Origin of the sequence: Oceanobacillus neutriphilus, assembly GCF_014645515.1 — a bacterium.
Classification (GTDB): Bacteria; Bacillota; Bacilli; order Bacillales; family Amphibacillaceae; genus Oceanobacillus; species Oceanobacillus neutriphilus.
This window is the reverse complement of the sequence record NZ_BMLW01000011.1, coordinates 1-57,671: the sequence shown is the minus strand read 5'-3', so window position 1 is coordinate 57,671 and position 57,671 is coordinate 1. Positions and strand designations below refer to the sequence as shown.

Genomic DNA, 57,671 nt, shown 5'->3' with positions numbered 1-57,671 from the left:
TGCAGCGATAATTTCATTATTATATGCTTCCAAAGGCGGTTTATACTTCTTAGATAACATTGATTATTTTATTAATCAATTCGGTGTGGCCATGATTGGTCTTGTCGAAGTAGTCTTAATTGCCTGGATTCTTCGTAAAACTAATGTGCTTAAAAATCACGCCAATGAAATATCAGATATTCGGCTTGGTTCATGGTGGACGATTAGTATAGCTGTTATTACACCAATTGTAATGGGTTATATGATGTTTGGTCTGTTTAAATTGAATTTAATGAGAGGGTTTGACACAGACTCCGGTAACTATGAAAACTACTCCAATGCCTTTATAAATAATACGGGCTGGGCAGTAGTAGCAGGTGTATTAGTGTTTGGAGTTATTCTGGCATCAATAAAATGGAAATCTAATGATTCCTTATCTGATTACGACGATAAATAGGAGGGAACATGCTTATGAGTGCTTCAGCAATTATTGTAATGATTATCGGCATTGTTATTATATGGGGAGGATTAGCAGCCAGTATTTGGAATGCAGTTCAAAAAGGTAAAAGATAAGCTTCATAAAAATTATTATTGTATTTAAAAGATGGTGTGTATTCCGTTAAGAATGGGATACACACCATTTTGCTAATATGAATTTACTTGTTGTTTTTCTCCATCCGTTCCCATTTTGAAATAAAAGGATAGGGATCAAATGAAAATTCACTGTATCCGTTATCTTTGTACATACCGTAATGAAGATGCGGAGGAAATTTACCGGATGTCCCGGGAGGCCCATAGCCTGTTGATCCAACACTGCCCAGTATATCGCCAGGCTGCACAACCTGACCTACTTTTATATCTTTGTCAAAGCCGCTCATATGCGCATAGTAATGATAAATATTGTAAATATCGCGAATTCCGATACGCCATCCTCCATATAAGTTCCAACCCATCATTTCGACAACTCCATACGTTGTCGATCGAACAGGAACCCCATAAGAAGCGAAGATATCTGTACCCTCATGAATTCGTAAGCCTCCAAATCCGCGGCGGGCTCCCCAAGTACTGCGATAGCTGTAATTATAATTTGTATCCAGTGGAAAGGCCCGGTCTGTTAAATGAATATCACCAAATTTTTGAAACACTTTTGCGGTATTCATGATAGTCTGGACAGTTAAGTCACGTTTATAATGCTCCCAAATTGCAATTTTAACATCGTCCTCATGTAAGCCGTAAGATAAAATGTGGTTTGCCATTGTGTAAAGGATGTCTTCCGGGTCATTAGCATCTGCCTGGTTATCATCATTTCCGTCTTTACCAATTCCGCGAAAATGCTTTATAATGTCCTGTTCAGTTGATTTCGCTGCATTTCCCAAACCAAACCATTCTGTCTCATCGAATTGGATTGAAATAACTTTTTCTTCTTCCGTGGAAGGTAGTGTATTCCGCTCGTAATTATCCATTGCTGCAAAATAGTACCAAGGAACTTGTGTAATTGCTTCTATTTTTTTAAATAAAGCCATTCTCTCTGTATATATTTGATTTTCTGGGTCTGCTTGTACCAAAGTGGCTGTTTGAAAAATAAATAAGAAACAAAGCACCGTCAGAGTGACATTGCGAATTCTAGCCAGATGAATCACCTCCTTGTGGAATATAGATATGCCATTTCACTTTAGTCATCCTTTTTCATGGAATCAACGATTGTCTGGACCAATGGATCAATATCTAAGTCGTCATCCTCCATAACGGAATAATGTAGTGTTTCAATGTTTTGAACTAAACTTTTATCGTCAGAAGCATGAATTGTATAGAAGCCGGGAAGAATCGATAGTGCAGTCTTTTCTGCATTTTCAATAGCTTCCTGTTTAGAAATATTATCAGATGCTTCAAATGCGATTAATGCTTCTTCATCTGTCACCAGTGTTGCCACTTCTTTGAAATCAGGGTTCTGTAATAAAATACGGGTAATCATATCAGCCATTTCATTTCTGTCAACGTGGATTGCTTTTGGTTCCGACTGATTATTCTGTTCAAATTCATCCTGTGTATAGCGGACAAAACCAAGCTGATCACGTGATGGCGAGTTGGTGTCAGTTTTCATCTCCGTATTTCTGTTCTTTGGATCTAAAGGATCTGGATCTGCATTATTTTGGTCAGGTGCGCCACAGCCGGCAAGTATTGTAAAAATAGTCATTACGATGATTCCTATTCCTTTGTTCATATTCATTGCTCCCTGTTAAGTTTTTTTGAGTGAAGAAATGCATGAAAAACAGATATCTTTTCTTTTTACTATCGTTTTTAGATATTCTATATAGATTAGTTTTGGAAAAGAAGCGTAATTCATGCAGGTAATTTTTTCTGGTTTTTCTAACTGTTTCTGTGATAAACTAAAAGGTAATTGATAAGGAGTGTGGGTGTCATCTCATGATTGAATTAAATGGGAAAACATATGAATTAATTGAAGAAAATAAAAATGGCTTCGAAGCAGAGGCTATCAAGGAACGTTATTCAGAGGTTTTATCGAAATATGATTTTATCGTAGGGGATTGGGCATATGAACAGCTGCGTTTAAAGGGTTTTTATCATGATAATCATGCCAAGGCTCCCGTTGATGCTAAAATCAGCTGTTTTCAGGATTATATGTATGAATATTGTAATTTTGGCTGTGCCTATTTTGTTTTGAAAAAAGTGCAGAAATAAAAGAAGTTCAATATATCTTCTTATAATGGAATAAGAAGGCATTTTGAACTTCTTTTTTTATACCGTAATAAACGTTAATCTTCTTCTTTCTCTAATGGATGTGCCCCGGGCGCTCTTCTCTGCAGCTTTTTGTGCTGTTCTTTATCTGCATAGGTAAATGCACTGGTCCGCTGCTGCCCTTCTTCCCAATCTGTTGATTTTCCGGAAACTAAATCATTTTCACGAATATCTGATCCATAAGAACCTTCTGGAAACTCCTCTGGAATTAGTGCATCATGCTGTTTTTGAACTGTTGAAAGCTCTTGATAATCTTTTTTCGGCATCTTCATTTCCCTCCTTATAATTTCATTTTGTACAGATGGAGGGAAATAACGCCTTCTAATAATTACCGTTCTTCCACCGGAGCCATTTTATATCCACGAAAACGCTTGGTAAGTAATTTTCCAAGTCGGAAAATGGCGTCTTCATTTCCAGTCCCGCTGATTATCTGTACTCCTATCGGCATATTTTTCTCATCTTCACCAACGGGTACAGTAAGAGAGGGAAGTCCCCATACATTTGCGTATGCTGTATACGGCATATATTGCAGATAGGTTTTACGGATAGAAAAGATTTCTTTAAAAACCTGACCATGCGCCAGCGCAGATTGATAATAAACAGGCAGAATCAGCAGACGTTTATCGAAATATGTCTTTAACAATTCATCACCCTGCTGGAGAATATCAGTGATTTCCATGATTCTTTTTCGGGAAGGTTTGAACATTTTAGCTCCCATGATTGCCCAGGATAAATAAGGATGAACATTTGTACGCTGGTTCAGTTTTTCTCTTAAAAACGAGCGTAATAAGCCGGAACGGTCATTATTAAAAGCTTCATCCTCAACTAATTTACTTCCATTGATGGACATTACTTCCTGCCAGATTAATGCACTATCTCTAAAATAAGGAGGCATAATCTGCTGGACATTGTAAATTTTTTCAAGGAAATTCGCCAGCTTCCCTAATAATTGTCCTGTCCTGGTGGAAAGAGGGTAGCCGGGATTCAGCGGTAATATCTCTATTTTAAAATCACGCAAAGCTTGCGGCTTTACCGGCGATTGAGATAAAATTTCGTAGATAAGCTGCATATCCTGAACGGACTTTCCCATTGGCCCTACAGTAAGCATACGTTTTTGCAGGTCATGCTGGACCGCAGGGAAATGCCCTTCGACTGATACGGCAGCGTTGCCCGGCTTGAAGCCGATAACACCATTGAAATGTGCCGGAAACCGAATGGATCCGCCAATATCAGAACCAATCCCGGCTGCTGCACCGCCAGCAGCCAGCAGCGCTCCTTCTCCACCGCTTGATCCACCGGCAGTTTTAGTTACATCCCAAGGGTTATTCGTTCTGCCATATAGTTTATTATCTGTCTCTTGACAAAAACAAAGTGCCGGAGTGTTGGTTTTCCCAAGAATAATGGCACCCTCCTGCTTTAATTGATGTACGACTTCGGCATCTTCCTGATAAATAAGATCCTGGCGATGTTCTAAGCCGCCTGTTGTCTTCATCCCTTCCACATGGAGGCATTCCTTGATGCTGATTGGTACGCCATGTAATCTGCCTGCAGATTTGTTATTTTGAAGCTGTTTATCTGCTTCATGTGCTTCCTGCAGCGCTTCAGAAAAACGGTCTTCCACAACAGCGTTGATAGAAGGATTAATTTCTTTAATTCGTTCTATAAAAACTGTTACAGCTTCTACTGAGGTAATTTGATTCTTCTTTATTGCCGTTGCAATACTGCCTGCATCCATTTTTAAAATTTGTAGCTTTTCCAATGTGCATACGTCCCCTTAATTCTTATTAGATTTACTATACCATGTTTTTGAAAAAGAAGGATAAAATTCGTCTGCCTTCTTTATTTTCAATGAAAGTCCGGTGAAATTACTCAGGTAATTATGATATGATAATAGTATAGACGTTTTTGGAGGTATCAATAATGTATTTTGTAGATCAAGAAAAAATTAGGCGCACACTGATATTTATGACTGACATTTTAGATACATTGAAAAATCATTCCTATAAAAGTAAAATAGATTATTTGGCATTAGAGCGTATGGCACATGTTTTTATTGAAGGAACGCTGGACGTCGGGAACATGATGATAGACGGATTTATTATGAGAGATCCCGGCAGTTATGAGGATATTATTGATATTTTAGTGGATGAAAAAGTTATTCCTGTGGAGGAGGAGGAGGCTTATAAAGCGCTCATTCTCTGGCGGAAACCTTTAGTACATGATTACCAGACAATCGATCATAAAAGCTTAGAAAAGTTTTTCAAAGATAATTTAAATATATTTACGCATTTTTCGGAGCGGATTGATAAATATCTGCAGAACGAATTAGGCGTTGCAAATGCTTTTTCTAATAAGTAATAAGCACGTTTAATAAGGGGGCTTAAGCGGATGGGAAAACGTATCTCGACAAAGGATAGGATTATCCAGGTGCTGAAGGAGCAGGGAACGTTAACAATGGATGCCATTATGGAGCACTTTGCTATTTCAGAGACAGCTGTCAGAAAACAGCTCCATATGCTTGTGCAAGAGGGATTTATTGAGGTACAGCAGCATAAAAAAGAGATTGGGCGGCCCTACCACACATACACCCTGACAGAACAGAGTCAGGTACGTTTTCCCAATCGCTATAAAGAACTCTCCTTAGATCTGCTTCATGATTTAGAAGAATTACAGGGAAACCAGCTTATCAGTGAGCTTCTCAAAAAACAGTCATCCAAAGAAAAAGAACAATTAAAGAAGTATTTAGATAAGTATTCGACTACGGAAGAGAAAATAACTGCTTTGAAGGATCTGCAGAACAAAAGCGGTTATATGCTTCAAGTGGAGAGTAAGGAACAGGATGGATTTCAATTAAATAATTTTCATTGCCCTTATTTAGAAGTGGCAAAAGATTATCCAGTCATGTGCCAGTATGAAAAAGAAATGTACGAAGCCTTATTTCCAGATCGGGAAATAAAGACAAAATCATTGCTTGTCGATGGAGAGAAATGCTGCCAATGGAGAATTGCTGCAACATCAGAGTGATTAATCGGATGGCATAGCATTTAGAAAATTCAATGATGGAATAGAGATAGAGAGGTCATAACGTGAAAAACTATAAAGGATATCTTATTGATTTAGATGGAACGATGTACAGAGGGAATGAAGTCATCCCGGAAGCTATTCCTTTTGTGAACCAATTAGCACAAAGAAATATTCCATATGTGTTTGTAACGAATAATTCTACTAAAAGTACGCAGGAAGTAGCTGAAAAATTAAATCAATTAGGGATTCAGGCAGATTATAATCAGATTGTTACAAGCAGCATGGCTACTGCAAAATATCTGCAGGACCAGTCTGTAAAATCATGCTATTGTATTGGGCAAAGCGGTCTGAAGGAGCCGATAAGGGAACATGGTATCCAATTGACAGACAGTACAGATGTGGATGCTGTTGTTGTAGGCTTAGACAGAGATATTAATTATGATAAGCTTGCCACAGCATGTATTGCTATCAGAAAGGGTGCACGATTTATTTCTACCAATCGGGATCACGCCATTCCGACTGAAGCGGGGATGGGACCTGGTAATGGCGCTTTTACAGCTTTGGTGCAAACTAGTACACAGCAAAATCCGGTTTTTATTGGAAAACCGGATACAATTATTATGAAAGAGGCATTAGATGTGCTCGGTTTTCCAAAAGAGGATGTTTTAATGGTGGGGGATAATTACCAAACAGATATCCAATCAGGATTTAATGCAGGTGTGGACACTTTGTTTGTTCATACGGGAGTTACCTCTAAGGAAGAATTGGCTGCTTTTGAGGAACAACCGACCTATATAATTGAGAATTTATTAGAATGGACTTTTGAGTAATAACAAAAGCATTCATATTCTGTTTTTAAACAGAATATGAATGCTTTTCTTTTTGTATTATCACAGGGTGAGTGACAAGCAATTCCCGCTATTTCATATGGAAGAAGAAATATCTGTGCATGGGAAAATGGTCACTTTATCCGTCCAGCTCTTCATGCTCGTTTTCTGCATCACCATGAGCAAGACGGCTGGATGCTGCTGCTGCAATAGCACCGACGATATCATCTAAAAATGTGTGAATCTCACCACTGCTTTTATCATTTAGTTTTTCTAAGATACCAGGCTTTTGTTTATCAATGTAACCAAAATTGGTTAAGCCAATGGAGCCGTATACATTAACGATAGATAAGGCAATTACTTCATCGATGCCATATAACCCTTCATCAATTTTAATTGTTTCCTGAAGCGGTTCGCTTAATAGCTTTTTCTCTGCCAGTACATCTAACTCAATGCCTGTTATAACAGCATTTTGCACTTCTCTTTTGGTTAAAACACGATTCACATTAAAACGGCATTTGTCCATTGTTAAATCTGTATGATATTTTGACTGCAGATAATATACCAATTCTGCAATATCATCTATTTTTACACCACGATCTTTTAACAGTTGTCTTGCTCTAACTTCCAGTTTTGTTTTGCTTGTATATTTCGTCATTTTAAAACACACCTTTTTCGATTTAATATGATTGTATAGTCATTTCCTTCATATATTTAATATATACGATAAGGAGGAGTTTGTTGATGCCTATGTCAGAAATGCTCCGAAGTCAATATGCAATCCAGGTTGAAGGGAAGCAGTTTATTGAAGAGCGTGAAGGTTATCAAAAAGAGCATTATATTTATTTTACCATTCCTGCTGGAAACAAGGAAATGATATTAATGGAACAGGCAACCTTAGCTTATTTCTTAAGAGAAAATGGAATATCCTCTGTAGCTTATCCAATCAGGAATATCAATGGGGAATGGTTTACCAATCACGGAAATGAGCTTTGGATGGTTCTCGTATTAGAAGATTATTCACAGGCTTCAAGAAGTGAGAGCGCAGGAAAAAAGCTTGGAGATATTCATCGTATTGGCAGCAGTTTTCAGTATGAGCCTAAAGCTATTTCCAGCTATGGTACATGGAAAAAGCTTTGGGAAGAAAAACTTACTTTTTTTGAAGAAGAATTGACCAGGCAGGCAAAGGAAGAGGCAGCAAGCAGTTATTTATCGGAAGTAATGGATGTTTTACCCTATATTGTTGGAATCAGTGAGAACGCCATTCAATATTTACGGGAGAGTGAAAAAGAACAGCGAATCTTACAAACTGATCAGGGTACAGTGGCTTTCTCCAGATGGAATACTTTTGGGAAAACAATTATTTGGACAGATGAACTTGTATATGATCATCCAACCCGGGATATCGCTGAGTATATTCGTTTTTCTTTTTTGCATAATCGGCCGGACACAGAGATCAATCAATTTTTAAATGATTATCAAGACTATCAGCCGTTATCTGTGTTTGCATGGAGGCTTATTTTTGCCAGGTTATTCTTTCCAATTCATCTTTATGATTTTTTAGAAGAAGGGTTTCAATATCAGGATTTTCAAAGATTGGAGCAATTGATAAAGCATCAGGAAGTGTATGAGAGGAGACTGGCACGGTTTTACGAAATGACGGGTGTAGATGTTTCCGATTGGCGGATTCCTATGATAAGCTGGTTGTAAGCAGTATCATTATATAAGAGGATGTTCAAAAAGTACCAAAATGATAAGCGGCGAATCTCTACGTCGCCTTGACCTTCTTGCTTCTAATTTTCCTACTTTTTGAACACGTACTAGAATAGGAATTATTATTTAATCGCAGGAGGTAGAATGCCAGTATGTCCAGTATGTCTAAACCAAAGGTCTACATTACCCGTAGGATTGATGAAAAATACTTACAAGCTTATCAGGACGAATTAGAGATCCGCATGTGGGAAAAAGAGGGAGGACCAGTACCGAGAGAGACTCTTTTTAAAGAGATAGCAGATGCAGATGCTTTATTCGCGGTGTTAAGTGATTCTGTTGATGAGGAGCTGTTATCAAAAGCCCCCAATTTAAAGGTGGTTGCGAATATGGCTGTCGGATACGATAATATTGATGTGGAAGCATGTAAAAAGCATCAAGTTGTTGTTACTAATACCCCTGATGTTTTGTCGGAAACAACTGCAGATTTAGGTTTTTCACTAATTATGGCTACTGCCAGACGGATTGTGGAGGCAGATGAATGGGTGAAACAGGATAAATGGCAATCATGGGCCCCGTTCTTCTTTGCAGGCACAGATATTTACGGGAAAACACTTGGAATTGTTGGAATGGGGAGAATTGGAGAAGCTGTTGCAAGACGGGCAGCTGGGTTTGATATGAATATACAGTATCATAACCGTTCCCGAAAGAAAGATGCGGAAGAACGATTAAATGCAAAGTATGTCAGCTTCGATGAGCTGTTAGAGACTTCTGATTTTATTGTGACAGTTGTTCCTCACACCAAAGAAACCGATAAATTATTTAATCAGACTGCCTTTAAAAAAATGAAATCCAGTGCTATTTTTGTAAATATCTCACGTGGAAAAGTAGTGGATGAAGAAGCATTAGCAGAAGCGCTTAAATCGGGGGAAATTCAGGCGGCGGGCCTGGATGTTTTTGACGAAGAACCAATAAGAGCGGATCATCCGCTTGTCGGCTTGAAAAATACAGTATGTGTTCCACATATTGGCTCTGCCAGCGTGGAAACAAGAACAAAAATGGCTCAGCTCTGCCTGGATAATATTCAGGCAGTTGTCAGCGGAAAAGAAGCCATTACACCAGTTTCGTAAAGAAAGGTAATAAAAAAAACGGAGTGTCTCTATCAAGGCAAAAGAGCGCTCCGTTCTATATTAAATTCATTAAAAAACCTGTTCGATTTCTGTTACACCGGGAACCTCTGCCATAAGTGCGCGTTCAATTCCGGCTTTTAATGTAATGGTTGAACTTGGGCAATTGCCGCATGCTCCCATGAGACGCAATAAAACGACGCCGTCATCATCAACGTCAATTAATTCTACATCCCCGCCATCACGTAATAAGAATGGACGAAGCTTGCTTAATACTTCTTGTACTTGTTCTTCCACAATAACCTACTCCTTTCCTACAAATCTATTATAACGCGATTAAACACAAAAATCTATTTGAAAATGATTTTCAATTAGCTGGTTAATTATATTTTATCTTTTTCCGCTTATTTTGTAAAATAATTAATATAGGTATATGTTAAAAGATAGCATGATTCCGAAGGGGAGTGTATAAGATGTCGGCAATAACAATAACAGTTTATGGAAGCGAACAAATCTGTGCCAGCTGTGTTGGCGCCCCAGGCTCCAAAGATACGTACGAATGGCTCCAGGCAGCCATTGGAAGAAAATATGCTTCTGACGGCGTTCAATATAATTATATTGATATAAATAAACCGCAATCAGATTCTATTCATCAGGCATATGTCGAAAAAATAATTGAAGAGGATCTTTTTTACCCTATTATATGGGTAAATGATAAAATGGTAGCTGAAGGTATTCCGACTTTAAAGCCGATCTATCAAGTATTAGATCAGCTTGGATTAGAGACAAAAGAAGGATAAGCAAAAGAGGAGAGAAGCAGATGAAAATACCCTTTACAAAAATGCATGGACTAGGAAACAATTATATCTATATTGATCTTTTTCATACTGATTTACCAGAAGAAAGGCTATCTGAATTAGCTGTTAAAATGTCAAATCAAAATACGGGAATTGGTTCAGACGGGATGATTCTGATTCATCCTGCAGAAAAAGCAGAAGTAGGAATGCGAATTTTTAATAAGGATGGTTCGGAGGGCATGAATTGCGGTAACGGGCTGCGCTGCACTGCAAAATATGCTTATGAGACAGGAATTGTAAATACAAAAGAATTTTCCATACAGACAAAAGCAAATGTTGTCCATGCTATTGTTAAAGTGAATGAAGATAAGGAAGTAGAAGAGGTCACTATTGATATGGGAGAGCCTATTTTACAAAGAGAGCAGATTCCAATGCTTGGAGAAACAGGGACAACAGTTATCAATGAGCCGTTTCAGGTTGCTGATGAAATATTACATGTTACTGCTGTTTCAATGGGAAATCCGCATGTTGTAACGATGGTTGATGCCATTGATGAGGCACCTCTGACAAGACTTGGATCAATGATGGAAAAAGATGAGCGATTCCCTGAAGGTGTCAATGCAGAGTTTATTGAAGTTGTGTCTGATGAAGAATTACATTTCCGTGTCTGGGAACGCGGCTCAGGGATTACGGAAGCATGTGGAACCGGAGCATGTGCAGCTGTTGTGGCTGCGACATTAAATAATAAAGTCACGAAAGGAAAAAAAGTAATTGTGCATTTAGCTGGCGGAGATTTGGTTATTGAATGGAAAGAAGATGAGCATATCTGGATGACTGGCGGCGCAGAAACAATTGCATCAGGAATTTTCTACGCGTAGAATGAATTACTTGATTCTGACAAGTGCAGGTGTATACTAAGCTTATAGGATATACAAGGATAAAGGAGGTTCAGAAGATGATCATTGAACTGACTGATCGTGCAAGTGCACAGATTAAAGAAATGATGAAAGAAGAACCGGATCAATCGCTTCTCCGTTTTGGTGTAAAAGGCGGCGGATGCAGTGGTCTTTCTTATTCATTGGGCTTTGAAGATGAGGTTAATGAAGAATTGGATATTGTTGAAACGATTAATGATATTCCAATTGTTTTTTTCAATCAGGATATACCTATTATTAAAGGTACAAAGATTGATTATAAAGAGAATATGATGGGCGGCGGATTCAGCATTGATAATCCGAATGCCATTATATCCTGCGGGTGTGGTTCTTCCTTCCGTACTGCAGAGCACGCCGGCGCGCCCGGTGATTGTTAAAGGAGAAAGATTGGCAGAAAGATTCTGTCAATCTTTCTTTTAATCCCTTTGTAACATGTAAGACAGGTTTCCTCTATACCAACTGCAACTTAGCACCCCGATAAAAGCAGACAGCTGCCTGCGATTTCCTTCTTTTTTAGCAATCACTAAAAGAAAAACGCTTGAATGAATGTCATTCAAACGTTCTATCAAAATATAATATAGTTTGTGAGATATTTTTTAAAACATTGCTGTAGAGTGCTTTGGCTGGATTCTTGCTTTTGGATCAATGTAATTTTTAGCATTGTTCACAGCTGTCGGCCCTTCACCAAATCCGGTTGCGATCAGTTTTACTTTTCCATCATACGTACAAACATCTCCTGCAGCATATATTCCCGGGATATTTGTCTCCATTTTCGAATTGACAACAATACTATTCTTCTCAATTTCTAATCCCCAGTCCTTGATAGGTCCCAGACTGGATATAAATCCGTAATTACAGATAATATCGTCAACTTCTAACTCGACCAATTCTTCTCCTTTTATCTCCTGTAAGATAAGCTTTTCAATTTTTTCATTTGCAACAATCGCTGCGGGGGCAAATGGTGTGAGCTTTTCAACAGCAGATGCCTCTAATTGTTCCACACTATGTTCATGTGCACGGAATTGATCACGACGGTGAATTAATGTTACTTTAGCAGCAGTTTTCTCCAGCATTAAGGCCCAATCTACAGCTGAATCTCCTCCACCCAAAATAGCAACGTGCTTATCCTTGTATTTATTCATATCCGTCACATAATAATGTAAATTTCTGCCTTCATATGCTTCACTGTCACCTACATTTAATCTCCTTGGCTGAAATGCGCCGTTGCCGGCAGTGATAATAATTGTTTTTGTCAGGTGAACCTCTCCAGTGTCTGAAATGAGACGGAAGCTGTCATCTTCCAACCGATCAACACTTTCGATAGCCTGACCAAGTACAATCTCAGGGTCAAATAATTTTGCCTGTTCTTCCAATTGATCAACAAGCTCCTGTGCACGAACTTTTGGAAAACCTGCAACATCATATATATATTTCTCCGGATATAATGCTGTCAATTGTCCTCCGATATGAGGCAGGCTTTCAATTATTTTAACACTGGCTTGACGCATGCCGCCGTAAAAGGCTGTGAATAAGCCAGTGGGTCCAGCTCCAATGATGGTTACATCAAAAACTTTCTCCATAGAATACCTCTTTTCTTTCTAGACGTTTACCAATCCTATGGTATCATAAACTCGTTTTTGTTTGTATTAAATCGTTTCAAAAGGAAGGATAATTCAAAAGTATCTTATTTTGACAGTTGAATGCTCTTTGCATGTCTTCCCCTTTTTCTTCATAAGTATAGATAAAAAAGAGATTTTAAAGCTTGCTATTTTTTAGCAGAGCATTTAAGATAGGTTAGTGATTATTACAGTTTGATTACAAAATGAAGTTATTTATATGACAAAAATATTTTGTTTTTCAATTTTTTGTAAGAATTATATTAATTAATAGGAGTAGTGAAAAACCATGAATAAACCGCATATTGTAATATTGGGAGCGGGTTATGGAGGTATAATGACGGCAGTTAAGCTTCAGAAGCAGCTTGGACAGAATGAAGCAGAAATTACATTAGTTCATAAATATGACTATCATTTCCAAACAAGCTGTCTGCATGAGAATGCTGCTGGTACTCTACATCAGGATTGCTCTAAAATAAAAATAAAAGATATCATCAATCGTTCAAAAATAAATTTTATAATAGATGAAGTTGTTTCTATCAAACGGGAAACCAAAAAGATTAGGCTTAAAAATAGGAAGCTTAATTATGATTTACTCGTAATCGGACTGGGGGCTGAGCCAAATACGAAAGGAATTCCAGGACTGAATGAGTATACTTATCCTATCACAGATATTAACAGTGCCCGTTTTATCCGTGAACACATTGAATATAATTTTGCCAGCTACGCCAATGGTATCAAAAAGGACGAAAGCAGATTAAATATTGTGATTGGCGGTGGAGGGATCCTTGGTGTTGCATTTGCCGGGGAGCTCATCAATCAGATTCCAATTATGTGCAAAGAATATGATGTTGAGAAAACACAGGTGCATCTCTATATGCTCGAAGAAAGTACTACTTTACTGCAAGGGTTTGATGAGGAATTGGCACATTATGCAATCACTTCTTTACAATCCAGGGGAGTAGAAGTTATTCATCAGGCTAAGCTGAATGAGTGCCAGGATAACAAAGTCATTTATGAAGTAGAAGGAAAAGAATATGTTATTCCCTCCCGCACTTTTATCTGGACTGGAGGAGTAGAAGCTAATCCAATTTTTGAAAAAGCTGGACTAACCTTGAAAAATAAAAAAATAGAAGTATATTCTAATATGCTGTCTACCAAAGATGATTCGATATTCGTTGTCGGCGAGTGTGCCTATACTGTAAATGAAAATGGAGAAGAAATTCTTCCAACTGCCAAAAAAGCCGTAGAGGAGGCAGCTGTTGTTGTAAAAAATATCTCCTTGTGGCTCAGGAATAAAGAACTTACTTCCTGTCAGCCGGTTAAGCAGGGTATGCTTGCAACCTTAGGAAGGGATGACGGGGTAGCGACGATACAGAATCATAAGGTATTCGGCTGGAAAGCGGTATTAATAAAACGGATCTCTGATAATCATTATTTATATAAATTAGGTGGCTGGAATTTGCTGTTGAAGAAGGGGAATTTTCATTTATTATAATTGACAAAAAAGCAAAGCTTGGCAGATGCTGCTTTGCTTTTTTGCAGTTTTAAGATAAAATGTCCCTTGTATGTATCCTTAGAAAGGACGGAGGGAAGAGAATGGTTCAACTTGTTGTTTCTGTTGTATTGTATTTTGTTATATTTTTTGGTATTGCATTTATTTTAAATATGTTATTAAGAAAAACATGGCTGATGGCATGTTTATTTCCTATAGTAATGATTTTTATTATAGATAATGTTTCTTTTATGAGCTATTTTACAAGTCCGGGGGAATCTTTTTCAGCACTTGGGGATCGAATTGTCGGATTAACGATTGCTGATATCGTGATTTTGTTATCGGGTTTTATCGGTACAATTGTATCTGGCTTTGTTATCCGCTTTTTAAGAAAAAGTGGTTATCAAATGTTTTAAAAAGATGAATTACATAAAAATAAAGAAGGTCAATGCTGCCGGGCATTGGCCTTCTTTATTCAATAAGAAAAGAGCGGAGCAAGGGAAAAGGCAATAATAATCCCTGTAATTGCACCAAAAAATACTTCTATCGGCTGGTGTCCAAGTAATTCCTTTAATTCTTGTATCTTTTCGTTTTCTTTCTTTTTACTCCAGCCTTTGGCACTGGAGGTGATTAATTGAAAATCGCGAACCAGCTGATTAATAACAATTGCCTGTTCACCTGCTTGTCTGCGGACTCCGGAAGCATCAAACATTGTAATTACACTAAATATACAAGCAAGCGCAAATACACTTGATGATACCCCTTCTACAATACCGATAGCAGTAGCTAAAGAAGTAACTGCTGCAGAATGGCTGCTGGGCATTCCTCCTGTACTGAAAGCAAGCCCGGGTTGAAATTCCTTGGTGAAAATCAGCTTGATAGGTATCTTTATAACTTGCGCAAACACAATAGCGATCAGAGCAGCCCATAATGGGAAATTCGTCAATAATGTCATGAATGAGGGTACTTCCTTCCTGACTAACGCATCAATTTTCTGTTATTTTACCATAGTCTGTATCATAATAAAAATAATAAAAGAAAGGCTCAGCAACCATCAGAAATATGCGGTATTGCAGTTAAAAAATGCGTATTCCTGTAAAATATTTATTTAATAACTGTATCTAATGCAATCTCCATCATTTCATGGAATGTAGTCTGACGTTCTTCAGCAGTAGTTTCTTCGCCAGTAATGAGATGATCGGAAACTGTAAGAATAGATAGCGCCTGACGCCCATATTTAGCTGCCAGCGTATATAGTGCAGTAGATTCCATTTCGATTGCAAGTACTTGGTATTTGGCAAGCAATTCGTTCACTTCTTTGGCATTATCACGATAGAAGGTATCGCTTGTAAATACATTTCCGACACGCAGCTGTAATCCTTTTTCTGTACCGGCTTCATAAGCGTTTTTTAATAATTCAAAGTCGGAAATAGGAGCATAATCGATTCCTTTAAAGATCAGCTGATTTATTTGCGAATCTGTTGTAGCAGCCTGTGCTAAGATAACATCGCGAACCTTAACATCTTTTTGGATTGCTCCACACGTACCTACACGAATAAGTTTTTTGACATCATAGCTTTGGATAAGCTCATTTACATAGATGGAGATAGAAGGTACTCCCATGCCGGTTCCCTGTACGGAAACACGTTCTCCTTTATAGGTTCCGGTATAGCCATACATGCCTCTGACTTCATTATAAAGCTGTGCATCCTCTAAATAATTTTCAGCAATATATTTAGCCCGTAACGGATCTCCCGGCAATAAAATTTTATCTGCAATTTCTCCCTGTTTCGCTCCAATATGTACACTCATTTCATAAACCTCCATTATTCAATTTGTCCTTAAGATAAAGGTATCATAAAGGTTTTTGAAAAACAAATGAATACATTTTCATAAAAAAAGTAGATATGTATTTCATATTTCGTGATTTTTGTATATAATATAACATAGGTTTATGTGAGATGAATAACAGGTACATAAACGACAGAGATTTTCAAATTGAAAGGATGTTGAATATAATGAAGTCACAAACGTTTAAAATTACTGCAGAAACAGGAGTACACGCACGCCCTGCTACTTTGCTGGTAAACAAAGCTGGTCAATTTGATTCTGAAATTGAAGTTAGCTACAAAGGCAAAAACGTTAACCTGAAATCAATCATGGGCGTTATGTCTTTAGGAATTCCTAAAGGTGCTGAAATTGAAGTAAGCGCAGACGGAAAAGATGAAGCGGATGCTTTAAAAGGTATCGCTGACGTTATCAAAGAACATTTAGGCGAATAATTAGTAACAAACGTATAAAAGCGCTCTGGCATCAGGGCGCTTTTATACGTTATACATGGATTGATTTACATGCCTCAAGCATTTGTTATAATTGTTTCAGGAAGGGTGTGAATTTTTTATGATTATGATGCCATTTCTTTATTTTCCAGAAGATAAAACAGAGTATATTCCCGCTGTAATAACATTGGTTATTTTTCTGGTCCTGGCAGCATTTTTTATGCGCTGGATGATGAAAAAATCGAAGAGAGATCAGGAAAATTTCGAGCAGGAATACCACGATGCTTTAAACCAGGCACAAAACAACGACAATAATGTAACAAATTCCTCCTCTAATCAATAGGATTTGAGGAGTTTTTTTGACTAAAAAATTGCTTCTTTGCTCACACTATAGAAAAAGCAAAGGAGTTTATCAATGAGAATATGGAATAAATGGATTATGGTATCGTCTTTCGCAATGCTGTTTCTTTTATCAGGATGCCTGCTGCCTCATGCAAACTCAGAAACGGTAGAGATGTATAATGCAGATGGAGACCGGGTAGGAACAGCCAGATTAAATGAAACTGATGGAGGAGTGGCTGTAACAGTTGAAGTTGAAGGTTTAACCCCAGGTTTCCATGCCATCCATGTTCATGAGTATGGAAAATGTGAGGGCCCCGATTTTTCTTCAAGCGGTAACCATTTTAATCCTGATGGTAAAGAGCATGGCCTTTTACGGACGGATGGTCCCCATCTCGGAGACCTCCCTAATATTGAGGCAGATGAAGATGGAAATGTTCAAGAAGAATTGGTGATTGCTGAGGCAACATTAAAAAAAGGTAAAAATAGCTTGATTACGAATGACGGCACTTCTTTAATCATTCATGATGGGGTGGATGATGGAATGAGTCAGCCGGCAGGGAATTCAGGTGACCGTATTGTTTGTGGAGTTATTAAACACGATTCTCAAAGCGGGGAGAAAGAAGAAGCACCTACTGATCCAACAGAGAGTAATGATAAACAGGAAAATGAAGAGAATGGATAATTACGCCGATTACTTCATTTTTTAGCAAAAGTTTGAAGCAGGGGTTGTTTAATAGAGGGTGCAAGCCCTTTGTTGAAGTTTGATTTTAACAGAAAAGGATTTTCTTGAATTTGAGGCGATTGTAAAAGAAACAATAGAAAGAAGCTGCATTCGAAATGCAGCTTCTTTCTATTGTTGTGTTTAATTATTAGCTTCTCTCCAAATTTCTACAGCATGGATGATCCGCTTAACGCCTTCTTCGATGGTTGCACGTGGACAAGCAACATTAATACGCATAAAGGTGTCCCCTTCTATGCCATAGTCCTGGCCGGGATTTAAGCCGACACGTCCTTTATCAATCATGAACCGGTTTAATTCTTCTTTGTCCATATTTAATTCGGAGCAATCGACCCAGACGAGATATGTTCCTTCTGATTTTGTTACTTTTAATTCAGGAGCATGTGCAGCAAACATTTCCTTAATATACTCCGTATGGCCCTGGATAACCTCCAGCAGTTCTCCTAACCAGGATTCGCCGTGACGGTAGGCAGCTTCCATTGCTGTAACAGCCATTCCGTTTAAGGAATTATTGAATCCCTGACGAAGAAAGGCATTTGTTAATTTTTCCTTGTTTTCCTTGTTTGGTGTAATTGCATAGGACGCTTGCAGACCTGCTAAATTAAATGTTTTAGATGGTGCCATGCAAGTAATTGTTTTATCGGCGATTTCTGTTGACAGGCTGGCTATTGGCAGGTGTTTATGTCCCTGAAAAACTAAATCTGCATGAATTTCATCAGAAAAAATCATTGCATCATATTGCAGGCAGAGCTCTGCCATTTTACGCAGCTCTTTTTCTGTCCAGACGCGGCCAACCGGATTATGTGGAGAGCATAAAATAAACGCTTTTACACCACTTGCTAATTTATTTTCCATATCTTCAAAATCAATCGTGTAATAATCGTCCTGGTGAATCAATGGATTTTTTACAATTTCACGTTCTAGAACGTTTATAATATTGTAAAATGGCGTATATACAGGTGTTTGAATCATAATCTTATCACCTGGTTCTGTGAATGCCTGCAATGCCATATGGAGTGTGTTAATTACTCCAGGGCTGTAGTTAAGCCATTCAGACTGAATATCCCATCCATGACGGTTTTTTACCCAATCGGTCACAGCAGATGTAACATCTTCATCAATTACTGTATATCCGTAAATTCCATGCTCTGCACGTTTGATAAGTGCCTGATTGACAGCTTCTGGAGCTTTAAAATCCATATCAGCTACCCACATCGGTATAACATCGTCGGACTGGAATCTCATCTGCAGCATATCCCATTTTACAGATTTTGTTTGCTTGCGGTCATGTACTTCTTCAAAAAAACTCATTCTTTTATTTGCCTCCTTGCATTCATATCATTTTTCTATTATAACAAAGATACTTTAGAAAGGTAGAGAACTGGCTAAAACTTCTTTAGGAATTCCCGTTTTCAGACAAAAAAAAGCAAAGCGTTATACGCTCTGCCTACAGGGGGAATACGAGAAAGCCTTACAATAATAGTAATACCCGTTGTAAAAAAGAATAAACCAAAAATTTTAAAAAAATATTAATTTTATTTTTTGTGGAGGAGCAGCTGATTTAAACAATTAGGGTTCTAGATAAAAAAACTTCATTTCATAGAGATTGTCATCCCCTTGAAATGAAGTTTTGTTTTATATTATAATCTTTTCTCAAGTTCTTCTTTTTCGTTTTCAAATCCTGGTTTGCCAAGTAATGCAAACATATTTTTCTTATATGCTTCTACACCCGGCTGGTCAAATGGATTAACACCAAGCAGGTAGCCGCTGACAGCACATGCTTTTTCAAAGAAGTATACTAAGTAGCCGAAAGTATAAGCGTCCAGTTTAGGAACCTCAATGATCAGGTTTGGAACATCACCGTCTGTATGGGCTAATAAAGTACCCTGAAATGCTTTATTATTTATTTCATGAATACTTTTACCGGCTAAGTAATTTAATCCATCTAAGTCATTCGCTTCTTCTTCGACAGTTAAATTTTTCTTAGCTTCATTTACATGAAGAATCGTTTCGAAGATATTTCTTCGTCCTTCTTGGATATATTGGCCAAGAGAGTGCAAATCAGTTGAGAAGTTTGCTGATGAAGGATAAATCCCTTTTTGATTTTTTCCTTCACTTTCGCCAAATAACTGTTTCCACCATTCAGAGAAGTATTGAAGGGCAGGCTCATAATTGATGAGTAATTCTGTTACTTTTCCTTTTTGATAGAAGATATTACGTACGGCTGCATATTGATAAGCAGGATTTCTATTTATATCAGGCACAGATAAGTCATCCATCGCAGCCTGTGCACCTTTCATAATTGCATCAACATCAATATTGCTTGCTGCAATTGGTAATAGACCTACTGCAGTTAGTACAGAGTAACGTCCGCCAACATCGTCTGGAATAACAAATGATTCATAGCCATTTTCATCAGCTGTTGTTTTTAGGGCGCCTTTTTTACGGTCTGTTGTTGCATAGATACGCTTTTTAGCTTCTTCTTCGCCATATTTTTCTTCTAAAAGTTTTTTGAAGATACGGAAAGCAATTGCAGGTTCTGTTGTTGTACCACTTTTAGAAATAACGTTAATAGAGAAATCCTTATCCTTTAATACGTCAGTCAGCTCACTCATATAAGTGGAGCTTAAATGATGACCTACAAAAATTATCTGCGGTGCTTTTCTTTCTTCTGAAGAAAGAAGGTTTTGGAATGAATGGTTTAGCATTTCTAATGCTGCTTTGGCTCCAAGATAAGAACCGCCGATACCAATTACCAGAAGAACGTCAGAGTCATCTTTGATTTTTTCTGCACTTTTTTTAATACGTGCGTATTCTTCCTGATTATAACTTTTAGGAAGGTCAACCCAGCCTAAAAAGTCATTACCGGCTCCAATTTTTTCATGAATCATTTGGTGCGCGCGCAATACAAATGGAGACAGGTTTTTAATTTCTTCTTTGTCGAAAAACGAAAGTGCTTTATCATATTTAAAAGTTACATGTGTCATTTATAGTTCCCCCTTTAAAATTGATTCCATATATGATTCTACTTTAATCTATTAATGTGATGAAATCAAGGGTAACGACCTGAAGGGCTGTCAATTAAGCCGGGAAAAATGTGCTGGAAAATGATGTTGATAATAGCAGAAATCCTTTAAATTAAAAGAAGGAAAATAGTTTGGAAGAGTCTAAATAAACATTTTGATATAACTGGAAAAGGTATGAACTAAAACAGAGGATATACTTCATTAAAAAACACAGATACCTGAAGAAAAACCAGGTGTCTGTGTTCTCTGATCATTGTTATTTTATTTGTTTTGTGTCTGGTCAATCCAGTCCTGCAGTTTATCTTTAAGGATATTAAAACCGCTTGATTCATTGCTGGAATCATAGTTTTTTACTGTATTATCCTGTTTAGCAGTTTCTTTTGGCGCTTCTTCAGTAGCGCGGATAGATAAAGAAATTTTTCCTTTTCCTTCATCGATTTGAATGACTTTTACATTTACAGTGTCGCCGATACTTAAGTGGTCATTGATATCCTTTACATATCCGTGCATGATTTCAGAAATATGAACTAACCCCTGTGTGTCGCCATCAATTGCAACGAATGCACCATAAGGCTGAATGCCTGTTACTTTTCCTTCTAATACTTGACCTACTTCTACGTTTGTAGCCATATTGAACATCTCCTATATCTTTTTCATTTTGTTTTAAGTTATCCAAAGTGGATGGAAAAAGAAAAGGCAGCTTTTTATACCAGCTATGAAGCTAGTAAATAAAAATGAGAATCTTTTTCTGCATCTTTTGAACACGTGCTTTTTTCAACAATATATTACTTTATCATAAAGTATAGGAAATATCCAATCTAACGTTACCGGCTGGCAAGATTAATAAGTGTATCTTTCTCCTGAAGGACAAAAGCAGTTTTTGGGTGGAGAATATACTCTTTTTCACGTAGCACACCGATTATAAGAAATCCTTTTTCCAGGCAGGGAATTACTGCTTCTAAATATGTTTTTCCAATAAGTGAATCAGGTACAGTGTGATGAATAAATTTATGCTGGATAAGAAGATGATAAATATCCTCAAATGGTGTTGCTTGTATCTCCGGGTCTAATTCATGGAAAAATAAACTGCTCATAAAATCATTTGATCGAATAATTGTTGTTGCACCCGCCCGGGCGGCATTATCAATCTGCTTCTTAGATAGAATTTCCGAGATAATAGGTATGTCCGGGTTATTTCCCCGGATAGCAATAGTAGTCAGGATCGTATGTGTATCTGACTCATAATCGGGTTTTTGATTATCCGCTGCAATAAATACCCTCGCAGCTGCTTTAATGTTTGCCATATGCAGAACAGCATCTTCTGTTGCATTGCCTTTAATATAATGGACGGGCAATTTAGTATAGGCAAGATGATTTAATGTCCGGTCAATGATAACAATTTTTTTATCTGAAAAATAATGAATGATTAAATCAACAAGCTGGCGTGTCCGTTCATTGAACCCGACAAATATATAATGATCTTCGCCATGAAAAGCAAGCTTTCCCTCTTGCGATTTTTTTTCGCGTTTTATAGCTGTAGTGGATATAGAAGCAATATAAAACGCAATTAGACCGCCACCGGTTAAAATTAAGCATGCGGCAATCAGGCGGCCAAATAAGGTCACCGGGGCATAATCTCCATAACCGACAGTCGCTCCTGTAATAAGCGCCCACCAAATCCCGTCAATAGGTGTCGGAAAACGCTGCGGCTCGATTAAATAAATAAGATAACCGAAGAATGATAGTGAAATCAGGACAATCAGCAGCAATTTCAGGATATTGGGAATGCGGTAATAAAGGAGTTTAAGAAAGCGCACATTCATCTGGGAATCCTCCAATCTATTTTGATTAGTATGTGCAAATACAAGGAGTTCTTATTCGTAAAATAGGAGTCGTAAATATTTGAGGACGAATAAATAAAAATGATTTTATTATCTAATTAACTCAACTTTCGCACCTTAAAAAATAACCCGCTTATTATAGAGACATGTGTTGATCGTTCCTTCCATCTATCTTTTGACAAAGCATAAATTCTATCCAGAAAGAAGGTAATGTGTGAGGCTACCGCTGCGGCGGACCGTTTTGCTTTCCTAGGGGCATGCTCTTCAGCTAACTTTTGCCAAGAAGAGCACTTGGCAAAAGTGGATCTTCAGATGATGCTAATCCCTCAGGAGTCAAAACGGTCCGCCTCCGCTAAGGGGATTCTATACTGTTTAATACAGCGAAGCCAATAGAAGAAATTAGATCAGTAAAGAACATGTTCATCATGGAATAGGAAGGTATAGATGCTTATTCTCAGGTGCGAAAGTTGAGTAATTAAAAAACATCGGCTCCTCCTGGAAAGCCGATGTTTTTTAATTAACCTATATTGTTTTCAAAGTTTCTTTCATGCTTTCATAAACGATGGACCAGTTATCCTGATTATCCCGGTAGGATTTTGAAATAAACCGGTGCATTTGTTTTTGCTTTTCTTCAAAATCACGGGCATCCTTTGGTGGAAGCTGGGCGCGTGCTTCGTCTATATACGCTTGAATTTTTGGAGCCCTTGGACCCCATTTACCAGCTTCCTGTCCTTCGGTATCAATAAAAACAATAATAGGGATAGACCTGGCTGTTCCATTTGTTAAGTATTGATCCATTAATTCAAGATTGTCATCCCGTAGCAAAGCCTTGACAGGCATATTGGCAGCCTCTGAAATTTTAAGGAGAATCGGCATATTTAACATCGCGTCACCGCACCAATCTTCTGTGAGGATAATCGCTCTTAGGTTCTTACTTCTGATTTCTTCAAAAAAGTTTTCATCCGCAGGTAATGAAAAGTTATCATAAATGTGTAATAAATCCTCTTTATTTACATTCATTGCTTCAATGTATTCATCTGGATCAAGTCCTTTTTCATACCATTCATTTAATGACATCTATATCCCTCATTTCAATTATTTGATATAGTTAGTTTACCTTCTTCTGCAGAATTGGTAAACAAAAGTTACCTTGTAAGAGGATGTTCAAAAAGTCCAATAAAATTGACGCGGCGAAATTCTGCGTTGACGAACTTTTTGAATATACATTGTAAGGAAGGATAGGGAAGAATTTATAGGGAATGTTTAAAAAGTACAATGACAATGACGGATTGAATTTTTCATCGTACTTTTGGACAAGCATTTATAGGAGGTTATAGCATGGCAGATACAAAATATGATGTTTTAATGGACTTACTTCATACTCCGTCTCCATCAAGTATGGAAATGGAAATACAAAAGAAATGGATTAATTATGTGAAGGATTATGCGGATGAAATCAGGACAGATCATGTCGGTAATGCAATCGGGGTACTCAATCCGGATGCTCCATTTAAAGTCCTGTTAGCAGGGCATTGTGATGAAATTGGCTTCATTATTCAGCGTATTGATGAGCGGGGCTTTATATTCTTTGAAAAATTGGGTGGAATCAATCCGAAAGCAGCTATTGGCATGAGAGTGACAGTGTTGGGATATCAGGAAACACTTACAGGTGTCATTGGTGTCAATGCACAGCATCATGGAGGAATCAAAGGTGATGTTGGTGTGCAGGACCTCTATATGGATTGTGGATTTCAATCAAAGGAAGAGGCGCTTAAAAAGGTCCAAATCGGTGATCTCTGTGTGTTAAAAACAGATCCAGAGATATTACAGGATCGGTATATTTCCGCGAGAGGGCTGGATAATCGTACCGGAGCATTTATTATAGCAGAAGTAATCCGAAAGCTGTCTGAAAAAGATTTGTCGATTGGTGTTTACGGAGCGAGTACAGTTAATGAAGAGACAAACATGGGCGGAGCTTATTTTGCAGCAGCCGGTATAGAGCCGGATTTTGCAATTGCAGTTGATGTGACCTTTGCAACGGATTATCCAAATGTCGATCCGAAAAAGCTGGCTGAGGTTCATTTGGAGGGCGGTCCTGTTTTAGCAAAAGGAGCACCGATTCACCGCAAAGTCAATCATTGGCTGGAAAAAGCTGCAAAAGAAAAATCAATTCCATTACAATATGAACTAACACCAGATGCAACAAGAACCGATGCTGATAAAATGCGTTACACAGGTAAAGGAGTGCCGGTAGCGTTAGTGTCCCTTCCGCTCAGATATATGCATTCACCAGTAGAAACCGTAAGCAAGAAGGACATTGATAAGGAAATCGACTTATTAGTAACGATGCTTGAAAATCTGACAGGGAAGGAAGATTTAAATCTATTGCATGATGATGTTTAAAATTACTTTGAATTAAAAACTTTTCTCTTGTCAAATGAATATGCTATGGTATACTTAAAGTAATTTAATATTCGATTCCAATCTTCGGGGCAGGGTGTAATTCCCGACCGGCGGAAATAGTCCGCGAACTGTACTTTGTTACAGTTGATCTGGTGTAATTCCAGAACCGACAGTGATAGTCTGGATGGGAGAAGATGTCGAGCTTGTTTTTAACCATACGCATGTTTTTTGTGTATTTATTTAGCGATGACTCAAACCCTAAAGCCCTTATGCTTTAGGGTTTTTTAATTGCTTACAGGATAAGAATAGCATCGTACCTTCATCACGAGTTGGAATCGGAAAAATGATGGAGGAGGTAAGCTGATGCAAAAAAAGAAAAGAAATCAGCTGTTAAAGTTAATAATTATCGCATTATTAAGTACTATTTCTCTTGTTTTATTTTTTCTAAATTTTCCACTGCCGTTTTTACCAACACCATATCTAAAAGTGGATTTCAGTGATGTGCCTGCATTAATCGCATCCTTGATCTTTTCGCCAATGGCCGGTGTGCTTGTCGTTGGATTTAAGAACTTGTTATATTTGGCTGTTTCGGGATCAGGAGAGCCAATTGGTGTGTTATCTAATTTTGTTGCCGGATTAATGATTGTTTTACCGGTTTCGCTTATTTATCATCGGATAAAAGGTTTAAAAGGTCTTATCACTGGATTGGCAACAGGTACTGTTATTATGGCAGTCGGAATGAGTGTACTCAATTATTATCTGATTTTACCTGCATACGGCTGGTTTATGGGCTGGGAAATGTCTGAACAAATGAAATGGATTGCAGTTATTGGCGGTGTGCTGCCATTTAATATCATTAAAGGAATTTTTATCGGGATTTTGTTTATCCCGTTATTCAATAAGCTGCATAGCTGGATTCAGCAGCAGCGGACCAGGTTTATATAATACAATAATAAAAAAGAATTAAATAGGACAACAAGAAAAGGGCTGGGCTTTAATCCGGCCCTTTTCTTGTTGTTAATCTAAAAGCGTACAAAAAGAGTAAGTTATTTTATTGTTTTGAAGTATGGAATATAAACAAGGAAAAAGTACCATATTTTGAAAAAAGGTACGATTTAGTATTGTAAGCCATCTAGAAGGATAAAAAAACATTTGTTATTGCAAGACTTTTATGCCATTTTGCTTGTAGGCATCAATAATATTAGCCGGTACGGATTTCTCTGTTATTAGAAAATCCAAAGCATTGCTTTTTTCGACAAAGAAAGTAGAAACTTTTTCTAACTTTTCTTTGGTCACCACACTAAGTATTTGAGAACTTTGTTTGATTAACTGGCTTTTTAACAAAGATTCTTCAAAAAGAGGAACTGTAATGCCCAGGTTAGAATCAATGGATGAAATGCCAAGTACACATAATTCTACGTGAATTCTCTCAATTTCTTTAATAGTATAGGAACCTGTGTTAACGTGTGAAGTCTTATTGAATTCACCTCCAATAACATAGATTTGTACATGGGGGTGATTACTCAAGGCAAAGGCCACTGAAGGGCTATTAGTTAATACCCTCCCTTTATAAGACTGGGGCAGTTTCTCGGCAAGCTTCAGGTTAGTTGTTCCGCCATCAATAAAAAGCACATCTGCTTTTTCTAAAATTGGCACAGCGAGTTTAGCTAATTCTTCCTTCACTTTTGCATTTTGATCAATTCGTGTGTTGAAGTCTACCTTATCATTGACAATGCTTAATGCCCCGCCATGAACCCGTTTAATTAATCCTTTTGCCGACAGCTCTTGCATATCCTTTCGAATCGTATCTTCCTTCACTTTCAATTCCTTCGTTAATTCAGAAACCAATGCTCTTCCATCGGATTGAACCTTATTTAATATGTAGATATGACGTTCTTTTTTTAGCATAATTATCACCTTTGTATTGTATTTAATTGAATTATATTGATTTTGTGAGGTTATTTATAATATTAATTATATCATAATAGATAAATAAGTACTATTAATATTGGTATTACCTAAACAGTCAGTTTCCATAATTCTTTAAATAGCTCACTGACAAAGCAGGATTTTTTATTGAAAGGGAAGAATAAACTTCTTAGATCCTTTTATTTTTCTTATTGACATATTCAATTAAAAACGATAATATTAAATTCAATTCAATTCAAAACAATTAAATAAAGGATGTGGTGCAAGGTATGAAGACGAAAAAATGAATTTATAAGTGCGCTGTGATGTTGATAAGCGACTGTTGCCAGTTTCAGAAATAAAAATATGAATGTTCCATTTGTTTAATTAATTTAATGTATGCGTTTCCGTAAATAGTATAGCGGACTTCTCTATTTTCAGCTTTACTATTTTAGCTGTTAGTATTTCTATAATACAAGTAGCTATCTATTGTAGAACGGCGCTTGTAATTATTTGAAAATATAAACTATTTCTGTGAATCCACAAGATTTTTAGGGAGATGACAAAATGAAAAATCTACTTATGATGTTTGTGAATAAATTGACGAGTATCGGTGCGTCATTACAAACGCCAATTGCTATTTTACCAGCTGCAGGGCTGCTATTAGCCTTAGGGACAGTTTTTACAAACTCTGCTTTCTTGGAAATGATGCCTGCTGCAGATAATCCAATAATGGAAAATATCTTTAATGTATTATTAGCTACAGGAAATATAATTTTTGCTAATTTACCGTTGATCTTTGCAGCAGGGGTAGCTATTGGATTAACGAATAATGATGGAGTAGCAGCTTTATCAGCTATTGTAGGCTATTTGATTATGAACGTAACTATTGGTGGAACGATGGGGATTACACCAGAGATGGTTGCTGAATCAGATATGTATGTTGAAATATTAGGAATTCCAACAGTTCAAACAGGGGTTTTGGGAGGCATCATTGTAGGTCTGCTTTCGGCAACTGTATTTAATAAGTTTCATGATGTTAAGCTGCCAACATCATTAGCATTTTTCGCCGGTAAAAGAAGTGTGCCAATAATTACTGCTTTCAGTGCTCTATTTTTAGGATTTATTATGATTATCATTTGGCCGACAATTCAAGGCGGAATTAATAATTTATCTACATTTATTGTAAATTTAAACGCAGGTTTTTCTGGTTTTATGTTTGGTTTTGTAGAAAGATTAACCATTCCATTTGGTATGAACCATGTATGGTGGCCGACATTTTGGTTACAAGCAGGAGAATATACAAATGCCGCAGGCCAAGTTGTTAACGGAGACCAATTGATTTTCTTCTCACAATTAGCCGATAACGTGCCAATTACTGTTGGTAACTTTATGAATGGATTGTTTGTATTGAAAATTTTCTCTATACCAGCAATTGCTTTAGCGATGTATCATACAGCGAAGAAGGATCAAAAAGCAAAGGTGAAAGGTATTTTATTATCTGCAGGATTAACATCTTTAATCGCTGGTGTAACAGAACCATTAGAATTTCTATTTATTTTTACTGCTCCAGCATTATTTTTAATACATGCGGTGGTTACTGGTCTGGGATTTACAGCAATGAATCTGCTGGGTGCGCATATGGGGCTTTCTTTCTCCGGAGGATTACTGGATTTTGCATTCTTTAATTTACTGACAACCCGGACACATTGGTGGTTACTTATCCCGGTAGGACTAACTTTCTTTGCAATCAATTATTTCTTATTTAGATTTGCAATTGTGAAATTTAACCTGAAGACTCCAGGACGAATGACAGACAAAGATAAAAATACAAAAGAATCTAATATAAATTATGATGGTGATCAAATTACAAATATTATTAAAGGTTTGGGCGGTAAAGAAAATATTCGCAATGTCAATGCATGCTATTCCAGATTACGTGTAGATGTAGCAGATACTAATGTTGTTGATAAAGATATTTTCACTGATCAATTAGAAGCTTCCGGTGTAAGTATTTTAGGAAAAAATGTCCAAGTAATTTATGGAAATGCAGCAGTTGGAATTAAAGAAGGCGTGCTGGCAAAGCTTCGGGGAGACGATTATGAACCAGTTGTTGAAACGAAGAAAACTGCTGATACTGTTCAATCAGAACCAGATAAACTATTAGATATCGCAGCTCCGGCAACTGGGAAAATAATTAAAATTGATGAAGTTCCGGATCAGGTGTTTTCTACAAGAGCTATGGGGGACGGTTTTGCAATTGAACTGCAGGACAGTCTTATCTATGCTCCGGTATCGGGGGAAATTGTGGGGGTATTTCCAACAAAACATGCCATCTCTATAGTAGATAATTTTGGAAATGAAGTCCTTGTCCATATTGGTCTGGATACAGTTAATTTAGAAGGGGAAGGCTTCCGGTTATTGGTTGAAGAAGGAGATGTGATTAATCAAAACGATTTAATTGCTGAAATTAATGCAGAACAGATCAGAAACAAAGGTTATTCCTTAATTACACCAATTATTTTTACTAATCTGGACAAAGAAATGTATGAAGTTAAGCTTTCCGCACAAGGAAGAATCAAAGCAGGCCAACAAAATCTGATTAAATTTTAATTAAACCGATGAACATTATTTGGTTATGTAACAAAATAGGAGGTTATCTAATGGAAAAGGGAATTTTTTCTAAAGTATTTGTTAAATACCCATTAGAAGAAGCGTTTAAAAAGATTCGGGAATTTGGTTTTAATACAGTGCAATTTAATTTTGCAAATGTAGGATTGCCTAGCTTACCTTCACACGTCAGCAAAGAAATTCTTGAGCAGATACGAAAGGCTTGTGAAAAGACAGGAATTTCAATTTCTGTCATCTCTGGAACATTTAATACATTAGAATTAGATAACGAGACACGGAAAAGAAATATAAAAGGATTTAAGAATGTAGTGGAATCAGCCAAAAAACTAAATGTACCATATGTTTCTATTTCAACAGGCAGTTTCAATCAAGAAGATTTTTGGAGCCCGCACCCTGATAACCATACAAAGAAAGCATGGCGTTATTTGTTAGAATCATTGGATGAAATGCTGGACATTGCTTCACGTAATGAAGTAATTATTGTTATAGAGCCGGAACAGTCGAATGTTATTAGTACGGTAGAGGATACCAGGCGATTGATGAATCATTATCGAAGCCCCTATTTAAAAGTATTGTTTGATGCTGCCAATATTATAACTGTTGATGATTTTGGTCAATTAGAAAATAAAATTAACAGTTCCTTGAAGGAATTGAGTGAGTATATCGCAGTAGCCCACTGTAAAGATTGCCTCGTCTCCATGAGGGAAGTAAAATTTGCACCTGTTGGCAAAGGCAGTCTTCCATTGAATCAATATTTAAAAGAATTAAAAAAATACTATGATGGACCAGTGATTATGCATGGATTAGCTGAAGAAGATGTTGCCTTTGCATTAAAAAATATTCATTTTTAAATTGATATAAATAAAAGAGGAGAATACTTTATGACTGATATAAAAAAAGAAGCAAAATTAGTGAAAATTGGTGTATTAGGAGCGGGACAAATTTCTCAAGCAGCACACTTTGACTCCATTAGAAGATCAAGTAATGCAGAGCTTTACGCAATTTGTGATTTAGATGAATTTCTTTTAAATGAAATGGATGCTATCTATCATCCAGCTAAACTTTTTCGTGATTATGATGAAATGCTGGCAGACCCGGCGATTGATGCGATTGTAATAGGAATTGCGGATAATTTCCATGTTCCAATGACTATTAAAGCAGTACAAGCAGGTAAACCAGTTTTAGTAGAAAAACCTTTAGGTATGTCTATTGAAGAGGTTGAAGAATTAGGGGAGTATGTTAAGAATTCTAACCTGCATGTTCAAGTTGGAAACATGAAACGTTTTGATCCGGGAATTGAGGCGGCTAAGGATTTTATTGATCAGGAAATGGGCGAGATGCTGGCTTTGAAGGCTTGGTATTGTGATAATACGTATCGCTATACAACAACAGATAATGTTCAGCCAGTTATTTTAGAAGGACCTAATGCTAAAAAGCCTGCCGGAAATCCGAAAGCTGATAAACGTCGTTATTATATGCGTGGTCATGGAAGCCACTTATTTGATACTGCACGCTATTTAGGGGGAAATATTATTGCGGTTACTGCTTGGTTGACTGAAAAATATGGTTCTTATTCATGGTTTGTAACGGCAGAATATGAAAATGGGTTTGTTGGGCAGTTAGATTTAACTTTACAAGTCCGGATGGATTGGCATGAAGGCTTTGAAGTTTATGGTGAGCATGGCTCAATTACTGCAAAAACATATAATCCATGGTTCTTTAAAGGAAGCGATGTAGAAATTTTTAAATCCTCAGACGATAGTTACCATCGTCCGATTGCTGCAGATGGCCATTTTTATCGTCGTCAAATGGAAGATTTTGCGCGTACTGTATTGACAGGTGAGAAAGGTCGTGGTGCAACCGTTTTTGATGGTATTGAAACAATGAAAATTATGCAAGCAGTTCAAAAATCGGTTGAAACAGGTCAAAAGGTCCGGGTAGACTCTGTTTCAGGAGAACTATAGGAAGGAGTTAAAGAATGCCTACATTTAATTTTGATGGAATCCATTTTTATTATCAGGATGATAACAGCGAAGGAATACCTTTTATATTTCTTCATGGGCTTGGCGGAGATGTAAATCAAACACAAGATATTTTGAATGAAATTCCACATATCAGACGTATCACTATTGATTTTCGTGGTCATGGAAAAACAATCAAATTTGGTGAAACTAGTAAGCTAAGTTTCCATCAATTTGCAGATGATGTGAAGGCTCTGATTGATTTTTTGGAAATCGACCAGTTTATCATTGGCGGAATTTCTACTGGTGCAGGAGTAGCTTTGAATTTTGTTTTACGCCACCCGAAAGGAATTCAAAAATTAGTCCTTTCCCGTCCGGCTTGGGAAGATAAGCCACAGCCTGAGATAATACAAGAAGCTTTTCGAATAATTTATCAGATATTGAATGATGACTCTGTCTTGGATTACAAAGAAGCATTTAAGCAAACGGTGATTTATCAAAAAATGAACGAAATTTCCGGTTATGCTGGAAAAACATTATTAGGACAATTCGATTATCCTTATGCCAGAGAAACTTCACCAAAATTAATCTACATTCCATCAGATTGTCCTAATAATAGCAAAAGTGATTGGAAGTCTGTATCTGTTCCAACTTTGATTTTAGCGTCTAAGAAGGATCCATTGCATCCCCTTGAATTTGCGGAAACAATCCACGCTGGAATTCTGGGGTCAAATTTTAAAGAAATCACATCAAAAACCATTTCTGGAAGGGAACATAAAATGGATACTGTTACAGAAATTCATGAGTTTATCAAAAACTGACTGTTTAGCAGAAGAGAACGAGAATAATATTCTGTGATTTAAAGTGTCACATAAACATCCATACTGTTATCGAAATTGTACAGCATATTTTAGTAGAAAAAATCGTTATTGTGACAGATAGAGGGGAAAGAATTGTAAAAATACTCATATATAATTATGGTGAAGGATATGAACCGGTTATCTTATTTGTGAGAACGAAAGCTGTATTGAGCCGGGATGGAGATAAGACTCTATACTATTAGCAGTTTATTTGCCTTTAATAAATTAATTTATAGTGATACAAACAGAGAGAGGCTCGCCTCTCTCTGTTTGTATGGAAAAAGATATATTTTCTATATTGTTAATCAATATTTTAAGCTTCTTCAACAAGGATTCTCGCTGTAGGCATTACTTCCAGTCTTTCTTTCGGGATAGGCCTGCCGGATTGTTCGCTGATTCCAAAAGTGCCATCTTCTATTTTTTGTAAGGCATCTTCAATATCCTTCAGTTCTTCTCTCCGCATCTGATCTAAGCCGGCATCCCGCTGTTGTTCAAATTGTTCTGTTCCCAGATCAGCTGGGTGATTATTGACAGAGGCCAGCTCATCCTCTTGTTTATTTTCCTGTTCTGTATATCCTTCAGCTTCTTCTTTCATTTCTAAAAGCTTTTTCTTAAATAGAGCTATATCTTCTTTGGTTAAATGTTCTGCTTGCATGATTTTATGTCATCCTTTCTGAATCGGAATGCATACATGCTTTACAATAATCCGGAAATTAATAAAGAGAGACCTAAAAGCATACCATATATCGTATTTGTTTTCGCTGTTTTTGCCATAGCCGGCATCATTTCTATCGCTTTTGTTTTTCCTTGGAATTCTTTTATCACACCGATTGCCGGCAGGACACTTAATAGCGTGAGGAAGGACCAAGCCGGAAGAATACCGGTGAGAATAAGAATAATTGTTATAGCGAAAGCAACAATAAATAAAATTCCAAGCAGCTTAACGGAATTTGGTCTGCCGATAAGCACGGCGATGGTTTTTCTTCCTCCCGTTTCATCTCCATCACGATCCCGGATATTGTTTGCAAAGTTAATGCATCCGATAAAAATTGTAATTGGGATGGAAATCCAAATCATTTCCGCTGTAATAGTAGAGGTTTGAATATAATAAGTAATCCCAATAATAACTGAACCCATCAGTACACCAGAGAATAATTCTCCAAGAGGCGTATAAGAAATGGGAAAAGGACCTCCAGTATATAAATAACCGATTGCCATACAAAATAAACCAATAATTGCAATCCACCAGCTGGAAACGATACATATGTAAATGCCGATTCCAACGGATATAGCATAAAAAATAAAGGCAATATTACGGATTCGTTTCGGATGCATCCCATCTCGGACAATAGATCCGCTGATTCCTACAGATTGATCGTTATCTAAACCGCGCACAAAATCGTAGTACTCATTAAACATATTGGTTGCTGCCTGAATAAGTATAGAAGCGATCATCATTGCAAAAAATAGCAGCCAGTTGATAGTTCCTTCATTAAGAGCAATCATTGTCCCGACAAAAACAGGGACAAAGGATGCTGTAAGTGTATGGGGCCGGATTAAACGCCACCATTTATGGAAACCTTCCCGTTCATTTAATAATTCTTTTATATTAGCAGAATCTTTTGTTGTCATTACCTGCTTCCTCCTAAAAAACAATATCGTATTTATTTTAGATAAGTGGTATGGGCGTGTCAAACCTATTTTATAATATCAACAGAATTAAAGAAGGAAAGTAAATCTTTTTTATAACTTTAAATACCTATTTTCTTTTCTATCATGTTTTCCTTCTTCGTCTCCGAAAATAGAGCATTCATCGACAGAAAATTGGAAAAGAATAACGGATTTGAATGAATTAGAAGGCTTTTCTTGAGAAAGTAGAGAAAAGGGCATAAAATAGTAAAGGATAATTAAATACCTGTCCAACTATTATGGAGGTTTATCGTCATGATTGAAGTAAAAGAAAAACAGTTTACAGTTGAATTGGAAGCTGCCGTACAATCGGTTCAAACCGATCAAAAAAATAAACTGTTTAGTTATACAGAAAAAATAAATCAAGTTAACTTATATAGATTTTTAGAAAAAGCTGGGATATTGGAGCTTCCACGGACATTTTGGTCCAGCGCAACGGAAGCTTTTCAACTGGCGGGAGCAGGTCATGCTTTTGAATTATCTGCGGAGGCATCCAGATATCGCTATGATCAGGTAGAGCAGGAATGGAATGCATTATTAGATGATGCTGTTATCTATAATCCTTACCATACATCGGGAACTGGGGTCGTTGCATTGGGAGGATTTTCTTTTGACCCATTGAAGCCTCAGACAAAATTATGGGAAAACTTTCCCGAAAGCCATTTTTCCATTCCAAGTTATATTTTAACGCACGCAGATGGTAAATATTACCTTACTATAAATCGTCTCATTCATACTGCGGAAACTTATTCGTCTGTATTAGAGGAATTACAAAATAATCGTCAAGCGCTGATGGATAATATGGAGATACCGCTTAATTCATCAGGATTACGTATTCAAAGTAAACAAGAAATTGCACCAGACCTGTGGAAAGAAACAATTAAAAAGGCTACGGATGTCATGAAAAAAACTGCAGTTGATAAAATTGTTCTTGCGAGAGAGGTCCGGTTACATTTTAATCAATCAGCAAACATTCCTGACATTCTCAATCGGCTGGTAAACACACAGCCAAATTCGTATGTGTTTGGCTATGAGATGGGCGAGGATTGTTTTCTTGGAGCAACACCGGAGCGTCTTGTGAAGGTAAAGGATGATGAAGTGTTATCAACCTGTTTAGCTGGTACGGCGCCAAGAGGCGATACAATAGAAGAAGATGAGCAAATCGCAAATAATCTTTTTCAAGATCCGAAAAATCGTGAAGAGCATGATTATGTTGTGCAAATGATTCGCAGTACGATGGAGGCTTATTGTACGGATATAATGGTTCCTGATGAACCAGTCGTTCATCAATATAAAACCTTGCAGCATTTATATACACCTGTGCGGGCAAAATTAAAAGAGAATCATCGTATTTTTTCCATTATAAGCGGATTACATCCAACACCGGCACTTGGAGGAACACCAAGGCGGGATGCTTTAGCATTTATCCGTGATAATGAATTATTGGACAGGGGCTGGTATGGAGCACCTATCGGCTGGATGGACAGTAATAATCATGGAGAATTTGCTGTAGCTTTACGTTCTGCACTTATTCAAAAGGATGAAGCCTCCCTGTTTGCAGGATGCGGAATTGTGGAAGACTCTGTTCCGGAAAGTGAATATGAAGAAACTAAGATTAAATTAATGCCAATGTTATCAGTTTTAGGAGTGGATTAGAGAAATGAATTACACGGAGAGTTTAACACGTTATACGGCAAACTTTGTTGATGAACTGGTAAAGAACGGAATGACAGATGTCATTATTTCTCCCGGTTCCAGGTCTACTCCTTTAGCGCTTATTTTTTCTGAACATCCATCTATTAAAGAATGGATTGTAATTGATGAACGGTCAGCCGCTTTTTTTGCATTAGGTTTAGCAAAAAAAACAAATCGGCCAGTAGCACTGGTATGTACATCTGGAACAGCTGCTGCCAATTATTATCCCGCTATTGTAGAGGCTTTTTACAGCAGGGTGCCATTGCTTGTTTTGACAGCTGACCGCCCGCATGAATTACGTCAGGTAGGCGCTCCGCAGGCGATTGAGCAAATTAAAATGTATGGAGACTATGTGAAATGGTTTCATGAAATGGCAATACCTGAAGGGTCGGCACAAATGCTCAGGTACTCCCGCCAAAAAGCAGCGCAGGCCTTTGCTTATACAGAACAGGGAAATAAGGGCCCGGTGCAGGTGAATTTTCCATTCCGGGAACCACTTACACCAGATTTTACACTTCCTGATATTTGGGGAACAAAAAGAAATGAAAATACTTCCGGCATAAGCAGAATGGAAGGCAAAAAGTATTTAGCTGCTGAAAATGTAAGAGAACTTACAGACCTTTTTGGTTCTTCTCAAAAGGGTCTCCTTGTGTGTGGCCCACAGCTGGATACAGATTTTGCAGAAAGTGTGTGCCAGTTAGCACAACATTGGAATATTCCTGTACTGGCTGATCCATTATCACAAGTGCGGACAGGCGCACATAATAAAAATCAGGTGATAGAAGGGTATGATGCTTTCTTACGTGATCCGGATATTCGTGAGAGGCTGAAACCGGATTATATTATCCGTTTTGGAGCGATGCCCGTATCGAAAGCGTATTTGTTCTTTATAAAAGAGCATGGTGATATTCCTCAATTTATTGTGGAGGAGAACGAAGGATTCCGCGATCCGTCAGGTAATGATACGGTCTATATTTATGCTGATTCGAAGCAGGTATGTAATCAGCTGCTAGAAAATTCATCAGATAAGCAGAATAATGAGAAGTGGCTGAGTGAATGGCTGAAATACAACCAAATTGCGAAACAGCATTTATTATCAGGCGAAGAAGCGCAGGTTACTGAAGGAGAAGCGGTCCGGGGAATAGCGGAAGTTATTCCCGATAATACAACATTGTACGTAGGTAACAGCATGTCTATCCGTGATGTAGACAGCTTTTTTATGACAGCTTCGAAAAATGTTTCGATACTATGCAACCGCGGTGCAAATGGTATTGATGGAGTGATTTCAAGTGCTGTTGGAGCAGCCGCCTCTGGAGAACGGGTTACACTGCTGATTGGTGACTTATCCTTCTTCCATGATATGAATGGGCTTCTGGCAGCAAAACAATACCAGCTTCCAATCACCATTGTGCTCGTGAATAATAATGGCGGCGGAATTTTTTCTTTCCTTCCGCAAGCAAATGATAAGAAACATTTTGAAGCGCTTTTTGGCACGCCGGTTGATTTACCTTTTGAAAAGGGTGGAGAGTTATATGGAGCCGAGTATACGGCAGCATCCACAGAAAGTGAATTAAAAATGCAGCTGAAGCAAAGCTATGAGAATAATGGATTATCCATCATTGAAGTAAGAACAGATCGTGCAGAAAATGCTGCCTGGCATCGGGATAAATGGGATCGGATTATTGAAGAGATAAAAGAGGGATGGGAATGAGTACAGAGGGCTTACAATACGAAATTATTGGTAAGGGAGAGCCTGTACTGTTATTACACGGGTTCACAGGAACAGGCGGAACTTGGAGCGAGGTTTGCTCTTATTTAACAAATTACCAATGTATTTTAGTTGATTTGCCCGGTCATGGGAAAACCAACAGTAAAATTTCTTCTATGAGAGATTGCTGTTCCTTGCTCGTGGATCTGTTAGATAAATTAGGAATAAATAAAACACATGTCATTGGCTATTCTATGGGAGGAAGAACAGCGTTAAGCTTTGCAATGTATTATCCGGATTATGTTTCTTCTCTTATTTTAGAGAGCTCCTCTCCAGGGTTGGAGGAACAAGCAGCACGTTTTGACCGAAGAGAAAAGGATGAAAAGCTTGCGCAGCGTATTTTAGATTATGGAATAGAGGATTTTGTGAATATGTGGCAGGAGCTTCCTTTGTTCGCAACACAAAAACGGCTGCCGAATACAGTACAAAAACAAATCAGAGATGAACGTCTTTCTCAAGGTGAAGAAGGTTTAGCAATGTCCCTTCATGCTATGGGAACTGGAGCTCAGCCATCATGGCGGGGGCAGCTGCCAAAGCTTTCGAAACCAACTTTATTAATTGCCGGTGAAGAAGACGAAAAGTTTGTTGAGATAAATAAAATGATGCAAAAGGAAATCCCCCAGGCAGAATTTATCATTTGTCCAAGAGCCGGGCATGCTGTTCATGTGGAAAAATCACGAAACTTTGGTAAAATGGTAAATGTGTTCTTAGGTGAAAATTACATTATTACATAAGCCTTGAGCTTGAAAGGAGTCATTAACATGTCAGTTGAATGGCAAAAAGTAAAGAACTATGAAGAAATTATTTATGAAAAATATAACGGGGTTGCAAAGGTAACGATTAATCGTCCTGAAAAACGTAACGCATTTACTCCTAACACTGTAAAAGAAATGATTGATGCTTTTACGGAAGCAAGAGATGATTCTTCTATCGGTGTGATTGTTTTAGCCGGAGAAGGAGATAAAGCATTCTGTTCCGGTGGAGACCAGTCAGTGCGCGGCCATGGAGGCTATGTTGGCGGCGATGAAGTACCACGTTTGAATGTGCTTGACCTGCAGCGTTTAATCCGTACAATTCCAAAGCCGGTTATTGCTATGGTATCCGGTTATGCAATTGGCGGCGGACATGTGCTTCATGTTGTCTGTGACTTAACCATTGCAGCTGACAATGCAATCTTTGGACAAACCGGACCAAAAGTGGGCAGCTTTGATGCTGGCTATGGTGCCGGCTATTTAGCCCGATTAGTCGGTCATAAGCGTGCGCGTGAAATTTGGTACCTGTGCCGTCAATATAATGCAGAAGAAGCATATGAGATGGGCTTGGTAAATACAGTTGTACCTTTAGAAAAACTGGAAGAAGAAACTTTACAATGGTGTGAAGAGATCTTAGAAAAATCACCGATGGCATTACGTTTCTTAAAAGCATCCTTCAATGCAGATACAGATGGTCTGGCCGGTTTACAGCAGCTTGGCGGAGATGCAACGCTTCTTTACTACACTACAGATGAAGCGAAAGAAGGAAGAGACGCCTTCAAAGAAAAAAGAAAGCCGGACTTCAAACAGTTCCCAAGATTCCCTTAAGCTTGTATTTAAGAAACCTTTGCAGATAACGCAAAGGTTTCTTTTCGCAAGGAAAGGGATACACAGAAGACAATAATAACGATGGAGGAAGCAAAATGAGTACAGTTATTCCCCATTGGCTTGATAAACAAGCCGATTTATCTCCGAATGAAACAGCGGTAGAGTTAAAGGATGGGACAACAGTGACCTTTAGCAGCCTTGCTGAAAATAGCAGAATAAAAGCAAGAAAGCTTGCATCCGCTAATATCAAAAAAGGAGATCATGTTGCCATTCTCTCGGGAAATAGTATTGAAATGATGGAGATGATTCACGCATGCAGTTATTTAGGTGCAGTTGTGGTGCTTTTAAATAAACGGTTAACAGCTTATGAACGAAAACAGCAGATGCTGGATGCAGAGGTTGCCATTCTGCTTACAGAAGCTGAGGAAACTGATTTAACGAAAATAAAACAGCTGACTTTTGAAGAACTGGATCAGATCGAAGCTTTGCAGGAAGTACAGTTGTTAGAAGAAATAGAGCTGTCCAATGTATTTACAATGATGTATACATCAGGTACATCCGGGTTTCCAAAGGCTGTCCAGCATACATATGAAAATCATTGGTGGAGTGCCACAAGTTCAGGCTTGAATTTCGGAATACACAAAGATGATAAATGGTTGATTCCCCTGCCTCTTTTTCATGTGAGCGGCTTGTCCACCATGCTAAAAGGAATTATTTATGGCATGCCTATTTATTTACTGGAAAAATTCGATGTTAAGGAAGTTCATGATGCAATTATGAATAAGCAGGTCACTATGGCATCTGTAGTAACAGTGATGCTCCAGCACCTTATGAAATATCTGGGCGAGGCGAGCTATCCAGAATCCTTCCGCTGTATGCTGCTCGGCGGCGGTCCGGCTCCAGAATCTTTGCTTTTGCAGACAAAAGAAAAAAGGATTCCCGTATTTCAATCCTATGGGATGACAGAAACTGCCTCGCAAATTGTAACATTAAGCCCTGGAGATGCATTGCGTAAGGTTGGTTCAGCTGGTAAACCGTTATTTCCGGCACAATTAAAAATCCACGGAAAACAGCCGAACGAGGCAGGAGAAATTCTTGTGAAGGGCCCGATGGTAACACCTGGTTATTACAATCGGGAGGAAGCAAATGAAAAATCTTTTGATAACGGCTGGCTGGCGACAGGAGATGTAGGCTACCTCGATGAGGAAGGTTTTTTATATGTTGTGGACCGCCGCAGTGATTTGATTATTTCCGGCGGTGAAAATATTTACCCCTCAGAAATTGAGAATGTATTGCTGCAGATAGACGGAATCCGTGAAGCAGGTGTAACTGGAAGAGAAGATAAGGAGTGGGGAGAAGTACCAATTGCATTTGTTGTAACTGACAGAGAAATTGAAATCAGAGATATAAATATATTTTTAAGAAATAAGTTAGCCCGTTATAAGCAGCCCAAAGAAGTTCATTTTGTCGACCAGCTGCCGAGAAATGCAGCAAATAAACTGGTTCGGCAGGCATTAAAGAAATATCTCTGAGTACATGACAGTTTGGAGCATGTTTTTTGCTGTTTCATTACAATTTCATAACATAGGTTTTGTTCTTTTTGTTGGAGGGTAGCGCTAACTATACTGTTTAGAAGGGAGAACAAATCTGTGGAAAACTTTATGAATGATTATTTTACAGCAAATTTTTGGACAGGGCTCCAAAATGTTGTTATAGCGCTTATCGTTTTTCTTATCGTATGGTTAATCGCTAAACTGATAAGCAATATGGTAGAAAAAGCGTTAAAGAAAACGAACTGGGATGACAAGTTATTTAACCGGTTCCGATTAAAAGGAGAACCGGTGAAGTCGGAAAAGGTTATGGCAAAAGTAGTTTATTACATACTGCTGATAGTTGCTTTAATCTTATTCTTAAATATCCTTAATCTGTCTATGATTGCCAATCCATTATCAGATTTAATTTCAACGTTCTTAGACTTTATACCGGCAGTGATTAAGGCAGCCTTAATTTTACTGCTGGCCTGGGTAATTGCGACAATTGTACAATGGCTCATTGTACAGGGAAGCAGGAAATTACGTATTCAGCGTTTATTTACAAAATTGGGAATTGCAGATTCTGAAGAGGGGATCCGGAAAACAACGGAAACAGTCGGTAAATTTGCATTCTATCTAATTTTACTCTTATTTATTCCAGGAGTACTACAGGCTTTAAATATTCAAGGCGTAGCTGAACCATTCAGTGGTTTGCTGGCTTCTATTTTAAACTTTATTCCTAAACTTGCCGCAGCAGTACTTATTTTTGCGGTAGGCTGGTTTGTCGGAAAGATAGTCCGCAGTGTTGTGACAAATTTATTAGAAGCAGCAGGTACAGAAAAGTGGATTTATAAATTAAAGCTGTCCAATTTATTTGAAGGGACATCTTTTGCAAAATTTGTCGGAAATATTGTTTTCATTCTTATTTTGATTCCAATCTCCATCTCTGCTTTGGAGCAATTAGAGCTGGCGGGAATCACTGAACCGGCAATTGGCATGCTGCATACCGTCGTACAGATGCTGCCGAATATTTTAATCGCAATTGGTTTAATATTGGTTGGAATCTGGTTAGGTAAGCTGATTGGAGAATTTGTAGGGGATTATCTTGCGAAATTAGGATTTAACCGTTTTGTTTCTACTATCAGTAATAACAGAGCAGGGATTCAGACTAAATGGACACCATCCTACATTGCCGGATATGTTGTACAGATTTTAATTATTTTCTTCTTAACTGTGCAGGCTCTATATTTGATACAGTTGGATTTCTTAGTAGGCATAGCAACGGCAATTACTGCTTATCTGCCGAATGTATTAGCGGCAGTCCTTATTTTAGGGGTTGCTTTACTGCTTGCTTCATTAGTTCAGAAATTATTGCTGCATTTGTTAAATGGTCCGGCATCGGCTGCGCTTGCAGGTTTTGCGAAGTATAGTATTTTAATTCTCGCAGCCTTTATGGCGGTTTCACAGTTAGGTATTGCATCAACAATCGTTAACAGTGCCTTTATTTTACTGCTTGCTGCATTGGCATTAGCCTTTGGTCTTGCGTTCGGTTTGGGAGGAAAAGATTTCGCCGCAAAATACTTGCAGAAATTTGACAGAACCATTGATAGTACTTCCATTAATCAGGAGCAGCAAAATCAAGGCAATCCTGACAGTAAGGATGATCAATAACAATAGAAACGAAAAAAGCGTGTGTACCAAATTTGGTATATGCGCTTTTTTCTTTAGGAGATTTATTAAAATCTCGACTTCCGCACCTGAGAATAAGCGTCTATACCTTCCTATTCCATTATGAACATGTTCTTCATTATCCTGCTTACATGTTGTTAAATAATCTTTCTGTTGAAATGAAAATTGGGTATAGCTCCTGCAACCAACCACTACGCTTTCCATGGAGACGGCTTCAGACCGCTTTTCAAGTGAATCTTCAGCTCGCCCTGCGATGCACAAACGTTTTCAATGGGGCGAGTAATCGCAGTCCCAGTCCCACGACGTGCAAGTGCAGGCGTTGTGACAACGCTTTTCGATAGGGTGAGTAATCTTAGGCCCAGGAGTCACGGGGTTAGCCTGCGAACTACTTAGGAGGCTGCGTGGTTGGTCTGTGCTCAATTAGGCTTCTACAGCGAATGAAAAAAATCATATCCTGATCGAGCTGGATGAAATAATCGCTTTTTGCTTGATAAAAAGATTATTTTAGTGGCCCAAATGGTTGAGTTGAAATTATTTATTTCAACTTATATATTTCGTTTATTTTTATTTTTTGAGGAGAATATAAGTGGGAGGTGATTAAAATGGATAAACAAAAATATTTTATCAGTATCGGACAAGGAGAAATTTCACGAATCCCGTATCAGGGAAATGATGACTTTGTTATTTATGCGACTGCAGATGAGGTGCTAATGCTGCGCAGAAAATTTGAAGGGATGCATGAAGCAAGTTTTGATACTTATAAACGTTCACATATTCCTTTTATTCCATATCATCTGGATACAGCCAATGATGTATATGATGAAACCATGTCAGATGTGTACCAAACATTATATGATCTGGGAGATGAACAGACGAAAAATCATATTAGAACAATGGGAATATTAGATGAGAAATAATCATTGAGGAAGAGAATAAGCACCATGTGAAACAGTGCTTTATGATAGGGATGTTTAGATGGTATAATAAAAAGGTACAGTATATTAGAGAAAATTAAGAAAATGACTTTTAACTTTAAGAAGAGCCGGATTTTTAAATTATATTAAAACATAGAAATCGATTGGGAGTGCTGATTATGAGAAAGCTCGCTTTAATTCTTTGTTTTACCATAATGATAGCAATGATTTTCTCTATTACTGCATCAAAGGAAACTAGTGTACAGGGTGAGGACCAGACTGATATGCCTGCTGCAGAGGCGGAAGAAACACAACCGGATAAAGAAGAAATTATCCGTGTAATAAACGGATTAGCAGACACCCTGAAGCAAGAAGCAGATGATTCTTATAAGCTAAAGAACTATGAGACGGAACAAGAGCTGACTGAAGCCTTTGAAGCATATGTAACACCAGAATTAGCCGGGCAGTTTGTTGATTATTATTTTCGGGTAGAAGCGGATGGCGTTTATGTATTTCCGACAGAAACAATGCCATGGTTTCAAGAAGAAAATGAATATGATATGATTAATACATCTAATCATTCCGTACGACTGGTACAGGAAAATGAAAATGACATGGTAGGAAGTTACACTCTTGTAGTGGAGATGACACTTCAAAACGGCTGGAAAATCCAAGATATAAGCTATAGGTGATGACACCACCGTGGGAAAGTAGTGGAAGAAGTGAATGTTTTTAAAGATTATTACAATAATACGGTACAACTATCTTTTTTAGATCATCCATTTTCAAAAAGTCCAAGGCATGTATGGGTTATCTGCCGGTATAAAGATAAATGGCTGTTAACAGATCATAAGGAAAGAGGAATAGAGTTTCCTGGAGGGAAGGTAGAATCCGGGGAAGCTGTCGAACAGGCTGCAGTCCGGGAAGTAATGGAGGAAACAGGGGCAATTGTGAAAAAGCTTCACTATATAGGTCAGTATAAAGTGGACGGGCGTCGCGAAACAGTGATTAAGAACGTCTACTTTGCGGAAATAGATGAGCTGATGCCGCAGCCCACCTATTATGAAACCAATGGTCCGGTATTACTCAGGGAGGTACCGGCGAATGTAAGAAGAAAATCAAATTATAGTTTTATTATGAAGGATGCAGTGTTAGAATCCTGCATGCTCCGGATTAAAAAAACGTATGTGTAAAGAGCAGACAGCTAAATGCTGCCTGCTCTTTCTTTAGAAGATTATTTTCTTATCAGTAATTGCTCAATTTTCTCTACGGTTTTGTACATAATTGCAGCAAGGATAGCAATAATGACCAGGCTGGACATAACGAGTGTAAAATCAAATACTTGGAAACCGTAAATAATTAAATATCCTAACCCTTGTTTGGAAACTAAATACTCTCCGACAATAACTCCCACCCAGGAAAGGCCGACATTTACCTTTAATGTAGAGATAATGGCTGGTAAGGAAGCGGGAAAGACAGCTTCTTTAAAGCATTGCCATTTTGATGCATCAAAACTCCTTAATACTTTTAAATAATTTTGATCAACCTCATTGAAGGCTGCAAACACGACAAGGGTGGTAACAATAACAGAAATAATAAATCCCATCGCAATAATCGATAAATATCCAGGACCGAGAGCTACAATAAGTATTGGACCGAGAGCAACCTTTGGCATGGCGTTAAAGACTACCAGATAAGGATCCATGACTTTTGAAAAACGATGAAAACTCCAAAGCATGGAAGCTATAACGATTCCGGCAATCGTACCGATTAAAAAGCCAAGTATGGTTTCAAACAGCGTAATTTGAATGTGACCAAGTAAAGATCCTTGTATAAGTCTGCCCCATATAGAGCTGAATACACGACTGGGAGAACTGAATAAAAGTGGATCAATCCAATACAATCTGCTGGCTACTTCCCAAAAGGCGAAAAAAAGAATCAGGATAGACAGCTGCCAGGTCAGTACAATTTTTGCTTCTTTTTTTAATTTTTGCTGGTAGGCTGCAAATAACTTAGGACCGTTCATAAGCATTCTCCTCTACGGGCTTTACAGTATGCTTTTGCTGATCCAAGTCAGCCCAAATCTTGTCAAACAGCCGTCCATATTTAGGATGCTTCCTTGCCAGGAATGGAGATTCATCTCTTAATTCAACAGGTACATCGTATATTTTAGCAATAGCGCCAGGGTTTGAGGACATTAAAATAATCCGGTCGCTCATGGAAATAGCTTCTCCAATATCGTGTGTCACCAATACAGCTGTTTTTTGATAAGCTTTAAGTAAATCAGATACCAATACTTCCAGTTTTAATTTTGTCTGAAAATCCAGAGCAGAAAAAGGTTCATCCAGTAATAGAATTTCAGGTTCTGTGATAAGCGTTCTTATTAAAGCTGCCCGCTGCCGCATGCCTCCAGATAGTTCACTCGGATATTTATCAGTTACATTTTTGAGTCCGACTTCTTCCAAAAGAGCGATTGCTTTTTGTTTTAAATCACTAGTCTGTCTTTTTCTAATTTGAGGACCAATGAGTACGTTATCAATAATGGTTTTCCAAGGAAATAAATAATCCTGCTGCAGCATGTAGCCAATTTCTAAATCGCTTATCTCTATTTTTTCACCGTTTATTAAAATCTCACCCTCAGCAGGCTGGAGCATTCCAGAAATCATTGAAAGCAATGTTGATTTTCCACAGCCGCTTGGCCCGAGTAAAGCAACGAATTCATTCTTCTTCACAGAGAAAGAGATGTTGTGTAATGATTCCGTATATTGTTTTTTGGAGAAGTAATAATGAGATACTCCATCTAACGTTAGATAAGACATCTTCACCCTCCTTTATTCTTCAATAATTTGCTCAGCATAATCTGTATTAACAAGATCTTCATATGGAGCATCTCCAGGAAGCTCACCGGCCTCATCCATAATGCTTTTCAGATTTTCCCAGGCGGCTTCTTCAAGCAGTGGAGATGTTGCGTAGGAGCCTTGTTGTTTATAACGTTCGATTGCATTTGCGAGCATTTCTACATCTGTATCTTCAAAATAAGGTTCTACAACTTTGGCAATTTCTAATGAGTCTGTCTCCTCCACCCATTGTTGAGCCTTATAAATTGCTCTGGTGAATGCTTTAACAGTTTCCTCCTCTTCATCTAAGAAGCTTTCCTTTGCCATGAAGACAGTGTATGGAACCTGACCGGATTCTTCGCCGAAGGAAGCAATAATGTGTCCCTGACCATTTGCTTCAAAAATACTTGCTGTAGGTTCAAATAATTGAACGTATTCATAATCACCACTGGCAAAAGCGCCTGGAATATTAGCGAAATCAATATTCTGAACTAAATCTAAGTCTTCATGGGGGTCAATATTATGCTGCTTCAAAACATATTCTCCAACCATCTGCGGCATCCCGCCAACACGCTGACCAAGAAAATTGCTGTCCCGTAAATCCTCCCAATTAAAGTCTTCATCTGCTTCTTTAGCTACTAAAAATGTTCCGTCTGTTTGGGTTAATTGGGCAAAGTTCACAGCATAGTCTCTGGAATCCTGGGCATAGACATAGATAGAGGTTTCGGAACCAACAAGAGCAATATCTGCACTGTCGGACAAGAGCGCTGTCATCGTCGTGTCTCCGCCCCAGGTTGTTTGTAAATCCACCTCCAGTCCCTCTTCTTCAAAAAATCCTTTTTCTAAAGCGACATATTGCGGGGCATAAAAAATAGAACGAGTTACTTCTGCAAGGTCTATTTTAGTCACTTTATTTTGATTACAAGCACTAATTAGAAGAAGAGAGCTTATTAATAAAATGAAACAGGAAAGTTTTCTCACCGTCATCTTCCTTTCTCAAAAACTGTTCTGGAACATCTTCTATAAATATATGATTAGCGGGATGATTGTGTGAATGCCTATAAATTAGGAAAAATAGGCTGTTAATAATGACAGAGAGGGGAAAAGTGAAAAAGGGTAAACTCAAAATAATGAGTTTACCCTTTTTATAATGGAGAGATGATTATACTAATTTATAAACTGGACCAGCTTTTCGAATATCTTCATTTACTTCCGTGAACTTCTCGAAATTCATATGGAATTTACCAGCCAGTATCTTTGCTTCTGTTTCATAGCTTTCTTTATCCACCCAAGCATTTTTAGGAACAAGAACTTCATCAGGAACACCTGGAATCGATTTTGGAATGGCTAATCCAAAAATTTCATCTGTTGTTGTTTCCACGTTATTCAGTTCACCAATTAAAGCTGAGTGGACCATTGCCCGGGTATAGGAGAGCTTCATTCTATTTCCAACCCCGTAAGCGCCGCCAGTCCAGCCTGTGTTAATAAGAAATACATTGGCATTAAATTTATCAATTTTTTCTCCAAGCATTTCTGCATATACTGACGGGTTTAACGGTAAAAATGGGGATCCGAAGCATGCTGAGAATGTTGCAACAGGCTTTGTTACACCACGTTCTGTTCCAGCCAGCTTACTGGTATATCCGCTTAGGAAATGATACATTGCCTGTTCTTTTGTCAGTTTACTGATCGGCGGCAAGGTTCCTGATGCATCCGCTGTCAAAAAAATAATGGTATTTGGGTGGCCGGCAACACTTGGCTCCAGGCTATTATCAATATTTTCTAATGGATAGGCTGCACGCGTATTTTCTGTTAAAGAGGTATCGTCATAATCCGGGATGCGTGTATCTTCATCTAATACTACATTTTCTAAAACAGACCCATAGCGGATAGCATCAAAGATTTGCGGCTCTTTTTCTGCAGATAAATTGATGCATTTTGCATAACAGCCACCTTCAATGTTGAATACACCATCGTCACTCCAGCCATGTTCGTCATCACCGATTAATCGTCTGTCAACATCTGCTGAAAGTGTCGTTTTTCCAGTTCCGGATAATCCAAAAAATAAAGCGACATCGCCTTCTTCTCCTACATTAGAAGAACAGTGCATGGGCAGAACATCTTGCTCAGGCAGCAAGAAATTAACTACAGAAAAGATTGATTTTTTTATCTCTCCTGCATATTCTGTTCCACCAATAAGTACAATGCGCTGTTCAAAAGAAATTAAAACAAATGCTTCTGAATTTGTACCGTCTGCTTCAGGGTCTGCTTTGAAGCCGGGAGCAGAGATTACTGTAAAATCAGCTTCATGTAATTGTTCCATTTCTCTTTCGATAGGAATAAATAATTGTCTCGCAAATAAATTATGCCAAGCATATTCATTAATAACTTGAATAGGCAGTTTATATTTTTCATCTGCGCCAGCATAAGCCTGGAGATGAAAAATTTCCTCTTTGCTGTCTAAATAAGCAATTACTTTGTCAAGCAGCTGATTGAAGACATCTTCTTCAATAGGGCGATTGACATTTCCCCAGTCTACCTTATCTGCTGATAAGGCATCTTTTACAATAAATTTATCTTCTGGAGAACGTCCCGTATATTTTCCAGTGGTAGCACGAACAGCGCCGGTAGCTGTCAATTTTGCTTCATCACGATTAATAATTTCCTCAATAAGCTGGCCTACAGAATAGTTGCTGTAAATATTTGTTGAAGTGAACTCCTCCAGAATACTTCTCCGCAATATTTTCATAAGACAATTATTCACTCCTTTTAATGGTATAGAATTCAATTTATCCTTAAAATATGTTTATTAGTATAACACATTAAATATAATAGTCCATACTAATCTATGAAAAAATATTTTTTATGCTACATAGGGCCGAAAGCGGAAAGCGCCTGTTTAAAAACGTAGTGATTGCGCCCCCGATCTTTGGGGGTGGTTCGACCTTGGTCGAACTTCCTTTACTTTGGAGATAAAGGAATCACGATGAGCTTTAGCGAATCGATGATGACTTATCGTAGGTTGCTCACGTGTTAGTACCTAGTTTTTGGCGCTTGTAGCTGGACGAGGATAGTATTGAATAAGAATTAATTTATGAAAAAATATTTTTTATGCTACATAGGATAATTGGGTTGACAGGAGAGGCTTGTTTCGTTAATCTAATTATTGAACGGATACTCTTATTCAGAGATGGTGGAGGGACAGACCCGATGAAGCCCAGCAACCTCACGTTATGTGAAAGGTGCTAACCTGATGCAAGGATCATTCCTTGAACAATAAGAGCGAAAGGCCAATATGTTTCCCTTTCCTCATGTATTTTGAAGGAGAGGTTTTTTTGTTTTTAGGAGACTTTTTAAATAACTTAAAAGTTTGCATAAAAAAGGAAACCACATTGGGTGGAATGATAGATTTATATTGAAACAGAGTTCCGTAACAAACAAGGAAAAGGGGAGTTAGCCTTATGGCTGCAAATCGTCGTTTATTTACTTCAGAGTCGGTTACTGAAGGACATCCGGATAAGATGTCTGACCAAATTTCTGATGCTATTCTGGATGAAATTCTTTCGAAGGATCCGAATGCCAGAGTAGCGTGTGAAACAACTGTTACAACTGGAATTGTTTTAGTTGCCGGGGAGATTTCTACAAGTACATATGTAGATATTCCTGCAATTGTACGTGAAACAGTGGAAAGTATTGGATACACACGAGCAAAATTTGGTTTTGATTCTGAAACCTGTGCTGTGTTAACTGCTATTGATGAGCAATCTCCTGATATTGCCGGAGGTGTGGACGTAGCATTAGAAGCAAGGCAGGGACAGGAAAGTGAAGAGGAAATTGAAGCAATAGGAGCTGGAGATCAGGGCTTAATGTTCGGGTTTGCCTGCAATGAAACAGAAGAGCTTATGCCTCTTCCAATCTCTTTGGCACATCGTTTATCAAGAAGATTAGCAGATGTACGTAAGGAAAAGATTGTGGATTACCTGCGTCCTGATGGAAAAACACAGGTAACGGTAGAATATGATGAAAATGATCAGCCGCTGCGTGTAGATACAATTGTTGTTTCGGCGCAGCACCATCCAGATATAACAAATGAACAAATCGAAACGGATATCATCAAACATGTTGTGGAAGCTGTTGTTCCAGGTGAATTACTGGACGATAAGACAAAATACTTCATTAATCCGACTGGCCGTTTTGTATTAGGCGGACCACAAGGGGATGTCGGCTTAACTGGAAGAAAAATTATTGTTGACACATATGGAGGCTATGCAAGGCATGGCGGTGGAGCCTTTAGCGGAAAAGATGCAACGAAAGTGGACCGTTCTGCTGCTTATGCTGCACGCTATGTTGCTAAAAATATTGTTGCTGCAGGCCTGGCTGATTCCTGTGAAGTTCAATTAGCCTATGCTATTGGTGTGGCACAGCCGGTATCTATTTCGATTAATACATTCGGTACAGGGCTGGTTAGTGAAGAAAGATTAGTGGAAGCAGTGCGTGAGCTATTCGATTTGCGCCCGGCAGGCATCATCCGCATGCTTGATTTAAGAAGACCAATCTTTAAAAATACCGCTGCTTATGGCCATTTTGGCCGCACGGATATTACATTCCCATGGGAAAAAACAGATAAAGTGGAAGAATTAAAAGCTTTAACTGCTAAATAAGAAAACGTCAGGTGTCTGAGGATACCTGACGTTTTTTCATACGCAACCAAGGGGATTGTGACGCTATTTATCCATTCCCATCGGTGTTTCTTTTAAATAGTATTGTCCTTTTTCCACGTAGGATTTGCGGATACGTTCCATTTCCTTATAGTCCTTATCTGTTAATTCACGGACTACCTTTGCAGGCCTGCCCATTGCTAATGTTCTGGGAGGTATTTTTTTCCCTGGAGGCACCAGACTCCCGGCGCCGACAAACGCATGCTCTCCAATTTCTGCGCCATCTAAAATAATAGACCCCATACCGATCAGTGCATGATGGCGTATAATCGCTGAATGCAAAGTCACCTGATGGCCGACGGTTACATCATGTTCAAGAATTAACGGCATGTCCGGACTTTGATGCAGCATAGAAAGATCCTGTACATTTGTCCTTTTACCGATTTTTGTAGGCGCGACATCTCCCCGGATAACAGTATGAAACCAGATACTTGCTTCTTCTTCAATTGTCACATCACCATTAATCACAGCATTTTTTGCAATGAATGCTGCAGGATCAATAGTAGGGGAGATACCTTTATAAGATTCAATCATCTGTATTCCTCCAACTAATTCATAATGGTTAAAGTATATCAGAGGAAATATTTTCTGGGAAGAAGACTGGATAACAGGTGATTATGAATTATTCCCGTCAGCTCATTGGCTTCCTCCCTTAATTATGATAGAAATGGTAATATAGGATTCTAAAATAATTTTGAAGTTATAGGCATATATTCTAAACCGCTTATTTCTTATGGATAATTAGTTTGAATGTATATTTATTTCTTTATATCCTCTACAGATGTGAATCTTTTTATGGTAGAATAAATAAGCTGGTTACATAATGATAGTGATAAATAAATAGATAAATGCTATCCTGATTTATTCCATTTGTAATCTAGTAAGTGGAAAACTAGCAGTTGTTTTAGTTATTACTGGGACAAGTAATTGTATAAATCGGTCTAATCTATGAATGAGTAAAATATTATTCAAACAGATGAACTTTTACAGCAAAAGCATTTCTTTGAAAATGAACTTTTTGCCTGGCAGGAAGAAAACTGATTTATCGTTAAAAATGGGGTTGTACTTTCATGTTAATTCAAATTGTCATAGGAATTTTATTTTTTATTGGTGTTTATATACTGATTAGTGATGAACAGAAATGGCTGCGTGTGACAACGTACAGTTATATTATTCTGTTAACAATTATTTTTGCAATTGGATATATTAATGAGTTAAATAGTTTGCAGAATACGGAAGTGTTCGATATTTCTGCATTGCAGCAGTGGGTCTACGTATTCGGATACTTGTATTCCGTTCCGCTGATGATTGTATCAGCTTATATTTGGATTCCTTATCCGAAAAAATATAAAACATTACGGAGCCGCGCTCTCATGATTGCACTTATTATATTTATTATCATGACAACCGGACATTTCTTAAATTTATTCTTCCGGTTATTATTTTTAGGGATTGCTTAATAGTCAAAAGAAACGCCCTGATTCAGGAGCGTTTCTTCTTTTCGATAGCGATTAAAAATGGTGCCTGATTTTGCTGATTGATAAATCTGTATTGAAGTACTTGGTACGCTTTTTGATCTAATTGTGATGTGTAAGAAAGCACTGCTTCCTTTTCTTCCTCTCCGCCACAGTGTCCGTAATATATAACCAGGATAATCAGACCATTTGTTTTTAGCCTTTCCAATATAGCTTCTATTGCCGCCAGGGTGGAATGAGGCTTTGTAATAATTGATTTATCGCTTTTTGGTAAATATCCAAGGTTAAAAATAGCTCCGCCAAAAATATCTTCTTTAATATAGTCAGGTATCTTTTCATGGCTGTCTTGAATTAGGAATACATTATGACAGTCATTTTCCTTAAGCGCTTCTTTTGTTTTTTGAATGGCCTGCTCTTGAATATCAAATCCATAAACCTTGCCTGCAGATCCGACTGTCTGACTTAAAAACAAGGTATCATGCCCATTTCCACAAGTGGCATCAATTGCTGTATCTCCTTCTTTAAGACTTTCCTTTAATAGTGTGTGTGCGTAGGTTAAAATATTTAATAGCATGTAACTGTCTCCTTATGTACTATTCTGTCTCAATTGTTGAAAACTTTATCATTTATTGCAGTGTAACTGGATGAAAGACCCCCGTTTTGCAGCTTTCCTTTATTATAACAAAGGAAAGCAGGTTCTTGTTAATTAGCTATGGAAGGAAAAATAAATAAGTTTATCCAAATTTCTTCAATATATTGTTTCCAAATGTATAAAATTGTGTATACTAAAGATAAGGTAAATTTTTATCATCTTGACATGATATGTTTATTTCATTATAATTCCAATATCATAAAATCAAAGACAATGAAAAAGGATCAGTAATAAGTTGTATCAGTTCCAGAGAAGCAGTGGGTGGTGAAAACTGCTACTGATAAACATATGAACTCACCTTTTTAGTTTGCAGTAATGAAATTAAAGTAGTTACTGTCGTTTCATCAACGTTACTGATGTCAAGCGGGCGCTGATGCGCTAATTTGGGTGGTACCGCGGGAATAATCACAGCTTCTCGTCCCTTCATAGGGATGAGTGGCTTTTTTTATACCTAATTTTAGGAATATCAGGTTAGAGACTAGTATCGCTGGTGATTGGACGATACCAAAGTTATGAAGGAAAGGAAGGATTACGATGAGCTTTGAGCATCTGGGAATCGAGAAAAAATGGCAAAAATATTGGGACGAAAATAAAACATTCAAAACAAATACATTTTCTAATAAAGAAAAGTTTTATGTACTTGATATGTTTCCTTATCCATCCGGCCAAGGGCTACACGTTGGGCACCCGGAAGGATATACAGCTACAGATATTTTAGCCAGAATGAAAAGAATGCAGGGTTATGAGGTCATGCATCCGATAGGCTGGGATGCTTTTGGACTTCCGGCAGAGCAATATGCTATTGACACAGGAAACAGTCCTAAGGAGTTTACAGAAGCGAATATTCAAACCTTTAAGAGACAGATTAAAGAGTTGGGTTTTTCTTACGATTGGGATAGAGAAGTTAATACAACAGATCCTGATTATTACAAATGGACACAATGGATTTTCAAAAAGCTTTATGAAAATGATCTTGCTTATATGGATGAAGTGGCTGTCAACTGGTGCCCGGCTCTTGGAACTGTCCTTGCAAATGAAGAAGTAATTGATGGTAAAAGTGAACGCGGAGGGCATCCGGTAGTCCGCAAACCGATGAAACAGTGGATGCTTAAAATAACTGCATATGCAGATCGCCTGCTTACTGATTTAGAAGATTTGGATTGGCCGGAAAGTCTGAAAGAAATGCAGCGTAACTGGATCGGCCGTTCAGAAGGTGCTGAGGTAACCTTTTCCATTGAAGGACATGATGAAACCTTTACTGTATTTACGACACGTCCAGATACATTATTCGGAGCAACTTATGCAGTAATGGCTCCTGAACATCCGTTTATTAAGAAGATTACAACGGCTGATCAAAAAGAAGCTGTGGAAAATTATTTGCATGAAGTACAAACAAAGTCTGATTTAGAGCGTACAGACCTTGCCAAAGATAAAACGGGTGTATTTACTGGTGCCTATGCTGTCAATCCTGTTAACGGTGAAAAAATGCCGATATGGGTAGCGGATTATGTATTGATGAGTTATGGCAGTGGAGCAATCATGGCTGTGCCTGCACATGATGAGCGTGATTATGAATTTGCCAAAGTGTTTGAACTTCCAATTAAAGAAGTTGTTGCTGGCGGAAATATAGAAAAAGAAGCTTATACCGGAGATGGCTCTCACGTGAATTCAGAGTTCCTGGACGGTCTGGGTAAAGACGAAGCTATCTCAAAGATGATTGATTGGCTGGAGAAAAATGAAAAAGGTACAAAGAAAATCACGTATCGTTTGCGTGACTGGCTTTTCGCAAGACAGCGCTACTGGGGTGAGCCTATCCCGATTATTCATTGGGAAGATGGCAGTATGACAGCTGTTCCGGATGAGGAGCTTCCGCTGGAACTTCCTGAAATGACAGAGATTAAACCATCGGGAACTGGTGAATCTCCGCTTGCTACGAATGAAGAGTGGGTGAATGTAGTCGATCCTGAAACAGGGATGAAGGGTAGAAGAGAAACAAATACAATGCCGCAATGGGCTGGCAGCTGCTGGTACTTCCTTCGTTATGTTGATCCGCATAATAAAGAACAGCTTGCTGATCCCGAAGCATTGGAAAAATGGCTTCCAATCGATATTTATATCGGTGGTGCTGAACATGCTGTACTTCACCTTCTATATGCACGTTTTTGGCATAAATTCCTTTATGATATCGGTGTTGTCTCTACAAAAGAACCTTTCCAGAAATTGTTTAACCAAGGAATGATTCTTGGAGAAGGTAATGAGAAGATGAGTAAATCAAAAGGGAATGTAGTTAACCCGGATGATATAATTTCTTCCCATGGTGCAGATACATTAAGGTTGTATGAAATGTTCATGGGGCCATTGGATGCTTCCGTTGCCTGGTCAACAAATGGTTTAGACGGCTCCCGACGTTTCCTGGACCGGGTGTGGAGATTGTACATTAATGATGATAACTCGTTAACAGATAAAATTACTGACGATGGCGCAACAGAGCTGGATAAGGTTTATCATGAAACAGTGAAGAAGGTAACAGAAGACTTTGAGAACCTCCACTTTAATACAGGGATTTCACAAATGATGGTATTTGTTAATGAATGCTATAAAGCAGATTCGATTCCAAAGAATTATGCAGAGGGGTTTGTGAAGCTTCTTTCTCCGGTCGCTCCTCATATGTGTGAAGAGATTTGGCAAAAGCTTGGTAATGAAGAAAGTATTAGTTATGCCGGTTGGCCTGCTTATGATGAATCGAAGCTTGTTGAAGATGAAGTTGAGGTAGTTCTGCAGGTAATGGGTAAAGTTCGTGCAAAACTAAGCGTTCCTGCAGGTACTGCGAAGGATGATCTTGAAAAATTGGCATTAAGTGAAGACAGCGTTCAAAAGTGGCTGGAAGGAAAAACAATTCGGAAAGTAATTGTTGTTCCAGATAAACTTGTAAATGTTGTAGCTAATTAATACTTTTATTAAATAAATGTATATTAAAGAAACCGGACTATAATCAATGTTCTATTGTGAGAACTTGATTAGTCCGGTTTTTTATATGTGAAAAATAGAATTTTTAGCTGGCAGATTCATCAATATGCGGGAGGTCTGTCTGTAAAGTGGTTTTTAGCAGTATCCACTTATCTTTATCGTAAACCCAAATTGATTCAACAGTCCCAATTTGGTCTGCATGATAAGCTCCGCTGATTTGCTGATAGCTTTTTAAACCTGCCTGATCTTTATCTTCTAATTCAATGACTTCAAAAAATGCCACCGGATCGATCATCAGTGTTGTCGGTTCCAAAAGCTTGCCCTGATCATTGTATAATTTTAAACGAATATACTCTTCTTTCTGCCCGGAGACATCTAATATGATAGGGGGTTCTTTTGGCAGTAACTGAATGGATACTTTAAAATCATCCATAAATTCTCCTTTTACCGGCTGCTCTATTGGAAGTGGGAGTTCAATAAAATTATCTTTTTCCCATTGATTCAGCTGAGAGGTATATAGTCCACCGCTTCCGCCGGTTGGGCTCTGATAAAGAATATCTGTTACGCCATTATGTGTTAAGTCGGCAAATTTTAATTCTGGATCATAACCTCCACCATAATTAATCCGCCATCTTTCATCAGAAGAAGGGCTTGAAATATCAACCCAGATATCTTGATAATAAACACCATCTTCAGCAAATAATTTTCCTTTTAACTCTAACAGTTCTGCTTCTCCATCACCTGTAACATCCTCTTCATAAGTGTGGATCAGTATCCCGTCATCTGGAGCCGCTTCTGCCGGAGCGAAGAAAAGAGTTAAAAACAATAAACTGATATAAGCCATTATGTCACCTTCTATTTCTAAAGAGATTAAGTTTTGCTTTAGTTTAATCAAACGAGTTGAATCCTATTCACTATCCATTTAATATGATAAAGAAGAATGCAATAGGAGGAGATGAGAGAAAATGGAAGATATTAAAGAACTTTCCCCGGAGGAAGTAGAATCTATAAAAGAGAATGATAATATTCAGCTTATTGATGTTAGAGAAGATGAAGAAGTGGCACAAGGAATCATTGAAAATGCACTTCACATTCCTTTAGGTGACATAACAGATGTCTATGCTGACTTAGATAAGGAAAAAGAATATATTATGATTTGCCGTTCTGGAAGAAGAAGCTCTAATGCAGCTGCTTTTTTACAAGAACAGGGATTCAAAGTGATGAACATGAGCGGTGGAATGTTAAACTGGCATGGAGAAGTTATTATTAAATAATAATAAGGATCGCCATAAATGTTGTTTTAATATATATTAGGTTTTGTAAAAGCAGTGTTCCGCAGGGGAGTGAAAATCCTGTGGAACACTGCTGAATGAGAAGAGATATCTCTCTATTGCGGTAAAGTGATTCGCAGCAGCTCTGTAACACCCTGTTTATTAGAGGTTCTTACAAAATATGAGTATATGCTATGTGTTTTTTTGAGGGGTAAGTATAAAAAAAGACAGGAAAAGCAGTTTCTTTTAACAAAAAGAAATTTACCAAGCATGTGTTGACTTAATTTGTCGATAATGCTATAATAAAAATCCAATGTTCAGTTGACGTTATTTAAAAGATTTTATTGGAAAAGTTGTTGACGAGATATTGGATGTATGATATATTGATTTGGTCGCTGTTTTTAAAAGCGACAAAGAAATTGCTCTTTGAAAACTGAACAAAACAACCAGTACGAAAGAAGAAAAACACCTCGTTTTTCTTGAATATTTAAGTCAGAAGTTGACTTCTGAAAGCTAACGTTTCAAACACTTTTATGGAGAGTTTGATCTTGGCTCAGGACGAACGCTGGCGGCGTGCCTAATACATGCAAGTCGAGCGCGGGAAGCGAACGGAACTCTTCGGAGGGA

General features: G+C 37.9%; 60 protein-coding genes, 1 rRNA gene, 2 riboswitches and 1 other annotated feature (1 of these 64 running past the window's edge). Of the genes, 37 read left to right on the top strand and 24 right to left on the bottom strand.

Annotated elements, in window-relative coordinates; genetic code table 11:
• Positions 1-436, top strand: partial view of a sodium-dependent transporter gene (locus IEX29_RS17760; protein WP_188735787.1) — the 3' end only. Its footprint begins 1,088 nt before the window's first position; only the last 436 of its 1,524 coding nucleotides appear in the window; its start codon lies beyond the left edge, outside the window; the stop codon is at positions 434-436.
• A gap of 14 nt (positions 437-450) precedes the next feature.
• Positions 451-552: a methionine/alanine import family NSS transporter small subunit gene (locus IEX29_RS17755; RefSeq protein WP_188735784.1), complete on the top strand. Its 102-nt coding sequence runs from the start codon at positions 451-453 to the stop codon at positions 550-552.
• Between the two features lie 83 nt (positions 553-635).
• Here the strand turns inward: IEX29_RS17755 and IEX29_RS17750 are convergent, their stop codons facing one another.
• Both IEX29_RS17750 and IEX29_RS17745 read right to left on the bottom strand, forming a co-directional pair.
• A complete protein-coding gene (locus IEX29_RS17750; RefSeq protein WP_373290694.1) occupies positions 636-1,586 on the bottom strand; it encodes a M23 family metallopeptidase in 951 nt (316 codons plus the stop codon).
• Between the two features lie 65 nt (positions 1,587-1,651).
• Positions 1,652-2,200, bottom strand: coding sequence for a YhcN/YlaJ family sporulation lipoprotein (locus tag IEX29_RS17745; RefSeq protein ID WP_229720276.1), 549 nt, complete (start codon positions 2,198-2,200; stop codon positions 1,652-1,654).
• 203 nt (positions 2,201-2,403) lie between these two features.
• Here IEX29_RS17745 and IEX29_RS17740 point away from each other — a divergent pair, with 203 nt between their 5' ends.
• A complete protein-coding gene (locus tag IEX29_RS17740) occupies positions 2,404-2,679 on the top strand; it encodes a YutD family protein (RefSeq protein ID WP_188735780.1) in 276 nt (91 codons plus the stop codon).
• Between the two features lie 74 nt (positions 2,680-2,753).
• Here the strand turns inward: IEX29_RS17740 and IEX29_RS17735 are convergent, their stop codons facing one another.
• Positions 2,754-3,002 carry a hypothetical protein gene (locus tag IEX29_RS17735; protein WP_188735778.1) on the bottom strand — a complete coding sequence of 83 codons (249 nt, stop codon included), beginning with the start codon at positions 3,000-3,002 and terminating at the stop codon, positions 2,754-2,756.
• A 62-nt stretch (positions 3,003-3,064) separates the two neighbouring features.
• Positions 3,065-4,495 (bottom strand): amidase, encoded by a 1,431-nt coding sequence (locus tag IEX29_RS17730; protein WP_188735776.1) that lies wholly within the window; start codon positions 4,493-4,495, stop codon positions 3,065-3,067.
• Between the two features lie 161 nt (positions 4,496-4,656).
• Here IEX29_RS17730 and IEX29_RS17725 point away from each other — a divergent pair, with 161 nt between their 5' ends.
• From IEX29_RS17725 to nucF, 3 genes are all read left to right on the top strand, one after another.
• Entirely contained in the window at positions 4,657-5,094 is a 438-nt protein-coding gene (locus IEX29_RS17725; RefSeq protein ID WP_188735774.1) for a DUF86 domain-containing protein, read from the top strand.
• 30 nt (positions 5,095-5,124) lie between these two features.
• The gene (locus tag IEX29_RS17720; RefSeq protein WP_188735772.1) at positions 5,125-5,760 is read left to right on the top strand and encodes a helix-turn-helix transcriptional regulator; all 636 of its coding nucleotides are present in this window, start codon (positions 5,125-5,127) and stop codon (positions 5,758-5,760) included.
• Between the two features lie 62 nt (positions 5,761-5,822).
• Positions 5,823-6,590, top strand: a complete 768-nt coding sequence (nucF, locus tag IEX29_RS17715; protein WP_188735770.1) for a 5' nucleotidase NucF — start codon at positions 5,823-5,825, stop codon at positions 6,588-6,590.
• Between the two features lie 136 nt (positions 6,591-6,726).
• Here the strand turns inward: nucF and IEX29_RS17710 are convergent, their stop codons facing one another.
• Positions 6,727-7,245 (bottom strand): phosphatidylglycerophosphatase A family protein, encoded by a 519-nt coding sequence (locus IEX29_RS17710; RefSeq protein WP_188735768.1) that lies wholly within the window; start codon positions 7,243-7,245, stop codon positions 6,727-6,729.
• Between the two features lie 86 nt (positions 7,246-7,331).
• Between IEX29_RS17710 and IEX29_RS17705 the strand changes: the two genes are divergently transcribed.
• Entirely contained in the window at positions 7,332-8,297 is a 966-nt protein-coding gene (locus tag IEX29_RS17705; RefSeq protein WP_188735766.1) for a YutH/CotS family kinase-like spore coat protein, read from the top strand.
• Between the two features lie 164 nt (positions 8,298-8,461).
• Complete coding sequence (locus tag IEX29_RS17700; RefSeq protein ID WP_188736049.1) at positions 8,462-9,427, top strand: 2-hydroxyacid dehydrogenase; 966 nt, start codon at positions 8,462-8,464, stop codon at positions 9,425-9,427.
• A gap of 69 nt (positions 9,428-9,496) precedes the next feature.
• Here the strand turns inward: IEX29_RS17700 and IEX29_RS17695 are convergent, their stop codons facing one another.
• Complete coding sequence (locus IEX29_RS17695; RefSeq protein WP_188735764.1) at positions 9,497-9,721, bottom strand: NifU family protein; 225 nt, start codon at positions 9,719-9,721, stop codon at positions 9,497-9,499.
• A 176-nt stretch (positions 9,722-9,897) separates the two neighbouring features.
• Here IEX29_RS17695 and IEX29_RS17690 point away from each other — a divergent pair, with 176 nt between their 5' ends.
• From IEX29_RS17690 to IEX29_RS17680, 3 genes are all read left to right on the top strand, one after another.
• Positions 9,898-10,224: a YuzD family protein gene (locus IEX29_RS17690; protein ID WP_188735762.1), complete on the top strand. Its 327-nt coding sequence runs from the start codon at positions 9,898-9,900 to the stop codon at positions 10,222-10,224.
• A 20-nt stretch (positions 10,225-10,244) separates the two neighbouring features.
• Complete coding sequence (gene dapF, locus IEX29_RS17685; protein ID WP_188735760.1) at positions 10,245-11,099, top strand: diaminopimelate epimerase; 855 nt, start codon at positions 10,245-10,247, stop codon at positions 11,097-11,099.
• A gap of 77 nt (positions 11,100-11,176) precedes the next feature.
• Positions 11,177-11,533 (top strand): HesB/IscA family protein, encoded by a 357-nt coding sequence (locus IEX29_RS17680; RefSeq protein WP_147211608.1) that lies wholly within the window; start codon positions 11,177-11,179, stop codon positions 11,531-11,533.
• 219 nt (positions 11,534-11,752) lie between these two features.
• Here IEX29_RS17680 and IEX29_RS17675 read toward each other — a convergent pair whose 3' ends face one another.
• A complete protein-coding gene (locus IEX29_RS17675; RefSeq protein ID WP_188735758.1) occupies positions 11,753-12,736 on the bottom strand; it encodes an NAD(P)/FAD-dependent oxidoreductase in 984 nt (327 codons plus the stop codon).
• Positions 12,737-13,061: 325 nt separating this feature from the next.
• On the opposite strand from IEX29_RS17675, the gene IEX29_RS17670 reads away from it, so the two are divergent.
• Together IEX29_RS17670 and IEX29_RS17665 are read left to right on the top strand one after the other, a co-directional pair.
• The gene (locus tag IEX29_RS17670) at positions 13,062-14,270 is read left to right on the top strand and encodes an NAD(P)/FAD-dependent oxidoreductase (RefSeq protein ID WP_188735756.1); all 1,209 of its coding nucleotides are present in this window, start codon (positions 13,062-13,064) and stop codon (positions 14,268-14,270) included.
• Positions 14,271-14,371: 101 nt separating this feature from the next.
• Positions 14,372-14,683 (top strand): YuiB family protein, encoded by a 312-nt coding sequence (locus IEX29_RS17665; protein WP_188735755.1) that lies wholly within the window; start codon positions 14,372-14,374, stop codon positions 14,681-14,683.
• Between the two features lie 59 nt (positions 14,684-14,742).
• On the opposite strand, the gene IEX29_RS17660 is transcribed toward IEX29_RS17665, so the two are convergent.
• Entirely contained in the window at positions 14,743-15,222 is a 480-nt protein-coding gene (locus tag IEX29_RS17660) for a divergent PAP2 family protein (protein ID WP_147211604.1), read from the bottom strand.
• A 149-nt stretch (positions 15,223-15,371) separates the two neighbouring features.
• Entirely contained in the window at positions 15,372-16,079 is a 708-nt protein-coding gene (gene deoD, locus IEX29_RS17655) for a purine-nucleoside phosphorylase (RefSeq protein ID WP_188735752.1), read from the bottom strand.
• 206 nt (positions 16,080-16,285) lie between these two features.
• On the opposite strand from deoD, the gene IEX29_RS17650 reads away from it, so the two are divergent.
• The 3 genes from IEX29_RS17650 to IEX29_RS17640 all read left to right on the top strand — a co-directional run bounded on the left by IEX29_RS17650 (position 16,286) and on the right by IEX29_RS17640 (position 17,570).
• Positions 16,286-16,549 (top strand): phosphocarrier protein HPr, encoded by a 264-nt coding sequence (locus IEX29_RS17650; RefSeq protein ID WP_147211602.1) that lies wholly within the window; start codon positions 16,286-16,288, stop codon positions 16,547-16,549.
• Positions 16,550-16,667: 118 nt separating this feature from the next.
• The gene (locus tag IEX29_RS17645; RefSeq protein WP_308423652.1) at positions 16,668-16,889 is read left to right on the top strand and encodes a hypothetical protein; all 222 of its coding nucleotides are present in this window, start codon (positions 16,668-16,670) and stop codon (positions 16,887-16,889) included.
• A gap of 72 nt (positions 16,890-16,961) precedes the next feature.
• Positions 16,962-17,570, top strand: coding sequence for a superoxide dismutase family protein (locus tag IEX29_RS17640; RefSeq protein ID WP_188735750.1), 609 nt, complete (start codon positions 16,962-16,964; stop codon positions 17,568-17,570).
• Between the two features lie 180 nt (positions 17,571-17,750).
• Here the strand turns inward: IEX29_RS17640 and IEX29_RS17635 are convergent, their stop codons facing one another.
• The 5 genes from IEX29_RS17635 to IEX29_RS17615 all read right to left on the bottom strand — a co-directional run bounded on the left by IEX29_RS17635 (position 17,751) and on the right by IEX29_RS17615 (position 23,571).
• Positions 17,751-18,938 carry a MalY/PatB family protein gene (locus IEX29_RS17635; RefSeq protein WP_188735748.1) on the bottom strand — a complete coding sequence of 396 codons (1,188 nt, stop codon included), beginning with the start codon at positions 18,936-18,938 and terminating at the stop codon, positions 17,751-17,753.
• A 329-nt stretch (positions 18,939-19,267) separates the two neighbouring features.
• The gene (locus tag IEX29_RS17630; RefSeq protein ID WP_188735745.1) at positions 19,268-20,614 is read right to left on the bottom strand and encodes a glucose-6-phosphate isomerase; all 1,347 of its coding nucleotides are present in this window, start codon (positions 20,612-20,614) and stop codon (positions 19,268-19,270) included.
• Positions 20,615-20,914: 300 nt separating this feature from the next.
• The gene (gene yugI / locus IEX29_RS17625; RefSeq protein ID WP_188735744.1) at positions 20,915-21,283 is read right to left on the bottom strand and encodes a S1 domain-containing post-transcriptional regulator GSP13; all 369 of its coding nucleotides are present in this window, start codon (positions 21,281-21,283) and stop codon (positions 20,915-20,917) included.
• 194 nt (positions 21,284-21,477) lie between these two features.
• The gene (locus IEX29_RS17620; RefSeq protein WP_188735742.1) at positions 21,478-22,476 is read right to left on the bottom strand and encodes a potassium channel family protein; all 999 of its coding nucleotides are present in this window, start codon (positions 22,474-22,476) and stop codon (positions 21,478-21,480) included.
• A gap of 540 nt (positions 22,477-23,016) precedes the next feature.
• Positions 23,017-23,571: a thioredoxin family protein gene (locus IEX29_RS17615; RefSeq protein WP_188735740.1), complete on the bottom strand. Its 555-nt coding sequence runs from the start codon at positions 23,569-23,571 to the stop codon at positions 23,017-23,019.
• Between the two features lie 261 nt (positions 23,572-23,832).
• On the opposite strand from IEX29_RS17615, the gene IEX29_RS17610 reads away from it, so the two are divergent.
• Both IEX29_RS17610 and IEX29_RS17605 read left to right on the top strand, forming a co-directional pair.
• Positions 23,833-24,897: a M20/M25/M40 family metallo-hydrolase gene (locus IEX29_RS17610; RefSeq protein ID WP_188735738.1), complete on the top strand. Its 1,065-nt coding sequence runs from the start codon at positions 23,833-23,835 to the stop codon at positions 24,895-24,897.
• A gap of 76 nt (positions 24,898-24,973) precedes the next feature.
• Positions 24,974-25,097: riboswitch (FMN riboswitch) on the top strand.
• A gap of 163 nt (positions 25,098-25,260) precedes the next feature.
• Complete coding sequence (locus IEX29_RS17605) at positions 25,261-25,842, top strand: ECF transporter S component (protein WP_188735736.1); 582 nt, start codon at positions 25,261-25,263, stop codon at positions 25,840-25,842.
• Between the two features lie 210 nt (positions 25,843-26,052).
• On the opposite strand, the gene IEX29_RS17600 is transcribed toward IEX29_RS17605, so the two are convergent.
• Positions 26,053-26,805, bottom strand: coding sequence for a DeoR/GlpR family DNA-binding transcription regulator (locus IEX29_RS17600; RefSeq protein ID WP_188735734.1), 753 nt, complete (start codon positions 26,803-26,805; stop codon positions 26,053-26,055).
• Between the two features lie 567 nt (positions 26,806-27,372).
• On the opposite strand from IEX29_RS17600, the gene IEX29_RS17595 reads away from it, so the two are divergent.
• The 5 genes from IEX29_RS17595 (at position 27,373) to IEX29_RS27075 (ending at position 32,460) form a co-directional block, all read left to right on the top strand.
• Positions 27,373-29,418, top strand: coding sequence for a PTS sugar transporter subunit IIABC (locus IEX29_RS17595; protein WP_188735733.1), 2,046 nt, complete (start codon positions 27,373-27,375; stop codon positions 29,416-29,418).
• 50 nt (positions 29,419-29,468) lie between these two features.
• Entirely contained in the window at positions 29,469-30,287 is an 819-nt protein-coding gene (locus IEX29_RS17590; protein ID WP_188735730.1) for a sugar phosphate isomerase/epimerase family protein, read from the top strand.
• A gap of 30 nt (positions 30,288-30,317) precedes the next feature.
• Complete coding sequence (locus IEX29_RS17585; protein ID WP_188735728.1) at positions 30,318-31,400, top strand: Gfo/Idh/MocA family protein; 1,083 nt, start codon at positions 30,318-30,320, stop codon at positions 31,398-31,400.
• Positions 31,401-31,414: 14 nt separating this feature from the next.
• Positions 31,415-32,218: an alpha/beta fold hydrolase gene (locus IEX29_RS17580; RefSeq protein ID WP_188735727.1), complete on the top strand. Its 804-nt coding sequence runs from the start codon at positions 31,415-31,417 to the stop codon at positions 32,216-32,218.
• A 110-nt stretch (positions 32,219-32,328) separates the two neighbouring features.
• On the top strand, positions 32,329-32,460 hold the full coding sequence (locus IEX29_RS27075; protein WP_268239089.1) for a hypothetical protein: 132 nt from the start codon (positions 32,329-32,331) through the stop codon (positions 32,458-32,460).
• Between the two features lie 110 nt (positions 32,461-32,570).
• On the opposite strand, the gene IEX29_RS17575 is transcribed toward IEX29_RS27075, so the two are convergent.
• Both IEX29_RS17575 and IEX29_RS17570 read right to left on the bottom strand, forming a co-directional pair.
• The gene (locus tag IEX29_RS17575; RefSeq protein WP_188735725.1) at positions 32,571-32,912 is read right to left on the bottom strand and encodes a TraR/DksA C4-type zinc finger protein; all 342 of its coding nucleotides are present in this window, start codon (positions 32,910-32,912) and stop codon (positions 32,571-32,573) included.
• Between the two features lie 41 nt (positions 32,913-32,953).
• Positions 32,954-33,889 carry a 1,4-dihydroxy-2-naphthoate polyprenyltransferase gene (locus IEX29_RS17570; RefSeq protein ID WP_188735723.1) on the bottom strand — a complete coding sequence of 312 codons (936 nt, stop codon included), beginning with the start codon at positions 33,887-33,889 and terminating at the stop codon, positions 32,954-32,956.
• A gap of 312 nt (positions 33,890-34,201) precedes the next feature.
• Between IEX29_RS17570 and IEX29_RS17565 the strand changes: the two genes are divergently transcribed.
• The 9 genes from IEX29_RS17565 to ytkD all read left to right on the top strand — a co-directional run bounded on the left by IEX29_RS17565 (position 34,202) and on the right by ytkD (position 44,317).
• Positions 34,202-35,602 (top strand): isochorismate synthase, encoded by a 1,401-nt coding sequence (locus tag IEX29_RS17565; protein ID WP_188735722.1) that lies wholly within the window; start codon positions 34,202-34,204, stop codon positions 35,600-35,602.
• Between the two features lie 4 nt (positions 35,603-35,606).
• The gene (gene menD, locus IEX29_RS17560) at positions 35,607-37,352 is read left to right on the top strand and encodes a 2-succinyl-5-enolpyruvyl-6-hydroxy-3-cyclohexene-1-carboxylic-acid synthase (protein ID WP_188735720.1); all 1,746 of its coding nucleotides are present in this window, start codon (positions 35,607-35,609) and stop codon (positions 37,350-37,352) included.
• A complete protein-coding gene (gene menH, locus IEX29_RS17555; RefSeq protein ID WP_188735718.1) occupies positions 37,349-38,143 on the top strand; it encodes a 2-succinyl-6-hydroxy-2,4-cyclohexadiene-1-carboxylate synthase in 795 nt (264 codons plus the stop codon). Before menD ends, menH begins: the two co-directional genes overlap by 4 nt.
• A gap of 27 nt (positions 38,144-38,170) precedes the next feature.
• Positions 38,171-38,989, top strand: coding sequence for a 1,4-dihydroxy-2-naphthoyl-CoA synthase (gene menB / locus IEX29_RS17550; protein ID WP_147211585.1), 819 nt, complete (start codon positions 38,171-38,173; stop codon positions 38,987-38,989).
• A 95-nt stretch (positions 38,990-39,084) separates the two neighbouring features.
• Positions 39,085-40,521 carry an o-succinylbenzoate--CoA ligase gene (locus IEX29_RS17545; RefSeq protein WP_188735716.1) on the top strand — a complete coding sequence of 479 codons (1,437 nt, stop codon included), beginning with the start codon at positions 39,085-39,087 and terminating at the stop codon, positions 40,519-40,521.
• Between the two features lie 117 nt (positions 40,522-40,638).
• Positions 40,639-42,192: a mechanosensitive ion channel gene (locus tag IEX29_RS17540; protein WP_188735714.1), complete on the top strand. Its 1,554-nt coding sequence runs from the start codon at positions 40,639-40,641 to the stop codon at positions 42,190-42,192.
• A gap of 620 nt (positions 42,193-42,812) precedes the next feature.
• Complete coding sequence (locus tag IEX29_RS17535) at positions 42,813-43,127, top strand: hydrolase (protein WP_188735712.1); 315 nt, start codon at positions 42,813-42,815, stop codon at positions 43,125-43,127.
• Between the two features lie 212 nt (positions 43,128-43,339).
• Positions 43,340-43,816, top strand: a complete 477-nt coding sequence (locus IEX29_RS17530) for a hypothetical protein (protein ID WP_229720275.1) — start codon at positions 43,340-43,342, stop codon at positions 43,814-43,816.
• A 30-nt stretch (positions 43,817-43,846) separates the two neighbouring features.
• The gene (gene ytkD / locus IEX29_RS17525; protein ID WP_188735708.1) at positions 43,847-44,317 is read left to right on the top strand and encodes an RNA deprotection pyrophosphohydrolase; all 471 of its coding nucleotides are present in this window, start codon (positions 43,847-43,849) and stop codon (positions 44,315-44,317) included.
• Between the two features lie 41 nt (positions 44,318-44,358).
• Here ytkD and IEX29_RS17520 read toward each other — a convergent pair whose 3' ends face one another.
• The 4 genes from IEX29_RS17520 to pckA all read right to left on the bottom strand — a co-directional run bounded on the left by IEX29_RS17520 (position 44,359) and on the right by pckA (position 48,710).
• On the bottom strand, positions 44,359-45,150 hold the full coding sequence (locus IEX29_RS17520; protein WP_188735706.1) for an ABC transporter permease: 792 nt from the start codon (positions 45,148-45,150) through the stop codon (positions 44,359-44,361).
• Positions 45,137-45,943: an ABC transporter ATP-binding protein gene (locus IEX29_RS17515; RefSeq protein WP_188735704.1), complete on the bottom strand. Its 807-nt coding sequence runs from the start codon at positions 45,941-45,943 to the stop codon at positions 45,137-45,139. Before IEX29_RS17515 ends, IEX29_RS17520 begins: the two co-directional genes overlap by 14 nt.
• A gap of 12 nt (positions 45,944-45,955) precedes the next feature.
• Positions 45,956-46,948 (bottom strand): ABC transporter substrate-binding protein, encoded by a 993-nt coding sequence (locus IEX29_RS17510; RefSeq protein ID WP_188735702.1) that lies wholly within the window; start codon positions 46,946-46,948, stop codon positions 45,956-45,958.
• Between the two features lie 175 nt (positions 46,949-47,123).
• The gene (gene pckA, locus IEX29_RS17505) at positions 47,124-48,710 is read right to left on the bottom strand and encodes a phosphoenolpyruvate carboxykinase (ATP) (protein WP_188735700.1); all 1,587 of its coding nucleotides are present in this window, start codon (positions 48,708-48,710) and stop codon (positions 47,124-47,126) included.
• A 428-nt stretch (positions 48,711-49,138) separates the two neighbouring features.
• A riboswitch (SAM riboswitch) is annotated at positions 49,139-49,244 on the top strand.
• A 178-nt stretch (positions 49,245-49,422) separates the two neighbouring features.
• Between pckA and metK the strand changes: the two genes are divergently transcribed.
• A complete protein-coding gene (metK, locus tag IEX29_RS17500; protein WP_188735698.1) occupies positions 49,423-50,622 on the top strand; it encodes a methionine adenosyltransferase in 1,200 nt (399 codons plus the stop codon).
• A gap of 63 nt (positions 50,623-50,685) precedes the next feature.
• On the opposite strand, the gene IEX29_RS17495 is transcribed toward metK, so the two are convergent.
• Positions 50,686-51,213: a gamma carbonic anhydrase gene (locus tag IEX29_RS17495; protein ID WP_188735696.1), complete on the bottom strand. Its 528-nt coding sequence runs from the start codon at positions 51,211-51,213 to the stop codon at positions 50,686-50,688.
• A gap of 536 nt (positions 51,214-51,749) precedes the next feature.
• On the opposite strand from IEX29_RS17495, the gene IEX29_RS17490 reads away from it, so the two are divergent.
• Positions 51,750-52,139, top strand: a complete 390-nt coding sequence (locus IEX29_RS17490) for a hypothetical protein (RefSeq protein WP_077602172.1) — start codon at positions 51,750-51,752, stop codon at positions 52,137-52,139.
• Between the two features lie 22 nt (positions 52,140-52,161).
• On the opposite strand, the gene mnmM is transcribed toward IEX29_RS17490, so the two are convergent.
• Complete coding sequence (mnmM, locus tag IEX29_RS17485) at positions 52,162-52,728, bottom strand: tRNA 5-(aminomethyl)-2-thiouridylate-methyltransferase MnmM (protein ID WP_188735694.1); 567 nt, start codon at positions 52,726-52,728, stop codon at positions 52,162-52,164.
• A gap of 282 nt (positions 52,729-53,010) precedes the next feature.
• Positions 53,011-53,232, top strand: a binding site (T-box leader).
• Between the two features lie 108 nt (positions 53,233-53,340).
• Here mnmM and leuS point away from each other — a divergent pair.
• Entirely contained in the window at positions 53,341-55,755 is a 2,415-nt protein-coding gene (leuS, locus tag IEX29_RS17480; RefSeq protein WP_188735692.1) for a leucine--tRNA ligase, read from the top strand.
• Positions 55,756-55,858: 103 nt separating this feature from the next.
• Here the strand turns inward: leuS and IEX29_RS17475 are convergent, their stop codons facing one another.
• Positions 55,859-56,617, bottom strand: a complete 759-nt coding sequence (locus IEX29_RS17475; protein ID WP_188735690.1) for a YybI family spore inner coat protein — start codon at positions 56,615-56,617, stop codon at positions 55,859-55,861.
• 121 nt (positions 56,618-56,738) lie between these two features.
• Between IEX29_RS17475 and IEX29_RS17470 the strand changes: the two genes are divergently transcribed.
• Positions 56,739-57,047, top strand: coding sequence for a rhodanese-like domain-containing protein (locus tag IEX29_RS17470; protein ID WP_188735688.1), 309 nt, complete (start codon positions 56,739-56,741; stop codon positions 57,045-57,047).
• A gap of 527 nt (positions 57,048-57,574) precedes the next feature.
• Positions 57,575-57,671: ribosomal RNA gene (locus IEX29_RS17465) — 16S ribosomal RNA — on the top strand; the annotation flags it as partial.

Coding starts and splice junctions, on each gene's coding strand:
- IEX29_RS17755 (WP_188735784.1), top strand. CDS start 451: ATGAGTGCTTCAGCAATTATTGTAATGATTATCGGCATTGTTATTATA.
- IEX29_RS17745 (WP_229720276.1), bottom strand. CDS start 2,200: ATGAACAAAGGAATAGGAATCATCGTAATGACTATTTTTACAATACTT.
- IEX29_RS17740 (WP_188735780.1), top strand. CDS start 2,404: ATGATTGAATTAAATGGGAAAACATATGAATTAATTGAAGAAAATAAA.
- IEX29_RS17735 (WP_188735778.1), bottom strand. CDS start 3,002: ATGCCGAAAAAAGATTATCAAGAGCTTTCAACAGTTCAAAAACAGCAT.
- IEX29_RS17725 (WP_188735774.1), top strand. CDS start 4,657: ATGTATTTTGTAGATCAAGAAAAAATTAGGCGCACACTGATATTTATG.
- IEX29_RS17720 (WP_188735772.1), top strand. CDS start 5,125: ATGGGAAAACGTATCTCGACAAAGGATAGGATTATCCAGGTGCTGAAG.
- IEX29_RS17710 (WP_188735768.1), bottom strand. CDS start 7,245: ATGACGAAATATACAAGCAAAACAAAACTGGAAGTTAGAGCAAGACAA.
- IEX29_RS17705 (WP_188735766.1), top strand. CDS start 7,332: ATGCCTATGTCAGAAATGCTCCGAAGTCAATATGCAATCCAGGTTGAA.
- IEX29_RS17700 (WP_188736049.1), top strand. CDS start 8,462: ATGTCTAAACCAAAGGTCTACATTACCCGTAGGATTGATGAAAAATAC.
- IEX29_RS17690 (WP_188735762.1), top strand. CDS start 9,898: ATGTCGGCAATAACAATAACAGTTTATGGAAGCGAACAAATCTGTGCC.
- dapF (WP_188735760.1), top strand. CDS start 10,245: ATGAAAATACCCTTTACAAAAATGCATGGACTAGGAAACAATTATATC.
- IEX29_RS17680 (WP_147211608.1), top strand. CDS start 11,177: ATGATCATTGAACTGACTGATCGTGCAAGTGCACAGATTAAAGAAATG.
- IEX29_RS17675 (WP_188735758.1), bottom strand. CDS start 12,736: ATGGAGAAAGTTTTTGATGTAACCATCATTGGAGCTGGACCCACTGGC.
- IEX29_RS17670 (WP_188735756.1), top strand. CDS start 13,062: ATGAATAAACCGCATATTGTAATATTGGGAGCGGGTTATGGAGGTATA.
- IEX29_RS17665 (WP_188735755.1), top strand. CDS start 14,372: ATGGTTCAACTTGTTGTTTCTGTTGTATTGTATTTTGTTATATTTTTT.
- IEX29_RS17660 (WP_147211604.1), bottom strand. CDS start 15,222: ATGACATTATTGACGAATTTCCCATTATGGGCTGCTCTGATCGCTATT.
- deoD (WP_188735752.1), bottom strand. CDS start 16,079: ATGAGTGTACATATTGGAGCGAAACAGGGAGAAATTGCAGATAAAATT.
- IEX29_RS17650 (WP_147211602.1), top strand. CDS start 16,286: ATGAAGTCACAAACGTTTAAAATTACTGCAGAAACAGGAGTACACGCA.
- IEX29_RS17645 (WP_308423652.1), top strand. CDS start 16,668: ATGATTATGATGCCATTTCTTTATTTTCCAGAAGATAAAACAGAGTAT.
- IEX29_RS17640 (WP_188735750.1), top strand. CDS start 16,962: ATGAGAATATGGAATAAATGGATTATGGTATCGTCTTTCGCAATGCTG.
- IEX29_RS17635 (WP_188735748.1), bottom strand. CDS start 18,938: ATGAGTTTTTTTGAAGAAGTACATGACCGCAAGCAAACAAAATCTGTA.
- IEX29_RS17630 (WP_188735745.1), bottom strand. CDS start 20,614: ATGACACATGTAACTTTTAAATATGATAAAGCACTTTCGTTTTTCGAC.
- yugI (WP_188735744.1), bottom strand. CDS start 21,283: ATGGCTACAAACGTAGAAGTAGGTCAAGTATTAGAAGGAAAAGTAACA.
- IEX29_RS17620 (WP_188735742.1), bottom strand. CDS start 22,476: ATGAATGTGCGCTTTCTTAAACTCCTTTATTACCGCATTCCCAATATC.
- IEX29_RS17615 (WP_188735740.1), bottom strand. CDS start 23,571: ATGTCATTAAATGAATGGTATGAAAAAGGACTTGATCCAGATGAATAC.
- IEX29_RS17610 (WP_188735738.1), top strand. CDS start 23,833: ATGGCAGATACAAAATATGATGTTTTAATGGACTTACTTCATACTCCG.
- IEX29_RS17605 (WP_188735736.1), top strand. CDS start 25,261: ATGCAAAAAAAGAAAAGAAATCAGCTGTTAAAGTTAATAATTATCGCA.
- IEX29_RS17600 (WP_188735734.1), bottom strand. CDS start 26,805: ATGCTAAAAAAAGAACGTCATATCTACATATTAAATAAGGTTCAATCC.
- IEX29_RS17595 (WP_188735733.1), top strand. CDS start 27,373: ATGAAAAATCTACTTATGATGTTTGTGAATAAATTGACGAGTATCGGT.
- IEX29_RS17590 (WP_188735730.1), top strand. CDS start 29,469: ATGGAAAAGGGAATTTTTTCTAAAGTATTTGTTAAATACCCATTAGAA.
- IEX29_RS17585 (WP_188735728.1), top strand. CDS start 30,318: ATGACTGATATAAAAAAAGAAGCAAAATTAGTGAAAATTGGTGTATTA.
- IEX29_RS17580 (WP_188735727.1), top strand. CDS start 31,415: ATGCCTACATTTAATTTTGATGGAATCCATTTTTATTATCAGGATGAT.
- IEX29_RS17575 (WP_188735725.1), bottom strand. CDS start 32,912: ATGCAAGCAGAACATTTAACCAAAGAAGATATAGCTCTATTTAAGAAA.
- IEX29_RS17570 (WP_188735723.1), bottom strand. CDS start 33,889: ATGACAACAAAAGATTCTGCTAATATAAAAGAATTATTAAATGAACGG.
- IEX29_RS17565 (WP_188735722.1), top strand. CDS start 34,202: ATGATTGAAGTAAAAGAAAAACAGTTTACAGTTGAATTGGAAGCTGCC.
- menD (WP_188735720.1), top strand. CDS start 35,607: ATGAATTACACGGAGAGTTTAACACGTTATACGGCAAACTTTGTTGAT.
- menH (WP_188735718.1), top strand. CDS start 37,349: ATGAGTACAGAGGGCTTACAATACGAAATTATTGGTAAGGGAGAGCCT.
- menB (WP_147211585.1), top strand. CDS start 38,171: ATGTCAGTTGAATGGCAAAAAGTAAAGAACTATGAAGAAATTATTTAT.
- IEX29_RS17545 (WP_188735716.1), top strand. CDS start 39,085: ATGAGTACAGTTATTCCCCATTGGCTTGATAAACAAGCCGATTTATCT.
- IEX29_RS17535 (WP_188735712.1), top strand. CDS start 42,813: ATGGATAAACAAAAATATTTTATCAGTATCGGACAAGGAGAAATTTCA.
- IEX29_RS17530 (WP_229720275.1), top strand. CDS start 43,340: ATGATAGCAATGATTTTCTCTATTACTGCATCAAAGGAAACTAGTGTA.
- IEX29_RS17520 (WP_188735706.1), bottom strand. CDS start 45,150: ATGAACGGTCCTAAGTTATTTGCAGCCTACCAGCAAAAATTAAAAAAA.
- IEX29_RS17515 (WP_188735704.1), bottom strand. CDS start 45,943: ATGTCTTATCTAACGTTAGATGGAGTATCTCATTATTACTTCTCCAAA.
- IEX29_RS17510 (WP_188735702.1), bottom strand. CDS start 46,948: ATGACGGTGAGAAAACTTTCCTGTTTCATTTTATTAATAAGCTCTCTT.
- pckA (WP_188735700.1), bottom strand. CDS start 48,710: ATGAAAATATTGCGGAGAAGTATTCTGGAGGAGTTCACTTCAACAAAT.
- metK (WP_188735698.1), top strand. CDS start 49,423: ATGGCTGCAAATCGTCGTTTATTTACTTCAGAGTCGGTTACTGAAGGA.
- IEX29_RS17495 (WP_188735696.1), bottom strand. CDS start 51,213: ATGATTGAATCTTATAAAGGTATCTCCCCTACTATTGATCCTGCAGCA.
- IEX29_RS17490 (WP_077602172.1), top strand. CDS start 51,750: ATGTTAATTCAAATTGTCATAGGAATTTTATTTTTTATTGGTGTTTAT.
- mnmM (WP_188735694.1), bottom strand. CDS start 52,728: ATGCTATTAAATATTTTAACCTACGCACACACACTATTAAAGGAAAGT.
- leuS (WP_188735692.1), top strand. CDS start 53,341: ATGAGCTTTGAGCATCTGGGAATCGAGAAAAAATGGCAAAAATATTGG.
- IEX29_RS17475 (WP_188735690.1), bottom strand. CDS start 56,617: ATGGCTTATATCAGTTTATTGTTTTTAACTCTTTTCTTCGCTCCGGCA.
- IEX29_RS17470 (WP_188735688.1), top strand. CDS start 56,739: ATGGAAGATATTAAAGAACTTTCCCCGGAGGAAGTAGAATCTATAAAA.